Annotated in this window: 52 protein-coding genes (2 of these 52 cut by a window edge); 34 read left to right on the plus strand and 18 right to left on the minus strand. The window is 64.4% G+C overall.

The window, feature by feature from the left end; genetic code table 11:
• Positions 1-952, minus strand: the 5' portion of a protein-coding gene (gene ggt, locus XH80_RS43225; protein ID WP_271603879.1) for a gamma-glutamyltransferase. The gene continues 785 nt to the left of window position 1, outside the view; the window shows 952 of its 1,737 coding nt (coding positions 1-952); the start codon lies at positions 950-952; its stop codon lies off the left edge, out of view.
• A gap of 248 nt (positions 953-1,200) precedes the next feature.
• On the opposite strand from ggt, the gene XH80_RS43230 reads away from it, so the two are divergent.
• From XH80_RS43230 to XH80_RS43295, 14 genes are all read left to right on the plus strand, one after another.
• Positions 1,201-2,169, plus strand: coding sequence for an AraC family transcriptional regulator (locus XH80_RS43230; RefSeq protein ID WP_271603880.1), 969 nt, complete (start codon positions 1,201-1,203; stop codon positions 2,167-2,169).
• A gap of 158 nt (positions 2,170-2,327) precedes the next feature.
• Positions 2,328-4,058, plus strand: coding sequence for an outer membrane protein (locus XH80_RS43235; protein ID WP_271603881.1), 1,731 nt, complete (start codon positions 2,328-2,330; stop codon positions 4,056-4,058).
• Positions 4,059-4,499: 441 nt separating this feature from the next.
• Positions 4,500-5,216: a protein TolQ gene (tolQ, locus tag XH80_RS43240; protein ID WP_057759169.1), complete on the plus strand. Its 717-nt coding sequence runs from the start codon at positions 4,500-4,502 to the stop codon at positions 5,214-5,216.
• 43 nt (positions 5,217-5,259) lie between these two features.
• Complete coding sequence (gene tolR / locus XH80_RS43245; protein WP_271603882.1) at positions 5,260-5,712, plus strand: protein TolR; 453 nt, start codon at positions 5,260-5,262, stop codon at positions 5,710-5,712.
• A 4-nt stretch (positions 5,713-5,716) separates the two neighbouring features.
• Positions 5,717-6,676, plus strand: coding sequence for a protein TolA (locus XH80_RS43250; protein WP_271603883.1), 960 nt, complete (start codon positions 5,717-5,719; stop codon positions 6,674-6,676).
• Positions 6,677-6,717: 41 nt separating this feature from the next.
• The gene (gene tolB / locus XH80_RS43255; protein ID WP_057759857.1) at positions 6,718-8,064 is read left to right on the plus strand and encodes a Tol-Pal system beta propeller repeat protein TolB; all 1,347 of its coding nucleotides are present in this window, start codon (positions 6,718-6,720) and stop codon (positions 8,062-8,064) included.
• A 243-nt stretch (positions 8,065-8,307) separates the two neighbouring features.
• The gene (locus XH80_RS43260; protein WP_271603884.1) at positions 8,308-10,635 is read left to right on the plus strand and encodes a putative bifunctional diguanylate cyclase/phosphodiesterase; all 2,328 of its coding nucleotides are present in this window, start codon (positions 8,308-8,310) and stop codon (positions 10,633-10,635) included.
• A 167-nt stretch (positions 10,636-10,802) separates the two neighbouring features.
• Positions 10,803-11,543 carry an N-acyl amino acid synthase FeeM domain-containing protein gene (locus tag XH80_RS43265; RefSeq protein WP_271603885.1) on the plus strand — a complete coding sequence of 247 codons (741 nt, stop codon included), beginning with the start codon at positions 10,803-10,805 and terminating at the stop codon, positions 11,541-11,543.
• Positions 11,544-11,808: 265 nt separating this feature from the next.
• Complete coding sequence (pal, locus tag XH80_RS43270; protein ID WP_057759160.1) at positions 11,809-12,297, plus strand: peptidoglycan-associated lipoprotein Pal; 489 nt, start codon at positions 11,809-11,811, stop codon at positions 12,295-12,297.
• Between the two features lie 183 nt (positions 12,298-12,480).
• Entirely contained in the window at positions 12,481-13,524 is a 1,044-nt protein-coding gene (gene ybgF, locus XH80_RS43275; RefSeq protein ID WP_271603886.1) for a tol-pal system protein YbgF, read from the plus strand.
• Between the two features lie 72 nt (positions 13,525-13,596).
• A complete protein-coding gene (tilS, locus tag XH80_RS43280) occupies positions 13,597-14,751 on the plus strand; it encodes a tRNA lysidine(34) synthetase TilS (protein WP_271603887.1) in 1,155 nt (384 codons plus the stop codon).
• A gap of 255 nt (positions 14,752-15,006) precedes the next feature.
• Positions 15,007-16,929, plus strand: coding sequence for an ATP-dependent zinc metalloprotease FtsH (ftsH, locus tag XH80_RS43285; protein ID WP_220003307.1), 1,923 nt, complete (start codon positions 15,007-15,009; stop codon positions 16,927-16,929).
• Between the two features lie 10 nt (positions 16,930-16,939).
• Positions 16,940-17,515, plus strand: coding sequence for a hypothetical protein (locus XH80_RS43290; RefSeq protein ID WP_271603888.1), 576 nt, complete (start codon positions 16,940-16,942; stop codon positions 17,513-17,515).
• Between the two features lie 306 nt (positions 17,516-17,821).
• Positions 17,822-19,027: an ABC transporter substrate-binding protein gene (locus tag XH80_RS43295; protein WP_271603889.1), complete on the plus strand. Its 1,206-nt coding sequence runs from the start codon at positions 17,822-17,824 to the stop codon at positions 19,025-19,027.
• A gap of 171 nt (positions 19,028-19,198) precedes the next feature.
• On the opposite strand, the gene XH80_RS43300 is transcribed toward XH80_RS43295, so the two are convergent.
• From XH80_RS43300 to XH80_RS43310, 3 genes are all read right to left on the minus strand, one after another.
• A complete protein-coding gene (locus XH80_RS43300) occupies positions 19,199-19,522 on the minus strand; it encodes a hypothetical protein (RefSeq protein WP_271603890.1) in 324 nt (107 codons plus the stop codon).
• Positions 19,523-19,645: 123 nt separating this feature from the next.
• Positions 19,646-21,433, minus strand: coding sequence for a hypothetical protein (locus XH80_RS43305; RefSeq protein ID WP_271603891.1), 1,788 nt, complete (start codon positions 21,431-21,433; stop codon positions 19,646-19,648).
• Between the two features lie 11 nt (positions 21,434-21,444).
• Positions 21,445-22,956 (minus strand): hypothetical protein, encoded by a 1,512-nt coding sequence (locus XH80_RS43310; RefSeq protein ID WP_271603892.1) that lies wholly within the window; start codon positions 22,954-22,956, stop codon positions 21,445-21,447.
• A 311-nt stretch (positions 22,957-23,267) separates the two neighbouring features.
• On the opposite strand from XH80_RS43310, the gene XH80_RS43315 reads away from it, so the two are divergent.
• From XH80_RS43315 to XH80_RS43325, 3 genes are all read left to right on the plus strand, one after another.
• Positions 23,268-23,432 (plus strand): Flp family type IVb pilin, encoded by a 165-nt coding sequence (locus XH80_RS43315; RefSeq protein ID WP_057757281.1) that lies wholly within the window; start codon positions 23,268-23,270, stop codon positions 23,430-23,432.
• Positions 23,433-23,911: 479 nt separating this feature from the next.
• The gene (ltrA, locus tag XH80_RS43320; RefSeq protein ID WP_271603970.1) at positions 23,912-25,360 is read left to right on the plus strand and encodes a group II intron reverse transcriptase/maturase; all 1,449 of its coding nucleotides are present in this window, start codon (positions 23,912-23,914) and stop codon (positions 25,358-25,360) included.
• On the plus strand, positions 25,353-25,508 hold the full coding sequence (locus XH80_RS43325) for a hypothetical protein (RefSeq protein WP_271603893.1): 156 nt from the start codon (positions 25,353-25,355) through the stop codon (positions 25,506-25,508). The genes ltrA and XH80_RS43325 overlap by 8 nt, the downstream gene beginning before the upstream one ends.
• A 795-nt stretch (positions 25,509-26,303) precedes the next feature.
• On the opposite strand, the gene XH80_RS43330 is transcribed toward XH80_RS43325, so the two are convergent.
• Positions 26,304-27,278: a phosphatase PAP2 family protein gene (locus tag XH80_RS43330; protein WP_271603894.1), complete on the minus strand. Its 975-nt coding sequence runs from the start codon at positions 27,276-27,278 to the stop codon at positions 26,304-26,306.
• A 257-nt stretch (positions 27,279-27,535) separates the two neighbouring features.
• On the opposite strand from XH80_RS43330, the gene XH80_RS43335 reads away from it, so the two are divergent.
• Positions 27,536-28,216, plus strand: a complete 681-nt coding sequence (locus XH80_RS43335) for a TetR/AcrR family transcriptional regulator (RefSeq protein ID WP_200469738.1) — start codon at positions 27,536-27,538, stop codon at positions 28,214-28,216.
• A 131-nt stretch (positions 28,217-28,347) separates the two neighbouring features.
• Here XH80_RS43335 and pyk read toward each other — a convergent pair whose 3' ends face one another.
• Complete coding sequence (gene pyk / locus XH80_RS43340; protein WP_271603895.1) at positions 28,348-29,784, minus strand: pyruvate kinase; 1,437 nt, start codon at positions 29,782-29,784, stop codon at positions 28,348-28,350.
• Positions 29,781-30,380 carry a DUF1036 domain-containing protein gene (locus XH80_RS43345; protein ID WP_271603896.1) on the minus strand — a complete coding sequence of 200 codons (600 nt, stop codon included), beginning with the start codon at positions 30,378-30,380 and terminating at the stop codon, positions 29,781-29,783. The genes pyk and XH80_RS43345 overlap by 4 nt, the downstream gene beginning before the upstream one ends.
• A 164-nt stretch (positions 30,381-30,544) precedes the next feature.
• Between XH80_RS43345 and XH80_RS43350 the strand changes: the two genes are divergently transcribed.
• On the plus strand, positions 30,545-30,850 hold the full coding sequence (locus XH80_RS43350; protein WP_057757289.1) for a DUF1244 domain-containing protein: 306 nt from the start codon (positions 30,545-30,547) through the stop codon (positions 30,848-30,850).
• A gap of 233 nt (positions 30,851-31,083) precedes the next feature.
• Positions 31,084-31,356, plus strand: a complete 273-nt coding sequence (locus XH80_RS43355) for a DUF2312 domain-containing protein (protein ID WP_008546273.1) — start codon at positions 31,084-31,086, stop codon at positions 31,354-31,356.
• A 135-nt stretch (positions 31,357-31,491) separates the two neighbouring features.
• Here the strand turns inward: XH80_RS43355 and XH80_RS43360 are convergent, their stop codons facing one another.
• From XH80_RS43360 to XH80_RS43370, 3 genes are all read right to left on the minus strand, one after another.
• Positions 31,492-33,102 carry a DUF882 domain-containing protein gene (locus tag XH80_RS43360; RefSeq protein ID WP_271603897.1) on the minus strand — a complete coding sequence of 537 codons (1,611 nt, stop codon included), beginning with the start codon at positions 33,100-33,102 and terminating at the stop codon, positions 31,492-31,494.
• Between the two features lie 282 nt (positions 33,103-33,384).
• Entirely contained in the window at positions 33,385-35,595 is a 2,211-nt protein-coding gene (locus tag XH80_RS43365; protein ID WP_271603898.1) for a L,D-transpeptidase family protein, read from the minus strand.
• A 347-nt stretch (positions 35,596-35,942) separates the two neighbouring features.
• Positions 35,943-37,439 carry a sigma-54-dependent transcriptional regulator gene (locus XH80_RS43370; RefSeq protein WP_271603899.1) on the minus strand — a complete coding sequence of 499 codons (1,497 nt, stop codon included), beginning with the start codon at positions 37,437-37,439 and terminating at the stop codon, positions 35,943-35,945.
• Positions 37,440-37,566: 127 nt separating this feature from the next.
• Between XH80_RS43370 and XH80_RS43375 the strand changes: the two genes are divergently transcribed.
• The 9 genes from XH80_RS43375 (at position 37,567) to XH80_RS43415 (ending at position 45,698) form a co-directional block, all read left to right on the plus strand.
• Positions 37,567-39,492, plus strand: coding sequence for a M3 family oligoendopeptidase (locus tag XH80_RS43375; protein WP_271603900.1), 1,926 nt, complete (start codon positions 37,567-37,569; stop codon positions 39,490-39,492).
• Positions 39,493-39,629: 137 nt separating this feature from the next.
• Positions 39,630-39,782: an aa3-type cytochrome c oxidase subunit IV gene (locus XH80_RS43380; protein ID WP_018317799.1), complete on the plus strand. Its 153-nt coding sequence runs from the start codon at positions 39,630-39,632 to the stop codon at positions 39,780-39,782.
• Positions 39,783-39,919: 137 nt separating this feature from the next.
• On the plus strand, positions 39,920-41,047 hold the full coding sequence (locus tag XH80_RS43385; protein WP_220003293.1) for a Re/Si-specific NAD(P)(+) transhydrogenase subunit alpha: 1,128 nt from the start codon (positions 39,920-39,922) through the stop codon (positions 41,045-41,047).
• Positions 41,048-41,058: 11 nt separating this feature from the next.
• Complete coding sequence (locus tag XH80_RS43390) at positions 41,059-41,376, plus strand: proton-translocating transhydrogenase family protein (protein WP_014492434.1); 318 nt, start codon at positions 41,059-41,061, stop codon at positions 41,374-41,376.
• A gap of 39 nt (positions 41,377-41,415) precedes the next feature.
• Positions 41,416-42,813, plus strand: a complete 1,398-nt coding sequence (locus XH80_RS43395) for an NAD(P)(+) transhydrogenase (Re/Si-specific) subunit beta (protein ID WP_271603901.1) — start codon at positions 41,416-41,418, stop codon at positions 42,811-42,813.
• A 15-nt stretch (positions 42,814-42,828) separates the two neighbouring features.
• Positions 42,829-42,999 (plus strand): hypothetical protein, encoded by a 171-nt coding sequence (locus XH80_RS43400; protein ID WP_271603902.1) that lies wholly within the window; start codon positions 42,829-42,831, stop codon positions 42,997-42,999.
• Positions 43,000-43,214: 215 nt separating this feature from the next.
• A complete protein-coding gene (locus XH80_RS43405; protein ID WP_271603903.1) occupies positions 43,215-44,312 on the plus strand; it encodes a calcium:proton antiporter in 1,098 nt (365 codons plus the stop codon).
• 27 nt (positions 44,313-44,339) lie between these two features.
• The gene (locus XH80_RS43410) at positions 44,340-44,624 is read left to right on the plus strand and encodes a cupin domain-containing protein (protein WP_057757303.1); all 285 of its coding nucleotides are present in this window, start codon (positions 44,340-44,342) and stop codon (positions 44,622-44,624) included.
• 93 nt (positions 44,625-44,717) lie between these two features.
• A complete protein-coding gene (locus XH80_RS43415) occupies positions 44,718-45,698 on the plus strand; it encodes a hypothetical protein (protein WP_271603904.1) in 981 nt (326 codons plus the stop codon).
• Positions 45,699-45,830: 132 nt separating this feature from the next.
• Here XH80_RS43415 and XH80_RS43420 read toward each other — a convergent pair whose 3' ends face one another.
• The gene (locus tag XH80_RS43420) at positions 45,831-46,481 is read right to left on the minus strand and encodes a tetratricopeptide repeat protein (RefSeq protein ID WP_333969078.1); all 651 of its coding nucleotides are present in this window, start codon (positions 46,479-46,481) and stop codon (positions 45,831-45,833) included.
• Positions 46,482-46,706: 225 nt separating this feature from the next.
• A complete protein-coding gene (gene rpsU / locus XH80_RS43425; protein ID WP_027545547.1) occupies positions 46,707-47,003 on the minus strand; it encodes a 30S ribosomal protein S21 in 297 nt (98 codons plus the stop codon).
• A gap of 262 nt (positions 47,004-47,265) precedes the next feature.
• On the opposite strand from rpsU, the gene aqpZ reads away from it, so the two are divergent.
• A complete protein-coding gene (gene aqpZ / locus XH80_RS43430; RefSeq protein WP_271603906.1) occupies positions 47,266-47,988 on the plus strand; it encodes an aquaporin Z in 723 nt (240 codons plus the stop codon).
• A gap of 30 nt (positions 47,989-48,018) precedes the next feature.
• Here the strand turns inward: aqpZ and XH80_RS43435 are convergent, their stop codons facing one another.
• Both XH80_RS43435 and purE read right to left on the minus strand, forming a co-directional pair.
• On the minus strand, positions 48,019-49,125 hold the full coding sequence (locus XH80_RS43435; RefSeq protein ID WP_057757309.1) for a 5-(carboxyamino)imidazole ribonucleotide synthase: 1,107 nt from the start codon (positions 49,123-49,125) through the stop codon (positions 48,019-48,021).
• Complete coding sequence (purE, locus tag XH80_RS43440) at positions 49,122-49,610, minus strand: 5-(carboxyamino)imidazole ribonucleotide mutase (RefSeq protein WP_057757311.1); 489 nt, start codon at positions 49,608-49,610, stop codon at positions 49,122-49,124. Before purE ends, XH80_RS43435 begins: the two co-directional genes overlap by 4 nt.
• 141 nt (positions 49,611-49,751) lie before the next feature.
• Here purE and XH80_RS43445 point away from each other — a divergent pair, with 141 nt between their 5' ends.
• Positions 49,752-50,474, plus strand: coding sequence for a GGDEF domain-containing protein (locus XH80_RS43445; RefSeq protein ID WP_271603907.1), 723 nt, complete (start codon positions 49,752-49,754; stop codon positions 50,472-50,474).
• Positions 50,475-50,582: 108 nt separating this feature from the next.
• On the opposite strand, the gene XH80_RS43450 is transcribed toward XH80_RS43445, so the two are convergent.
• The 3 genes from XH80_RS43450 to XH80_RS43460 form a co-directional block, all read right to left on the minus strand.
• Entirely contained in the window at positions 50,583-50,834 is a 252-nt protein-coding gene (locus XH80_RS43450; RefSeq protein ID WP_057757313.1) for a hypothetical protein, read from the minus strand.
• Between the two features lie 23 nt (positions 50,835-50,857).
• Positions 50,858-51,064, minus strand: coding sequence for a hypothetical protein (locus XH80_RS43455; protein WP_057757315.1), 207 nt, complete (start codon positions 51,062-51,064; stop codon positions 50,858-50,860).
• Positions 51,065-51,220: 156 nt separating this feature from the next.
• Positions 51,221-51,427 (minus strand): YdcH family protein, encoded by a 207-nt coding sequence (locus XH80_RS43460; protein ID WP_018641547.1) that lies wholly within the window; start codon positions 51,425-51,427, stop codon positions 51,221-51,223.
• Between the two features lie 329 nt (positions 51,428-51,756).
• On the opposite strand from XH80_RS43460, the gene XH80_RS43465 reads away from it, so the two are divergent.
• Complete coding sequence (locus tag XH80_RS43465) at positions 51,757-51,939, plus strand: YdcH family protein (protein WP_057757317.1); 183 nt, start codon at positions 51,757-51,759, stop codon at positions 51,937-51,939.
• A 154-nt stretch (positions 51,940-52,093) separates the two neighbouring features.
• Here the strand turns inward: XH80_RS43465 and XH80_RS43470 are convergent, their stop codons facing one another.
• Entirely contained in the window at positions 52,094-53,197 is a 1,104-nt protein-coding gene (locus XH80_RS43470) for an NAD(P)/FAD-dependent oxidoreductase (RefSeq protein WP_271603908.1), read from the minus strand.
• Between the two features lie 208 nt (positions 53,198-53,405).
• Between XH80_RS43470 and XH80_RS43475 the strand changes: the two genes are divergently transcribed.
• A complete protein-coding gene (locus XH80_RS43475) occupies positions 53,406-56,084 on the plus strand; it encodes a sensor domain-containing protein (RefSeq protein ID WP_271603909.1) in 2,679 nt (892 codons plus the stop codon).
• A 38-nt stretch (positions 56,085-56,122) separates the two neighbouring features.
• On the plus strand, positions 56,123-56,394 hold the 5' portion of the coding sequence (locus XH80_RS43480; RefSeq protein WP_271603910.1) for a glycerol-3-phosphate dehydrogenase. It continues 1,189 nt past the right edge of the window; only the first 272 of its 1,461 coding nucleotides appear in the window; its start codon is at positions 56,123-56,125; its stop codon lies off the right edge, out of view.

The raw sequence follows: 56,394 nt of genomic DNA on the forward strand, positions 1-56,394 counted from the left end.
CTTCGATCTGCACGTGCACGGCGGCTGCGGAGTGATAGCCCAGCTCCTTCAGCGGATAGCCTTCCAGGATATTCAGGATTTCGCAGATGATGACGCCGCCCGAGCTCGGCGGCGGCGCGGACACCACGTGATAGCCGCGATAGTCGCATTCGACGGGCGCGAGCTCGCGGGTCTTGTAGCCGTCGAGGTCATCTTGCGTGATGAGGCCTTTGCCGGCCTGGCTCGAGGCCACGATGGCGCTGCCGACCCAGCCCTTGTAGAAGCCGTCAGTGCCCTTGCTGCTGATCTCGCGCAGGGTCTTGGCGAGCTCTGATTGCACCAGCTTCTCGCCGACCCGGAACGGCTGACCGTTGTTGAGGAAAATCGCGGCGGAGGCGGGATCGTCCTGGAAGTCCTTGGTGGCGGTGAGCAGCAGGTCGATGTCGCCCTGCTCCAGCGCAAAACCCTGTTCGGCGAGCTGGATCGCGGGAGCCAGCAATTCGGCACGCTTCATGGTGCCGTATTTTTCGCGCGCATATTCCATGCCCGAGACGGATCCGGGGACGCCGACGGCGAGGTGCCCCTTGGTCGAGATGCCCTTGATGACGTTGCCATCCTTGTCGAGATACATGTTGGCCGTCGCACCTTTGGGCGCGGTCTCGCGGAAATCGAGGAAGGTCTTGCGGCCGTCGGCGAGCTGGATCGTCATGAAGCCGCCGCCGCCGAGATTGCCGGCTGCCGGATAGACAACGGCCAGCGCATAGCCGACCGCCACGGCGGCATCGACGGCATTGCCGCCGCGCTTCAGCACCTCGACGCCCACCTCCGTCGCCAGATGTTGCGCGGAGACGACCATGCCGTTCTCCGCGGCCACCGGCGCCACCGATGCCGCGCGCGCGGGGCTGAATGTGACGAGGCTGACCGATAGGATGGCGGCGGTGATCCACCGCAGGCTTGTTCCCGCATGTTGCACGGCTTGCTCCCTGGCGAGGCCGGCTGCTCCGGCCCTTGTTGGTTGATGCGAGCGGAGCCTATCAGGCGGAGTTGGTCGGGCAAATCGCGCATTCAGGCGGTATCAGCCACGAGTCCCAATGCGCCGCGCTTGCCGCTTCGACAATGACGAGAGCGAAGTGCGACAAATTGGCTCACAACCTTGACGGGCTGAACCGCTTGTAGCCGAGAGGCGACGAAGAGCTTTGACTTTCGTGAACGCCCTCCTGAATGTCTCAGTCGGACTATCTATCCCTCTCTACGGCCCTGCTGCCCGAGCGCGACCGCCTGGCGATCTGGCGCGAGGTCTATGGTCGTCTGCTGTTCAATGTCGACATAAATCCGATCGAGGGCGCGCCCTTCGAGGCCAGAACGGAGTTGCGACGTCTGCAGGCGGTAGGATTATCGTCTGGCTGGCGCACGCCCGCGCATTTTCGCATCACGCGGCCCTTGCTTGCGACCGCGTCCGATAACGTCGTCCTCGCCGTGGTGACGCGAGGTCGCGCCGAAGCCGCCCAGCTCGGACGGGACCTGGAGGTGTCGCAAGGCGGCGCAGTGCTGATGTCGACCTGCGACGTCGGCCGCCACACGCTGCTCGATCGCGGCCGCCATCTCACTGTTCAACTTCCGCGGCAGGTGCTTGCGCCCTTCCTGCCCGATATCGAAGACCGATTGATGCGGCCGATCCATCCGCGCTCGTCCGCGCTCAAGCTGCTGCGCGGCTATGTGCTCGGCGCGATGGCCATGGGCGAACCAGCCGGTGCGGAGATGCAGCTGTTGGCCGCACAGCATCTGCGCGACCTCGTCGCCTTGATCTGTGGGGTCCCGGAAGAGGAGGTCGCCGCACAGGGCGACGGCCCGCGGGTGGCGCGCCTGGAGGCTGCCAGGCAGGCCATCAAAGCGCGGCTGGGGGATGGCGATCTGTCGGCCGAAAGCGTCGGAGCGCTCCAGCAAGTCTCGGCGGACTATATCCGGAAACTGTTTCGCGAAGCCGGCACCTCCTTCCATGACTACGTGCTCGAATTGCGGCTTGCACAGGCGCATGCAGGCCTCGCCGATCCGCTCAGATCGCATGAGAGCATCGCCCGTGTCGCGCTGGCCTCTGGCTTCGCGGACATCTCCTATTTCAATCGCTGTTTCCGGCGGCGCTACGGCCTGACCCCCTCTGAACTTCGCAAGGCGCGGTTGTCGGGCGAGTAGACCGGGCTGTGTCGCGTGCGCAACACACTGGGAAATAGCAGCCGGAGTCGCGTCAAGTCCCACGAGGCAGTCCCGTCTGCTCCAAGTCGTTCCGGTCGCCTTCATGTACAGCTTCAATGCGGCATTCGCCTCATTGAGACGCGCCGGAATGGAATCTGATGACAACACTTAAGTGCCTTTTGTCTGTGGCCGCTGGGTTGCTGGTGGCTTCTGCGGCCACCGCCGCGGATTTGCCGCTCAAGGCACCCGTGTTCAAGGCGCCAGCCGCAATCGAAGCCTGGGGCGGCTTCTACGTCGGTGCCGGAGTAGGATTCCGTGCCAGCGAGTCCAGCGTCAACGTCAATTCGGCGACCGACACGACGGCACCCGCGGTGCTCCAGAACATGTTCGTCGCTGGTGATTGTTTCGCCGGCCTGCCTTGCGTGACAGGGCGATCTTTCAACGGCACCGCGTTCCGCATCAGTCCTTATCTCGGTTACAACTGGCAGATCGGCAAAACGGTTTTCGGTCTCGAAGCCGATGCGGCCTATGCCGATCAAACCACGACGATCTTCGGCGCCGCCTATCCGGCAACGCCGTTCAACGGCGGCGCGTCGACCTCCAATTCGTTTGCGCTCAAGACGACATGGGATGCAAGCATCCGTGGCCGCGCTGGCTATCTCGTCGATCCCGCCGTGCTGCTGTACGGAACGGCCGGTCCCTCCTGGATCCATGTCGAGACGACGTCGAATTGCAGCACGCTGCCGAGCGCCGACGGCCGCTGCGTGCCGGGCTTCGCCTTCGGGCTTGCTCCCGCCAGCATCACGAACAGCAAAACCCAGCTCGGCTACACGGTCGGTGGCGGCATCGAAGCGATGCTATGGCCGAACTGGATCGTCCGGGCCGAGTATCGCTTCGCCGATTACGGTCATTTCTCCACCACGGATGTCCGGACTGCCGCCACGGGCGTACAGACGGTCAATTACGACACGACGATCAAAACCCATACCGCAACGTTCGGCCTGGCCTACAAGTTTGGCGAGCCCAATGCGCCGGGCGTGAAGGCGCTCTCGGCCTATGCGGCGGCGCCGCAGGCCGCATCGTGGAATGGGGCGTATCTTGGTGTCGGCGCGGGCATTCGCGCCAACCAGGTCAGCTCGAGCACCGATACGTCCACGTTTACGGGGCCACCATTCAACCTGCTGGCCGGTTGCGGCGATTGTTTCATGGGCGATCGTTTCGATACGAGCTCGGCCCGCATCAGCCCCTATCTCGGCTACAATTGGCAGGTCAGTCCGAAATGGCTGCTCGGCGTCGAGGGTGATTTTGGCTGGGCCGATCGCCAGGCTTCGGTGTTTGGCAGGAATCTTCCCGGCGGCATCGGCGGTTTCTTCGGCGGAAGCGGCGGAATGAATGACAGCTTCAGCATCCGCACCAAATGGGATGCGAGCATTCGCGCGCGAGCCGGCTACATCGTCAACCCCGCTTTCCTGGCTTATCTCACCGGCGGCCCGGCCTGGATGAGCATGGAGCAGACATCGAACTGCGATACGGCCCTGAAGCCACTGTTCACGGCGCCAGGCTTCGTTTCTGCGGAGTTCGGCGGCTGCACCGCGGGACTTTTTTCACCCGCCGTGATCAAGCAATCCGCGGTTCGCACCGGCTTCACGGTTGGCGGCGGTGGCGAGATGAAGCTGACCGAGAACTGGATCCTGCGCGGCGAGTACCGCTATGCGGATTTCGGGACGGCTCGCTTCGCGCAGAGCCGCACTTGTAACGGCAGCGCAACCATCAGTGACCCCGCGTTCGGAACGGCGACGCTCTTTTGCTCCGGAACCTCGTCCACCACCAACTCCGTGCGTCTGCAGAGTCACATGGCGACCTTCGGTATCGCCTACAGGTTCAACTGACCGCGTCCCGCAAATTGACGTCCCTGTCGGGTCTGCGCTCGCGAACAGGGCGGCCGGCACCATGGAACTGTCCGGCCCCCGAATTCAGTGCAGCAGCGTCGCCTGACTGGCGACAGAGCCCTGCGGTCGCTTCATCCCCCTGTGCTGCCACCCTTTTCCGCAGCCAAAATCACCCCCGGTAACCCCGCATTAACCATCGCCGGGCTCTGGTAACGACGGACAATCGCGCCCGGAGCTGTCGTCGAGGCCCATAGTTTTGACATCTTGACAGGGAATGCAGGCGGCGGCTTTGGACGAGCCCTGCATCCCAGAAAGACAAGGCTTTGAGCGGGCTTGCCGGCCGCGCCAGTGTTAATGCGGCTGTTGGGGAACCCGCCGCCATAGGCGGGCCGGGACACAGGTAACGATCGCCAAAACGGTCACCTTGAGAGGATATTTCTGATGAATCCGGCCGAAATGGCTCAGTCCGCCCTTCCGGTTGCCGCCTCCGCCGACGTGTCGCTGATTGCGCTGTTCTGGCAGGCTCACTGGATCGTGAAATGCGTCATGCTCGGCCTGTTGTCCTGCTCGGTCTGGGTCTGGGCCATCGCGATCGACAAGATCTTCCTCTACGCCCGCACCCGCCGCTCGATGGACCGGTTTGAGCAGGCCTTCTGGTCCGGCGAGTCGATCGAGGAACTCTATCGCACGCTCTCGGCCAAGCCGACCCATTCGATGGCGGCCTGTTTCGTTGCCGCGATGCGCGAATGGAAGCGCTCGTTCGAGAGCCATGCCCGCTCGGTCGCAGGGCTCCAGATGCGCATCGACAAGGTCATGAACGTCTCGATCGCCCGTGAGGTCGAGCGGCTGGAACGCCGCCTGCTGGTGCTTGCGACCGTGGGCTCCGCCGGCCCCTTTGTCGGCCTGTTCGGCACGGTCTGGGGCATCATGTCGAGCTTCCAGTCGATCGCGGCGTCGAAAAATACCTCTCTGGCGGTGGTGGCGCCCGGTATCGCGGAGGCGCTGTTTGCGACCGCGGTCGGGCTCATTGCCGCAATTCCCGCCACTATTTTCTACAATAAGTTCACTTCCGAGGTGAACCGGCAGGCCCAGCGGCTCGAGGGCTTCGCTGATGAATTTTCAGCCATCCTGTCCCGCCAGATCGACGAGCGGGGCTGACGGACGGCATGTATAGTATGAAGGCGAGATTGGGCACCAAGCCATGGGCATGAACGTTGCCAGTTCGTCCGGAGGCGGCGGGCGCCGCAGCCGGCGCAAGCCGGTCATGGCCGAGATCAACGTCACGCCGATGGTCGACGTGATGCTGGTGCTGCTCATCATCTTCATGGTGTCGGCGCCGCTGCTCACGGTCGGCGTGCCGCTCGATCTGCCGTCGACCCAGGCCAAGAGCCTGGACCAGAGCGACCAGAAGCCGATCCAGATGTCGGTCGACATCAAGGGCAAGGTGTTCATCAACGACCAGGAGATCGCGATCAACGAGCTGGTGCCGAAGCTGAAGGCGATCACGGATGCGCGCGGCGGCCTCGAGGAACGCATCTATCTGCGTGCCGACAAGAAGGCGGATTACGGCACGGTGGCCAAGGTGATGGGCCTGCTGTCGGGCGCCGGATTCAAGAAGCTGGCGCTCGTCACCGAAGCGGATCAGGGGTCCTGAAGCAGTGAAGGTGAACGTCGACAAGACACTCGTTGCGTCGATTGTCCTCCACGTCCTCGTGCTGGGATGGGGCCTGCTCACTTTTAGCAGCAAAGCCTACATCGCGCCCGAGGAGTCGCTGCCGGTCGACATCATCTCGACCGATCAGCTCGCGCAGATGATGTCGGGGCAGAAGACCGGCAAGAAGGAAGAGCCGAAGCCCAAGGTCGAGAAGATCGCCGAGGCCAAGCCCGAGGAGGATTCCGTCGGCAAGGTCACCGAGAAGAAAGAGCTGATCAAGACCAACTCACAGCCGGAGCCGCCGCCGAAGCCCGTCGAGAAGCCGGTCGAGAAGAAGCCCGATCCGCCGAAGCCGGTCGCAGAGACGAAACCGAAGGAAGAGCCGAAGCCGCAGGAAAAGAAGCCTGATCCGGCCAAGGAAGATCCGATCGCGGAGCTGCAGAAGAAGCTGGACACCAAGAAGCCGCCGCCGAAGCCGGTGGAGCAGAAGGTCGCCGCGGTGCAGCCGCAGCAGCAGCCGAAGCCCAAGGAGCGCACCTTCGATCCCGCGCAGATTGCCCGCGACCTCGACAAGCGTGCCGCGACCCGGCATGAGCTGGCCGGCTCGGCACTGAATGCGTCGGCGTCACTGGGCTCGACATCAGGAACAGCCGCAAACAACGTCGCGACATGGCAAGGCGCATTCCAGGGCGCGGTCAAGCGCTGCTTCACGCCCACCTATAATGGGCAGGACGCCAACCTGTACGAAGCCGACATCGACATTCCCATGAAGGTCGACGGATCGCTGGCGTCCGAGCCCGTCATCGTCGCGGTGCGCGGGCCGTCGCGATCGATCGCGCAGGCCGTGGCAGAGAGCGCCAAGCGCGCCATCGTGCAGTGTCAGGTCTATTCGTTCCTGCCAAAGCAGCAATACGACAGCTGGAAGCTCATTCCGATGACTTTCGGCCTGAAAGACATGTTGTGACATCCGAACAAAAGAATTTTGCGATGATTGACGTTCGATCGATGAACCGCCGCCGCTTCATGACTCTGACCGGGTCGACGCTCGCGCTGCTCGGGGGTGGTCAGGCCTTCGCCCAGCAGCAAGGCCGTCTCCGCATCGATCCCACCGAGTTTCGTCCGATCCCGATCGCGATCACCAATTTCGTGCCGGGCTCACCCGCCGACGGCGAGGTCAGCAATGGCGTCACCCAGGTCATCACCAACAATCTGAAGCGCTCGGGCTTGTTTGCCCCGATCGACCAGGCCGCCTTCATCGAGCGCATCAGCAACATCGACGTCGCCCCGCAATTCCAGAACTGGAAGACGCTCAACGCGCAGGCCCTCGTTACCGGCCGCATGACGCGGCAGCAGGACGGCCGCCTCAAGGCCGAATTCCGCCTGTGGGATGTGGTGACCGGCCAGCAACTCGCCGGCCAGCAATATTTCACCTCGCCGGAATATTGGCGCCGCATCGCCCACATCATCTCCGACCAGATCTACGAGCAGATGACCGGCGAGAAGGGCTATTTCGACAGCCGCGTGGTGTTCGTCGACGAGACCGGGCCGAAGGAGCGCCGCGTCAAGCGGCTCGCCATGATGGACCAGGACGGCGCCAATGTGCGCTACCTCACCCGTGGCGCCGACCTCGTGCTGACGCCGCGCTTCTCGCCGAACTCGCAAGAGATCACCTATATGGAGTTCGGGCAGGGCGATCCGAAGGTCTATCTGTTCAACATCGAGACCGGCCAGCGCGAGATCGTCGGCAACTTCCCCGGCATGACCTTTGCGCCGCGCTTCTCGCCGGACGGCCAGCGCGTCATCATGAGCCTGCAGCAGGGCGGCAATTCCAACCTGTTCGTGATGGATCTGCGCTCGCGCTCGACCACGCGCCTCACCGACACGCCGGCGATCGACACGTCGCCGTCCTACTCGCCTGATGGCACTCGGATCTGCTTCGAGTCCGATCGCGGCGGCAGGTCGCAGATCTATGTGATGGCCGCGGGCGGCGGTCAGGCGCAGCGCATCTCCTTCTCCAAGGACGACAACAACGCCACCTATTCGACGCCGGTGTGGTCGCCGCGCGGCGACTACATCGCCTTCACCCGGCAGGGCGGCGGGCAGTTCTCGATCGGCGTCATGAAGCCTGATGGCAGTGGCGAGCGGCTGCTGACATCAGGCTTCCACAACGAAGGCCCGACCTTCTCGCCGAACGGACGCGTGGTGATGTTCTTCCGCGATCCCGGCGGCAATGCCGGACCGTCGCTGTTCTCCGTCGACATCTCCGGTCGCTTTGAACAAAAGGTGCCGACGCCGGGCTTCGCCTCCGATCCGGCATGGTCGCCGCTGCTGTCCGCGACCGCGGGCCAATAGCTCGATCGCGCGTTTCGCAACGCGCGATCTCTTCAAAAAAGCGCGAACGCTTCGGCTTTTTGCGTGCGCGGCAAGCTTTCCTTCACCTTGGGCCCGGCAAGGCTTGCCTAGTTGCTTGATTTCTCAACAGAAACAGTTTCGCTATTGCCGAAAAACAACTCGGCTTTAACGATGTTCCCTCAGAAAGACTTCATCTGCTGTGAGTAAAACTACGCGCCAGACAGGACGCGCGTACAAACCAAAATGCAATTCGCAGACCAGAGCGGCGGCATTGATCACAAACCGACGAAGCGTTCGGCGGCGCTGATCGATTCGTTGTTCGAGGCTCCCGGCACGGTGCTGACCGGCATTGTCTTCTCGGCGTTCTCGGCATCCTTGACCGCGCTCAAGACCGGCATGGTCCTGATCTGGGCATTTGTCCCGCTTCTCATCCTGGCGGGCGCCATTCGCGCTTACGATCTGCACCGCTATCACGCCACCAAGTTGACCATGACGGCCGACCAGGCGGCACGCTGGCAGAAGCGTTATCAGATCGGAGCCCTGATTCAGGCCATCGTCATTGGACTGTGGTGCTTCACGACCCTGTTGAGCAATGACGATGCCGTTGCCCATATGATCGCGCTCTCCGTCACCACCGGTATCGTGGCAGGCGGAGCGGGCAGGGCCTATGGACGGCAGTCGATATTCCGTCTCCAGGCCAGCTTCATCTTCGTGCCGCCGGTTGCCGCCCTGGCTCTGCGCGGCACGCCTTACTATGTGGCGATGTCGGTCGTTTCGGCGGCTTTCCTTTTCGCGGTCTTGCAGCTTTCGGCCAATCTCCATCGGATATTCCTGCGCGCGGTCGTGGCGCGCGAGCGCGAGGCCGCGCTGGCCGGCCAGTTCGACACCGCCCTCAACAACATGCCGCACGGGCTCTGCATGTTCCGCAGCGACGGCCAGCTCGCCGTCATGAATCATCGCTTCGGCGCGATGATGAACCTGCCCGACAATCTGCCGCAAAGCGGCACCAGCGCCCGTGATGTCGTCGCCGCGTGCGTCCAGGCGGGATCGATCTACGCGGCGAGCGGTGATTTGATCCTTGCCGATATCGAGACCTTGCAGGCCAGGGAAACCGTGACGACCGACCCCGACGCGGAGCGGAATCGTTCGCTGTCGTGGACGGTCCAGCCGATGGCCGACGGCGGAGCGGTGGTGCTGCTCGAGGATATCACCGAACGGCGCAATGCCGAGGCCAGGATCAGCCATCTGGCGCGGTATGACGAACTCACCGCGTTGCCCAACCGCGTCAGTTTCCGCGACGAGATCGAGCGGCTGCTCGCCGCCGCGCGTCATTCCGAGCGTCTCTCGGCGCTGCTGTTCATCGACCTCGACCAGTTCAAACAGGTCAACGACACGCTCGGCCATCCCTGTGGCGACCAGCTGCTCTGTGCGGTTGCCAACCGCCTGCGCGAGATGCTGCGGCCGGAGGATTTCGTCGCCCGCTTCGGCGGGGACGAGTTTGTCGTGTTCCAGCAGAATATCAGCGTGCCGGAGGATGCCGCGAGCCTTGCCCGCCGTATCGTCGAGCGCCTGAGCGAGCGCTACCGCATCGACAATCATCTGGTCGAGATCGGCGCCAGCATCGGCATCGCGCTGACCTCGGCTGAGGGCGCCAGCGCCGATACCCTGCTCAAGAACGCCGACATGGCGCTCTACCGCGCCAAGGCCGACGGTCGCGGCACCTTCTGCTTCTTCCGCGACGAGATGGCGGCAACCGCCGAGGCGCGACGCATTCTCGAGCTCGACCTGCGCAAGGCGCTCGCCAACGAAGAATTCGAGCTGTTCTACCAGCCGCTGGTCAATCTGAAGTCCGGCAAGATCTCCACTTGCGAGGCGCTGCTGCGCTGGAATCATCCGGTGCGCGGCACGGTTTCGCCGGTCGACATCATCCCGGTTGCCGAGGACATGGGCCTGATCGTCGATCTCGGTCGCTGGATCCTGCGCCGGGCCTGCATGGAATGCATCAAGTGGCCGGAGGGCGTCAGCGTCGCTGTCAACTTCTCGCCGCAGCAATTCCACCAGCGCGACGTCTTGAGCGAGATTCGCTACGCGCTCGAAGTGTCGGGCCTGCCGGCGCACCGGCTCGAGATCGAGATCACCGAATCGTCGCTGCTGCGCAACACGCAGCTCACGCACGACATCCTCTCGCAGCTGCATGCGCTCGGCGTGCGCATCTCGCTGGACGATTTCGGCACCGGCTATTCGAGCCTCAGCTATCTGCACAACTTCCCGATGGAGAAGGTCAAGATCGACCGTTCCTTCCTGGAAGGGATCGACGCCCACCGCCCGCTGACGCTGCTCCGCGGCGTGGCACGGCTGTCCGCCGACCTCGGCATGGCCGTGGTTGTCGAGGGCATCGAGACCAACGAGCAGCTTGCGCTGATCAGCGCCGACGGCACCGTGTCCGAAGGGCAGGGCTACCTGTTCAGCCGTCCCGTTCCAGCCGTCCGTATCAGGCAATTGCTCAATGCGTCGCATGGCAAGCGCGTGCAGGAGCAGCTGATCGTCGTCTCCTCACGATCACTCGCGTAAGCTCAAGCGTCCCTGCGGCCGCTATTTCCCCGATATTTCCAAGTATTTCCCGAGGGGGTTGCGGGCTGCAACCCTTAACCCTAACGGCTCTAACCCTTTGCAATTGTATTAATGAACCTTTAATCTTTGATAACTCGCAGAAGTTGCTTGCAGCGTAGAGGTTATTAATGAAGTCCGCGGCCGAACCGCACAAGCCGCTTCGCCCGCGCGGAGCGGCGCTCTTCGAGCGCACCGACTACCGCCTCATCGAGACACCCGAGGATCGCGATCGCCTGCACCAGATGCGTTATCGCGCCTATCTGCAGGCCGGACTGATCCCGCCGTCGGAATCACAGCGCGTGACCGACCGTTTCGACGACGCGCCGAATGTCTGGAATTTCGGCGTCTATGTCGACGACGAACTGTGCAGCTCCGTCCGCATCCACGTTCTGACCTCCGAGTGGCGGATGTCCTACACGACCGAGGTGTTCGGCGACGTGCTGCATCCCCGCCTCGATCGCGGCGAGGTTTTTATCGATCCGTGTCGATTTGTTGCTGATTCCGGAATGCAGCAACGTTTCCCGGAGCTGCCTTATCTCACGGTCCGGCTGCCGTTCATCGCTTGCGAGCATTTCAATGCCGATGTGGGGCTTTCGATGGTGCGCGTCGATCATCAGGCGTTCTATCGGAGCGTGTTCCTGTCCGAGACTTTGACCGAGCCGCGCGGGTTTCCGGGCTGGCCGACCAAGAAGGCGGTGCTGATGGCATCGGACTACCCCAAGGTCCGGGAAAAGATCCTGACGCGCTTTCCCATCATGCGCTCGAGCGCGTTCGAGCGGCGCATGCTGTTCGAGCGCAAGAGCCAGCCCCAGGCCGTGGCCCGGCCGGTGCTCGTTCAAGCGCCGCTCAGTCCCGCTGGCCTGGTCTGACCGGCGCTGGTTCCGACCCTAATGGCGCCTCGCGCAGCCCGCCGGAGCCCGTAAAGGCCCGGAATTCGGCGATTTGCCTGTCAACGCGGCTTGCTTTCACCCTCGCGCCACATTTACAACCCATTAACCACAATGGGTGCTTTTCGCTGGTTGGGGGCATTTGACCGGCTGAGGCAAGGTTCCGATAAGGTTGACGGAACGTTCGCTTAACCAACCCCCTGTAGACCGGACAGCAGTGGACGAACGTGAGCGTGGAGGCTCCGGAATGAAATATCCTATGCGTATCCTCCAGGGATTGAAGCTGGCCGCGGTGGTTGCCATCGCGCTGTCGATGGGTGCGTGCGCCAAAACCAACGCAGGTCTGGACGCCAATGCGAGCGCGGCGACCCCAGGCAGCCAGCAGGATTTCGTGGTGAACGTGGGCGACCGCGTGTTCTTCGAGAGCGACCAGACCGATCTGACCCCGCAGGCGATCGTGACCCTGGAAAAGCAGGCGCAGTGGCTGCAGACCTATCCGCGCTACTCCTTCACCATCGAAGGTCACGCCGACGAGCGCGGCACCCGCGAATACAACATCGCGCTCGGCGCCCGCCGTGCCCAGTCGGTGCGCTCCTTCCTCGCCTCGCGCGGGATCGATCCGAATCGCATGCGCACGATCTCCTACGGCAAGGAGCGCCCCGTGGCCGTGTGTAACGACATCTCCTGCTGGTCGCAGAACCGCCGTGCTGTGACCGTGCTGAACGCGAGCTCCTGACGCCGGTCAGCCGCTGTTCATCTGTGCAAACCGAATATGCCGGCGCCCTCACGGGCGCCGGTTTCGTTTCAGCCAACTGTGACCGAAACGGCGTGGTGCAAGTCACATTTTTGGCGTAGTGCGTTTGAATGTGTCGCGCCTCGCGCGTTCCATCGCAGATCTTGTTTTCGTCGTCAGGGCAAAATGTCATCCAGATCCAAGGGAATTACCGGCATCGTGGCATTGGCCGCGCTGCTCTCTTTGTCCGCGCCCGTATTCGCGCAGACCGACGATGATCCCGAGATGCGGATCGAGCGGCTGGAGAACCAGCTGCGCCAGCTCACCGGCCAGAACGAAGAGCTGCAATATCGCAACCGCCAGCTCGAGGATCGGATCCGGCAGCTCGAGGGCGGCGCGCAAGGTGCTGCGCCCGGGCAGGCACCGGCGCAGCCCAATGTCGCGGGCGTTCCGCCCGCGCAGGTCACCCCTCCCTATCGTCAGCCGCCGCAGCAACAGGCGGTGCAGCAGCCGAACTACCAGCAACCGAATTACCAGCAGCCCCAGATTGCGGCACCCGCGCCGATCGTTCAGGAGCAGCCGGGCGCAGGTGCTGGCTCAAGTGCTCCCGGCACGCGCCGCCGCGGCGATGCATTCGACCCGAGCCAGAGCCCGAATGCGCCCGGTGCGCCGCGTGCGCTTGGCGGCGGCCAGCAGCCGATGCCATCAGGTGCGCCGCTCGATCTCTCCAACAATGGCGGGCAATACCCGCAAGCAGCAGCTCCCGCGCAGCCCGGTTATCCGCCGGCCCAGCAGGGCTATCCCGCGCGGGCCGGTGGTCCGGCGCTCGCGACCCTGCCGCCCTCGGCGACGCCCCGCGACGAGTTCGACCTCGGCATCGGCTACATGCAGCGCAAGGACTACGCGCTCGCCGAGCAGACGATGAAGAATTTTGCCGCGAAATACCCTGGAGACCCGCTGCTCGGGGACGCGCAATACTGGCTCGGCGAAAGCTATTTCCAGCGCCAGCAATATCGCGATTCCGCCGAGGCCTTCCTCGCCGTCACCACCAAATACGACAAGTCGGCCAAGGCGCCGGATGCGCTGTTGCGGCTCGGCCAGTCGCTCGCCGCGCTGAAGGAGAAGGAAGCCGCCTGCGCCGCCTTCGGCGAGGTCGGCCGCAAATATCCGCGTGCCTCCGCCGGCGTGAAGGCCGCCGTCGACCGCGAGCAGAAGCGGGTGAAGTGCTGACGCGCGTCGTTTGCGCGCTGACAACGCGGCCGCGATTGCGCTAAACCGGTCTGGCGATTGCCGGGCCGCGTCATGTCAGACCACGACAATTCTCCGATCTCCGCGCGCGCGGCGAGGCAGCTCTTCGCCGAGCTGAAAGCCGCGCCGGCGCTGGTGCTCGCGGTCTCGGGCGGACCCGATTCGGTCGCGCTGATGTGGCTGGCGGCGCGCTGGCGGCGCAGCCTCGCCCGCGGCCCCGAGCTTACCGTCGTCACCGTCGATCATGGCCTGCGCAAGGAGGCGGCGCGCGAAGCGCGCGAGGTCAAGCGGCTCGCCACGGAACTTGGCCTTGCACACCGCACCCTGCGCTGGCGCGGCGCCAAGCCGAAGGCAGGATTGCCCGCCGCCGCGCGCGAAGCCCGCTATCGCCTGCTGGCGCAGGCCGCACGCGCTGCCGGTGCCAGCCACGTGCTGACTGCGCACACCCGCGACGACCAGGCCGAGACGCTGCTGATGCGGCTCTGCCGCGGCAGCGGCATCGCCGGATTGTCGGCGATGGCGCGCCTCACCGCGCGCGACGGCCTCGTGCTGGCGCGCCCGCTGCTCGATGTTCCGAAATCGCAACTGATCGCAACCCTGAAGCGGGCCGGGATCGGCTTCGCTGAAGATCCCACCAACCACGACATGGCCTTCACGCGCCCGCGGCTGCGCGCGCTGCTGCCGCAGCTTGCCGCCGAGGGCGGCGATGCCAGGACCTTGGTGCGGCTGTCGGCGCGGCTCGCCCGCGCCAACGCCGCGGTCGAGGTGCTGACCGATGGTGCCGAGCGCTTCCTCGCCTTGCGGGATCGCAGCCGACAGAAGCAGCCGGGCGTTCGCAGTTTTGAGGCCGAAACCTCCTACGAAGCAGAGGCCTTCGCCGCCCTGCCGGAGGAAGTCCGGCTGCGGCTCTTGTTGCGAGCCATCGACGCGCTCGGGCACGAAGGGCCGGCGGAACTCGGCAAGGTCGAGACCCTGCTGGCCGCGCTCGATCAGGCGATGGGCGCGGGGCGGCATGCACCCGCAAATGGCCGTGCCATCTTGAAGCAGACCCTTTTCAAGCAGACCCTTCTCAAACAGACCCTTGCGGGAGCCTTGATCAGCCTTGCCGGGGGGCGTATCCACATCGCGCCTGCGCCGGCCCGGCGGTCCAAGAGTGGACCCAAGAGTGGGCCCAAGAGCGGGCCTAAGAGTGGGCCCGCGGGCAGATGAGGGCGGATCATGACACCGGTCATTTGCCTGGTCTGCCGTCAGGACACCTTAACCAGGCAGGAAAAACCCCGGCCTTGATGCCATTATTTCAGCGGGAATCGCCCTAAGATGGGATAAATAGTCCCATCTCGTTCCCTTGGCAGCGACCGGGGCGGCACCTAAATTGTATGCGTCTAACGATGAGGATTCCTTGGGGATTTCCTCTGATTGCCCCAAGGATCAGGCCGCGATCCGCGCGACCACGAAGGAAGATCGATGAACGCCAATCTGCGCAATTTCGCCCTCTGGGTCATCATTGTTTTGCTGCTGTTGGCGTTGTTCACGCTCTTCCAGAATCCGGGTCAGCGCACGTCCTCGCAGGACATCGCCTTCTCGCAGCTGTTGAGCGAGGTCGACCAGGGCCATGTCCGCGATGTCGTGATCCAGGGGCCGGACATCCACGGCACCTTCACCAACGGCTCGAGCTTCCAGACCTATGCGCCGAACGATCCGACGCTGGTGAAGCGCCTCTATGACAGCAAGGTGCAGATCACCGCGAAGCCGCCGGGCGACAACGTGCCGTGGTTCGTCTCGCTGCTGGTCTCCTGGCTGCCCTTCATCGCGCTGATCGGCGTCTGGATCTTCCTGTCCCGCCAGATGCAGGGCGGCGCCGGCAAGGCGATGGGCTTCGGCAAGTCGCGTGCGAAGATGCTGACCGAGGCGCATGGCCGCGTCACCTTCGAGGACGTCGCCGGCGTCGACGAGGCCAAGCAGGACCTGCAGGAGATCGTGGAGTTCTTGCGCGACCCCGGCAAATTCCAGCGCCTCGGCGGCCGCATTCCGCGCGGCGTGCTGCTGGTCGGCCCTCCCGGCACCGGTAAGACGCTGATCGCGCGCGCGGTCGCGGGCGAAGCCAACGTGCCGTTCTTCACCATTTCGGGTTCGGATTTCGTCGAGATGTTCGTCGGCGTCGGCGCCTCGCGTGTCCGCGACATGTTCGAGCAGGCCAAGAAGAACGCGCCCTGCATCATCTTCATCGACGAAATCGATGCGGTCGGTCGTCACCGCGGCGCCGGTCTCGGCGGCGGCAATGACGAGCGCGAGCAGACGCTGAACCAGTTGCTGGTCGAGATGGACGGCTTCGAGGCGAACGAGGGCGTGATCCTGATCGCCGCCACCAACCGCCCTGATGTGCTCGATCCCGCGCTGCTGCGTCCGGGCCGCTTCGACCGCCAGGTCGTGGTGCCCAATCCCGACGTCGTCGGCCGCGAGCAGATCCTCAAAGTTCATGTTCGTAAAGTCCCGCTGGCGCCCGATATCAACCTCAAGACCATCGCGCGCGGCACGCCCGGTTTCTCCGGCGCCGACCTGATGAATCTTGTGAACGAAGCCGCACTCACCGCTGCGCGCCGCAACAAGCGCATGGTGACCCAGGCCGAGTTCGAGGAAGCCAAGGACAAGGTGATGATGGGCGCCGAGCGCAAGTCGCTCGTCATGACCGAGGAAGAGAAGCTGTTGACGGCCTATCACGAGGGCGGCCACGCCATCGTCGGCCTCAACGTGCCCGCCACCGATCCGATCCACAAGGCGACCATCATCCCGCGCGGCCGTGCGCTCGGCATGGTCATGCAGCTGCCCGAGCGCGACAAGCTGTCGATGTCCCTGGAGCAGATGACCTCGCGCCTCGCCATCATGATGGGTGGCCGTGTCGCCGAAGAGCTGATCTTCGGCCGCGATAAGGTGACCTCGGGTGCGGCCTCCGACATCGAGCAGGCCACGCGCCTTGCCCGGATGATGGTGACGCGCTGGGGCCTGTCGGAAGAGCTCGGCACCGTCTCCTATGGCGAGAACCAGGACGAGGTGTTCCTGGGCATGTCGGTCTCGCGCACGCAGAATGCGTCCGAGGCGACCGTGCAGAAGATCGACTCCGAGATCCGCCGCCTGGTCGAGGAAGGCTACAAGGAAGCGACCCGCATCCTCACCGAGAAGCGCGCCGACCTCGAAGCGCTGGCCAAGGGCCTGCTCGAGTTCGAAACGCTCTCTGGCGACGAGATCGTCGACCTGCTCAAGGGCAAGAAGCCGAACCGCGAGTCCGTGCTGGAGCCGGCCACGCCGCGCGCCTCCGCTGTGCCCCCGGCCGGCAAGTCGCGCCCGCGTCCCGATCCGGATCCCGGCCTGGAGCCGCAGCCGCAGGCGTAACGCTTCGGCCATGGCCGGATATTCCGGCAAACCGTTAGTGCAAAAGCTCGGCATCAAGCCGGGCTTTTGCATTTTTGTGGACGGCCTCGGCGCACCCTATCGCAACGTCGTCGGCGATCTCCCTGATGGCGTGAGCATCGCCAACACGGCCAAGCCACCGCTCGACATGGTGCATCTCTTCGCGGCCGAGGCCAAAGGCCTCGCCGCCAAGCTGCGCAACTACCGCAAGGCGATCGCGCCCGACGGCATGATCTGGGCGTCCTGGCCGAAGAAGGCGTCGGGTGTTGCGACCGACGTCACCGAAGCCCTGGTGCGCGAGACCGCGCTCGCGAACGGCCTCGCGGGCGCGCAACAAAGGCAGTCCCGTAGGGTGGGCAAAGGCGCCCTTGCGCCGTGCCCACCATCTCTCGCCAGTCGGGACAGGTGGTGGGCACGCTTGCGCTTTGCCCACCCTACGATATCTGCGCTCGCAATGACGAGCTCGTGGCACCCGCGTTCCCGCACACTCGCTGTCGTACTGGATTCCCCGCTTTCGTGGGGAATGACACCGAGGATGAGCGCGGGCGTGCTATCCCGCACGCAATGACGGTGTTGATGCAGTGTGCCAGCAACAAAGGCAGTTTCGTAGGGTGGGCAAAGGCGCCCTTGCGCCGTGCCCACCATCTCTCGCCAGTCGCGACAGGTGGTGGGCACGCTTGCGCTTTGCCCACCCTACGATATCTGCGCTCGTGGTACGCCGCAGAGCCGCAGCAACGCTCTCGCGTTGCGGCGCGTCCGGGACACGAGACCCCCCAGCCGCGAATGGGTCTTGGCAGCGAGGCGACCGTCGTGACATGCTCGGCCTCAAACAAAGGCGCGGAGTGATCGCGCCGACAAAGGGGAGGGCAGACCGATGCGCTTCGTGGCTGCGTTGGGCGCGCTTGGCGCCGTTTCAATCCTGCTAGCGCCAACCTTGTCGCTCGCCGCCGAGATGCGCGGCGTCACCGCAACCGAGATCAGGATCGGCCAGACCATGCCCTATAGCGGGCCGGTCTCCGCCTTTGGCGCGCTCGGCAAGGGCGAGGTCGGCTATTTCAAGATGCTGAACGACAAGGGCGGCATCAACGGCCGCAAGGTCAATCTGATCTCGCTCGACGACAGCTACGCACCGCCGAAATCGGTCGAGCAGACGCGGCGCCTGGTGGAGAGCGACGAGGTCGCGCTGATCTTCTCCTCGATCGGTACGGCCCACAACACGGCGATCGCGAAATATCTCCAAGCCAAGAACATCCCGCAGCTTTTCCTCGCGTCCGGGGCCTCGAAATTCGCCGACATCGCGCAATATCCGCAGGCGACCATGGGCGTGCAGGCGCCGTTCCGCTACGAGGCGCGGCTCTATGCGCGCTATGCGTTGGCGAAAAACCCGAACGCGAAATTTGCCGTGATCTCGCAGAACGACGATTATGGCCGCGACTATCTCGCCGGCCTCAAGGACGTGCTTGGCGAGAAATACGATTCCGTCGTCACCGTCGCGACCTATGAAATCCAGGATCCGACCATCGATTCCCAGATCGTCAAGCTGAAAGCCTCTGGCGCCGACGTGTTCGTGATCGCGGCGACGCCGAAATTCGCGGCGCAAGCGATCCGCAAGTCCTTCGAGATCGGCTGGCGTCCCATGACCTTCCTGTCCAACGTCGCGGTCTGGATCTCGACCGTGATGGAGCCTGCCGGCGTCGAAGCCGGCACCGGCATTCTCTCCACGGCCTATGTGAAGGACCCCGATGATCCCGCCTGGAAGGACGATCCCGGCGTCAAGGCCTGGCGCGACTTCATGACGAAGTATGTGCCTGAAGCCGACCAGCACGATACCAACTACGTCAATGCCTATAACAGCGCGATGGCGCTGGAGGCCGTGCTGAAAGCCTGCGCCGACGATCTGTCGACCGAGAACATCCTGAAGCAGGCATTTTCGATTCACGACCTCGAACTGCCGATGCTGCTCCCCGGCATCAAGATCAACACCAGCGCGACCGACCACGTCCCGGTCGACCAGATGCAGTTCATGCGCTTCAACGGCAAGACCTGGGAGCGCTTTGGCGAGTTGCAGACGGGGAATTGAGGGGGCAAAGCTCGCGAAACAACTCCGCTATCATAGGGTGGTCGACACGCCTGAAGGCATATGGTCGCCAGCTCTCGTGCCCCGGACGCGGTGCGGCGCGAAGTCCGCTCCGCAGAGCCGGGGCCGAGTCAGCCGGGGGGCCCAGGTTTCCGCACAGCACCGGCTCCGCATTCACGATGCCAGACGAAGCCAGACGTCCCGGCTCGCCAGCGTACCGTCAGGCGTTGCAATCTCGAGGTCCACGACGTGCAGGGAGTGGTCCCCGTAGACATATTTCAGGTGCCAGATCAGCCCCAGGTCCGGCGTGATGACGAAATCATCGAGCCCGTCGGTGATCGCCCGAACGGCCTCCCGGTGCGTCAGGGGCGCCGAAAACATCGCATCGATCAGATTGGCGAGGCTCATGCCTTCGACCAGCATCATGCGCGCGATGTCGTCACCATGGACGTGGCGGAGCGCTGAGACGATGACGGCGATGGCGTCCGGATTCTTCATGACACCGTTTGCTTCGGGCCAGCTGAGGTAGCCCGGATGGTGCGCAGCGTAATCCGGGATTGGTACTTTAGAGAAGGCCCCGGATTGCGCGGAGCCTGTCATCGGGCGGCGCTTCGCGCTCCCTTACTTGCGCAGGCGCCAGATAGTCCAGCCCGGTTTCGACACGGCCTGCACCGGCTCCAGATAGTCCGGAGCTTCACCGCGGCCGAGATGTGCGGCAAGACCCTCCGGCGCGATGCGGACGAGATCCTCCTGGTCGAAGGAGCCGTTGCAGGTCAGGATATAGTCGACTTGCCGGGCGCGCAGCATGTCGTGGGCGGCCTCAGGTGCTGCTGTCATCGCGTGCACCATGGCGAGGTTGCCGTCATTGTTGCGGTGATAGGGACCAGCGAAGACGGCGTGTTCCGTCGCGGCCAGGATCGCAGGACCGGAATCGATCGGCGCCATCATCCGTCCGGGCGGCAGGTCGGCGAGCGCTGCGGCGCTGGAGATGGTCTGGCAGGACGCCCCGGGATCGGGCATCGCGATCTTGGGTCCGCCTGTGCCGGCGGCGAACGCCGGCCAGACCGCAAGGCCGATGCCGCCAAGCGTGGCGGGCGACAGCAGCAGCGCGACGCGGACCAGCCGCCAACCGGCGACGATTTCAGTGCGAAGCCGGACAGTTCCGGCGACGCATAGCGGGGCGGCGACGATGTTGGCGGCAGCGGCGCCGCGCAATTCCCACAGGCTCTCGCCGAACAGCGCCGCGAGCGTGATGGTCGAGACGATCCAGCGAAAGCGCATTTGCGGCGTGCAGCCGATCATGGCGGCCGTGCACAGGCCGAGCGTCAGCATTGGAAACGCGTAATAGCCGAGCAGCTTTTGCGGCTGCATCTGTGCCAGTTCGCTCACCGACATGGTCTCGACGACGCGGCCAAGCCAGAAGCTGACGAGCAGGGGGTCGACCTGCGCATAGGGCGACGCAACGCAGCTTGGGTACGATCTGTAGAATGCGCCGAGCAGGAGCGCACCGGCAATCCCGCTCGCCGCGAATCGCGTCCACACGCCGTCGCGCATGCGGGCAACACCGGCAACCGCGAGCAGGGCGACGCCGCCGCCCGCACACAACAGCAGAATAGGCCCGCCGAAGGCATCGCAGACCGGCCTGCTGAGACTGTTCATCGGCAGCAGCAGCAGCGCCAGCAGCAGCGAGGACCCGGCAAGGCCCGCACCAAAGGCGCAGGCGGGGCGCAGGACGTCAGTGCCTTTCCACACCAGCAGCCCCACAACGGCCGCGCTCGCCATGGCGATGGCAGGCAGCATTTCCAATCCGACCGCCAGCGAAAGCGCGCCGCACAACCCGGCCAAAGCTGCCCTGTCCGCACGGTGTTCCAGATCACAGATGCAGAGCACGAAGCCGAGCAGCAGCACGATCTGCAGGTTGTGATGGTCGATCGCGCCGGCCCGGAAGTGGATCAGGGCGGGGATCGACAGCGCCGTGACCACAATCGCCGCAAGCTGTGCCCGCTTCCTGTCTTCAGGGGCGCAGGCCTGGCCTGCGATCGTCGCTGCGAGCCATAGCGCCGCGCCCATCAGCAGCGACGGCCACAGCACCAGCGTCAGCACTTCGGCAAGATGCTGGCCGAGCAGCGGGCGCAACACGAGGATCAGCACGGCCAGGGGCGCATCGACGACGCGGGACCAGTGCATGGCAATTCCGGGCGGGTCGAGCCGGTATTGGGTCAGGTCGAACCAGCCCTGGCCGGCCAGAAGATCACGCACCTCGACCAGACGCAGGGCGTCGTCGGTCGACAGCGTGTCGAACACACCGGTCTTGATCGCGGGAAGTCCGAGCGCGACCACGATCATTGCCCAGACGATCGCGAGTACGATCGCAGGCTTCGGCTCTGTGGTCGATCGTGGCGGCGACATTGTCCGGCGTCTCAATTTGAGTGCGTGGACATCGGCGCGTTGCCCGCACTCGCCTCGTCATCCCGCACATGGATCACGGCGATGTTGTCGGCATAGAGCCGTTTCCAGCCCTTGATATGATCGAGCACCTGGGCGGCGGGGCTGTCGGCGACCAGCAGCGTGGCGTCGATCTTGTACTCTTCGAGCAGCCGCGTCAAATTATCGAGCTTCTTGACCTCGATCGCCCTGAAGAAGTCCATCACGAACTTTTCGCCATAGAGCTCGGCGCGGCCGTCGACGAAAACAGGGATGTCGCGCGAGATCAAATAGCCGCCGAACTGGTAGGCATTGAAGATGCGCTGCGCCTTGCGCTGCTGCAGCAGATCGACGGCGGTAACTGGCGTCTGGTCCATCGTGAAGGTGAAGCGGTGATGCGACATGTAGACCGAGGTCGAGGTCCAGGCCGCGGCTGCGATCATCAGCGCGCCCATGACAGTGACATAGCGCGCCGCCGGGCTCTCGTTGCCCCGCTCAGTATCTTGCGGAGCTCGCGGCAGCGGCGACTTTTCGCCGAGCGGCTTTGCCAGCGCCAGCGGCACCAGGAAGGCAAAGGCCTCGATGCTCCTGACATGGGTCAGCCCCATCCAGGTGAACAGCAGGACCAGGAGAATGCGCGGCGGCGACAGCGTCAGTCCGCGAAACAGGCCGATCGCGATCAGGCCGAGGATCGCGCCTTCGAACGCGGAGAACGAGGCGAAATTCGCCGGCATCCATTCCGAGATGACCGTCAGCAATTCGCCGAGATTGAGGATGTTGGTCGCGCCCAGCAGCGTGCGCCAGCCATAGGGCGTGACGCAGGCAGCGATCATCGCGGCGACACCGAACAGGAACCAGCGCGCGAGCAGGCGGATCTGCCTGGCCGAATCCAGCGTCCAGATCGCCTCTAACGCCATCGGGCCGATCAGCATGAGGCCCAACACGAAGCCGCCATGCAGGTTCGCCCACAGCGACATCAGCGGCAGCCACGCCCAGGACGGCGTGACCTTGCGGTCGGCCGCATTCATGAGAATGCCGACCCAGGCGATCATCACCGGCAGCGCCAGCATATGGGGCCGCGTCAGGATGTGATGCAGCGACAGCAGCACCGCCAGCATCGCGAACAGCACCGAGCGCGGAATTTCGAGATGGGCGTCGAGCAGATAGACAAAGATCGCAACTGACGCCGCAATCGCAAGTGCGGTGAGGATGACAGGGCCGGCCCAGTCCCATTGCGCGAAAGTGATGGCGTACAGAATTTGCGACAGCCAGGACGTCGAGATCCAGGGCTCGCCTGGCCGCGTGAAGGAATAGAAGTCGGTATAGGGCAGGGCGTGGTAGTCGAGGATCCACTGTCCGATCTTGATCTGCCAGAACGAGTCGGAGTCCTGAAGCAGCGTGTCGCCGACATAAAGGAAGAAGAGATAGGCGCCCGCGCCGACACACAGCGGCACCAGCGCTCGCGCGCGGCTCTGCACGGCGATGCTGTTGGTGAAGGAAAGCGACATGCCGCCTCGTCTTGTTCTTGGGTGTGTTTTCTTGGGTGTCTTGGCCGAGCGGGCGGCATTGGACCATGGCGGTCATAACTTTCGAGTAAATCGTCTCGATCACTATTTTTGCGTCGGCGCAATTTAACCGGTTGTTTTCAATTTCGGTTTACTATCGGCCAATACATGCCATTTGTTCCCGGTTTACGCAGTCGAATTAACTGCGACGCAAGTCTTTGCCTCTACGTTCAGTTCCATGGTCGGGCGGCGCTGGGAAGCCGAAGAAACCAGACCAGACCAGTTGAAGCCTCGTGTACTTTTTGGAGCAGTCTATGAAGAACCTCGTTTCGCGTTTCGTGAAGGACGAATCCGGCGCCACCGCCATCGAATACGGCCTGATCGCCGCCGGCATCGCGCTGGCGATCATCACCGTCGTCAACAACCTCGGCTCGACCCTGAACACCAAGTTCGGCTCGATCTCGACCAGCCTCAAGTAAGCCAGAGACGAATTCAGAGCTCAGAGCCCCGTCCTCGGACGGGGCTCTTTTCGTTGTGCGCCCAGCATGGGCGCACTCTTATGGGTGGAAGTCCCATCGTGGGCTGATCACGGCGAGCGAAGTGAAGCGCAACTGCATGAGGGCGACCGAAGGTGGGGAGGAAGCGTGGATCGAAGCTGCGGGCCGATGAACAAGAACCGGATAGAAGGCGCTGCCGACCGGGGCGAGCGGGCAATGAGCCGCGAAGCTCTCGTGATCAAAGGGAGGCGGCGTAAATCCGGCGGTCGTGCAGTGAAGGAGTGCGTTCTTACCTGGGGAGACCTTGCCTCACGCCTGAAAGGGCGACGGTGTCGAGCCGGAGCAAGGAGTCAGCAGAGGTCGTAGTAGCTGGCGATGCGGCGAGGAGCTGCATATGGCGGTGAAGGACCGAACGAGGAGGAGTGCTAGGCGCCATGCCGATGTGGGGAGCACCGCGTCAGATGCCTGCGCAAGCAGGGCGGCTCGAGGAAGGACGCGGTGAAGCCGCGTGGGCCTCGAGCAGCGACGAAGCTCGCCGCCCGCGGCATGCACGGCAAAGCACGGGGTCGGCGCTGCTATTGGCAGCGCTGACGAGAGAGAACCTGCAACGAGCGTGGCAACGGGTGAGGACCAACAAAGGCGCAGCCGGTGTCGATGGTCTGGATATCGATCAGACGGCCGAACATATGCGCACGGCGTGGCCCCTCATCCGGGAACAACTGCTGCAGGGGACGTACCGGCCCAGCCCGGTGCGTCGGGTGACGATCCCCAAGCCTGAGGGTGGCGAGCGCGAGCTTGGCATTCCGACGGTGACGGATCGGTTGATCCAGCAGGCGCTGCTGCAAGTGCTGCAGCCCATTCTCGATCCCACCTTCAGCAAGCATAGCTACGGCTTCCGTCCGGGCCGAAACGCACATGACGCCGTTCTTGCGGCGCAGTCATATGTGCAATCGGGCCGCCGGATCGTGGTCGACGTTGACCTGGAGAAGTTCTTCGACCGGGTCAACCACGACATCCTGATGGACCGCCTTCAGCAACGGATCGCAGACCCCGGAGTGATCCGGTTGATCCGGGCGTATCTGGACAGCGGGATCATGAGCGATGGCCTGGTTCAGCAGCGGATGATGGGCACGCCGCAAGGCGGGCCACTATCGCCGCTGCTGGCGAATGTCTTGCTGGATGAAGTGGATAGGGAGCTGGAACGTCGAGGCCACTGCTTCGTGCGCTACGCCGACGATGCGAACGTCTACGTTCGCAGCCGCAGGGCTGGTGAGCGGGTGATGGCGCTGCTTCGGCGGCTCTACGGCAAGCTGCGCCTGACGGTCAACGGGACCAAGAGTGCAGTAGACAGCGTGTTTGGTCGCAAGTTCCTAGGCTACAGCTTTTGGGTAGCCCCGGGCGGCGTGATCAAGCGCAACGTCGCCGTCAAGCCGCTGATGACGTTCAAGCAACGTATCAGGCAACTGACCAGCCGCAATGGCGGGCGCAGTCTGCCAGACGTGGGGGGGGGGGGGGGGGGGGGGGGGGGGGGGGGGGGGGGGGGGGGGGGGGGGGGGGGGGGGGGGGGGGGGGGGGGGGGGGGGGGGGGGGGGGGGGGGGGGGGGGGGGGGGGGGGGGGGGGGGGGGGGGGGGGGGGGGGGGGGGGGGGGGGGGGGGGGGGGGGGGGGGGGGGGGGGGGGGGGGGGGGGGGGGGGGGGGGGGGGGGGGGGGGGGGGGGGGGGGGGGGGGGGGGGGGGGGGGGGGGGGGGGGGGGGGGGGGGGGGGGGGGGGGGGGGGGGGGGGGGGGGGGGGGGGGGGGGGGGGGGGGGGGGGGGGGGGGGGGGGGGGGGGGGGGGGGGGGGGGGGTGGCTACGTCATCGGGTGCGGGCCACCCAGCTCAAGCAATGGAAACGCGGCAAGACCATGTATAGGGAACTGATGGCGCTTGGAGCCAAGCCGGATGTGGCGCGACAGGTGGCGGCGAACAGCCGACGCTGGTGGCGCAACAGCGGCAAGCTCCTTAATGCCGTGCTGACCCTCGACTGGTCCAGCCAGCTCGGACTGCCCCGACTCTCATGACCTCAACTTCTCGAACCGCCCGGTGCGGACCCGCATGCCGGGTGGTGTGGCAGGGGAGCGACTTTACAAAAGTCGTCCCCTATGCCGATTGGGCGTGCGGGATCATCAGCAAGCGCGGTCATCGTCCCGTCACCCTGAGGTGCTCGCCTCTTCGGCGAGCCTCGAAGGGCGACGGCCCGGCTGCATCCCGGCCGTTCATCCTTCGAGGCTCCCGGCGCGATGCTTTGCATCGCGCCACTCGCACCTCAGGATGACGGAACTGAAGACCGTGTAGTTGAACAGCTCTCGTAGGGTGGGCAAAGCGACTTGTCCGGCCTAGCTCGAAGAGCGAAGACGGAAGCGTGCCCACGTCACGTAGATTGTCCGCACGTGCATCCCCGCGTCATTGCGAGCGCAGCGGAGCAATCCAGACTGTCTCCGCGGAGGGCTTGCTGGATTGCTTCGCTACGCTCGCAAGGACGAGGACGCGGCAGCCACTTGCCGCAATTACGGAGAGATGGTGGGCACGGCGCTGCGCGCCTTTGCCCACCCTACAAGAGCTGCTGTTGTGATTGATAGCGGCGTGACGCACAGCCGCTCGCGCTTTGATTCCGCGAGACTCGGCTGCCACAGAAGGTCTCGTAGGGTGGGCAAAGCGAAGCGTGCCCACCATCCGTCGATGGCGGGCACGCAATATCGACAACGTCAATGACGAGGACGCGGCAGCCACTTGGCGTATTTGCGGAGAGATGGTGGGCACGGCGCTGCGCGCCTTTGCCCACCCTACGAGAGCTGTGGTTGTGATTGATCTGCGCGTTATTCCGCGAGACTCGGCAGCCACACCGCCGGCGCTGCCGGGACCCGCGCGCTGCGGTTCATCCACGCCAGATAGGCCTTCGCCGCCCAGATCGAAGCTGCCGCGAGCGCAACACCACCAGCGACGTCGACGATGTAATGCGCGCCGATGACAGGCGTTGCAGCGATCATCATGAGGTTGAGGGCGGCCGCAAGACCGCCGATGCGCCGCACCGGCCACAGCGCCCACATGTAGAACACGGCCGATGCGGCATGGAAGCTCGGGAACGAGACGATGCCGGACAGGAAGAACAGTCGCAGCTCGTGAAGGCTGCCGTCGCGTAAGCCCAGGATATCGCGCAACTGTCCGGCGTAGATCGCGGTGTTGATGTCGGGGATTTGGGCCGCGGGCAATTGCAATCCGTAATAGGTGCCGATCGCCGGCACGAGGGCCGAGATCGCGATGGTGACGGCAAGCCCAAGACTCATTGCCAGCATGAACAATTGCAGCCGCACATAACGCGCCGTCAGCGTCAGCACGACGGGGACGAACAGCAGGGGCCATTTGATCAGGCCGTAGCTGCGCGACAGGATGTCGGCGAGCCAGGGGTGATCGTTGACGAAGCGCGCGATCGGCTCGGGATCGAGGCCGAGTGCGCGATCGATCGCGAGCAGCGCCTGGTCCTGCAGCGGAAAGCCCAGGATGCCGGCGACGTAGCTGAGCGGCCCGACGATCGCGCAGGTGATAATCACCTGGCCGATCGTACCAAGCGAGAAGATCAGCTTCGGATCGGCAAGATCGCCTTTGGCGATGCGGTGGCGATAGGCGATGCCGACGAAGAGTGCGGCGATTGCCAGCGTTACGCCATAGGCGACGGGCTCGAGCCTGAGGCCGGTGACGGATAGGCCGAGCGCCAGCAGGCCGCCCATGATCGCGATGGGAAGCCAGTTCAAATGGAAGAGCTGCCAGGCGGTCTTGGCGTCCGTGTCGAGCATGCTGCACCGGGTTGGATCGCAGCGACAGTCACCGACCGCCTTTAAGACCGCGGTAAAAAGTGTGGTTAGCCGTTCACCAATGGATTCCCCGCACTTTGAGCGGTTTGCAATGCAGCGTTTCGCGTGTGAGCGCTTTTGCTGCTTGTCATCCCCCCTGAATAGTTGTTCAGTCCTTGCGGGGCGATTTGCAGCGAATTCAGTGACGAAGCGTTCGGCCGCGGGGCGTGCGGCAGGCGTGGTGGGACAGGAAGCGCGCCATGGTTTATCGGCGGACGCATCAAGTGGTTAAGCGCCTTGCGGCTCGGCGCAGCGCCATCCTGGCGGCGGCAAGGGAAGCCGCAGCCGAAGGCGGCATGGCGGCGGTGCAGATCGCGCCGGTCGCCGTCAGGGCCAATGTGGCGGCCGGCACCGTCTACCGCTACTTCCCCTCCAAGGCCGAGCTGATCTCCGAACTGATCTCGGAAGTCTCCCGCGACGAGCTCGCGGCCATCCGCCGGGCGGCCGATGCCGCGCCCGGACCGTCCTCGGCGCTGGCGGCGGCCGTGACCACCGTGGCGGTCCATACGCTGTCGCAGCGTCGCCTCGCCTGGGGCATTTTGGCTGAACCTGTCGATGTCGATGTCAGCGCCTCCAGGCTGGCCAGCCGCCGGGAGATCGCGGGCGAGATCGCCGCGCGGATCGACGCCGCGGTGCGCGCCGGCCATCTGCCGGCGCAGGACACGGCGCTCGCCGCAACTGCGCTGCTGGGTGCGCTGCATGAGGCCCTGGTCGGTCCGCTCGCGCCCGACAATCTCGAAGATCCCGTCAAGATGCGCGACGCCGTCCAGACCGTGACGCTGCTGGCGCTGCGCGCCGTCGGTGTCATGGACGCCCGCGCCAGGGGGCTGGTGGTGCAGCAGACCTTGCTGCCGACGACCAAGGCGCTGGTCGGGGCCTGAGAAGACCCGGCCCCGCCCAGGCATTTGCCTGAGCTGGCCTTTTCCCAAAGCCCGCGCAAGGCAGCCGGATTCAGCCGGCTACTGTGCATGGGGTTGTTTTCGCAGTTTGGCTCGGCCGGCCGGCGGCCGCCTCACATATTCGCGTCGCCCTCGGGGCCGACGGAGGCGATGCGCACCATGTTGGTGGTGCCGGGAATGCCGAGCGGCACGCCGGCGACGATGATCACGCGCTGGCCGGCGCGAACGAAACCGTCGCGGAAGGCGATCTGGCCGGCGCGGTTCACCATGTCGTCCTGGTCGCGCGCATCTTCCGCCACCACGCAATGCACGCCCCAGACGGCAGCAAGCCTGCGGCCGGCGGTGATGTTGGGCGTGATCGCCACGATCGGCGGCTTCGGCCGCTCGCGCGCCACGCGCACCGCGGTCGAGCCGGATGAGGTCCAGCAGATCAAGGCGGGCAGGTCGAGCGTCTCGGCGATCTGACGCGCGGCGTCCGCGATGGCATCGCCTGCGGTGGATTCCGGCGCGGGCCGCTGGGCGGTGATCACGGACCGGTAGGTCGGGTCGCGCTCGACCTCTTCGCCGATGCGGTTCATGGTCGAGACCGCCTCGACCGGGAATTTGCCGGCGGCCGATTCCGCCGACAGCATGATGGCGTCGGCGCCCTCGTAGACGGCGGTGGCGACGTCGGAGACCTCGGCGCGGGTCGGCACCGGCGACTGGATCATCGATTCCAGCATCTGCGTCGCGATCACCACCGGCTTGCCGGCGCGGCGCGCCATCCGCGTCATCTGCTTCTGCAGGCTCGGCACGCGCTCGAGCGGCAATTCGACGCCGAGGTCGCCGCGCGCCACCATCAGCGCGTCGGACGCCTCGATGATGTCGGCGAGGCGGTCGATCGCCTGCGGCTTCTCGATCTTGGCCATCACGGCGGCGCGGCCGCGGATCATCTTCTTGGCCTCGATCACGTCGTCCGCGCGCTGCACGAAGGACAGCGCGATCCAGTCGACGCCGGTGACGAGGGCCGCCTCGAGGTCGGCGCGGTCCTTCGGCGTCATCGCCGAGACCGGCAGGTCGGTGTCGGGCAGGCTGACGCCCTTGCGGTCAGACATCTTGCCGCCGACCACGACGCGCGTGACCGCGTGTTCCTTGGTGGTCTCCTCGGCGATCAGCCGCACCTTGCCGTCGTCGAGCAGCAGCGCGTGGCCGGGCCGCAGCGCGGCCAGGATCTCCGGATGGGGAAGGTTGACGCGGGTGGCATCGCCCGGCGCCTTGTCGGAATCCAGCGTGAAGGTCTGCCCGTTCTGAAGCTGCACCGCGCCTTCAGCGAAGGCGCCGAGGCGGAGCTTCGGGCCCTGGAGATCGACCAGGATGCCGATCGGGCGGCCGTAGCTACTCTCGACATTGCGGATCGTCGCCACCAGCTCCCGCATCTTGTCATGCGGTGTGTGGCTCATGTTGATGCGGAACACGTCGGCGCCGGCCTCGAACAGGCGGCGGATCATCGCGAGGTCCGACGAGGCAGGTCCGAGGGTCGCGAGAATCTTGATACGGCGAAGACGCCTCATGGCTTATTCCCAGACGGTGGCGAGGGGGCTGGCGGAAGGCCAGGTGCGGCGGGGGGCGTACCACCGGGCGGACTATTGGGCAAACCCGGGACGCCGCCACCAGGGCCGACAGGGCCGGGCATGCCGGGGACACGCTGCTGCGTCGAAGGCTGCTCGTTGGCGTCGGTGAGCTGCACCGTCCAGGCTCGCTGCTCGCCGGTGTCGACCTCGAAATAGCCCGTCCGGTCATAGCCGCGCGCCAGGCAGTCCTCGGTGCCGCGGATGGTGAATTCCTTGTCGCGCGAGCACATGAAGGCCTGCCCCGACCATTCGCCGCCGCGGTCATAGTCGATCGCATAGATGTAATAGTAGCGGGCGACCAGCGTACCCCGCAGCAGGGTCTCGCAGGAGCGGGACGAGATGTTCCACCAGCCCTCGGTGGTCCAGCCGTCGGCGTCCTTGTAGCCGAGCGCGATACCGACCCGGCTTGAGGTGTTGTTGCAGAGGCGGAAGTCCGCCGAGGCCGGGCTGGCCCAGAAGCACAGCAGCGCAACGGCCAGCACCGGGACTATCAGGGCGAGCAGGCGAAGGGGGGAGCGGGGAGATTCGGCGATCATTGTCGCGGAACGTATACCAGATGATTGACGATTTGGCGTAGGCCCCGGGGAACTGCCCACTGGCCCAGCCGCCGTTTGCGCCGCGATATGGCAAAATCTGTGACAGCACCCCACTTGATCCCGTAAGGGTGACCGCCATCAAGGTACAGCCGAGGAATCCTGCCATGGCCATCGACGACAAAACCAGAACGGAGCTCGAGGCGGCCGCGTTCCGGCGGCTGGTCGATCATCTGAGGACGCGAACCGACGTCCAGAACATCGACCTGATGAATCTGGCCGGATTCTGCCGCAACTGCCTGTCGAACTGGCTCAAGGACGCCGCGGATGCCCAAGGCGTGAGCTTGAGCAAGGATGAGAGCCGGGAAGCCGTCTACGGCATGCCCTACGAGACCTGGAAGGCGAAGTACCAGGGCACGGCGAGCCCCGGGCAGCTCGAGGCGATGAAGAAGGTCCATCCCCACAATCACTGAGTGTTTTCGTTCCGTCATTCCGGGGCGATGCAAAGCATCGAACCCGGAATCTCGAGATTCCGGGTTCGCCCTGCGGGCGTCCCGGAACGACAACATCATCTCCTGTGGGCGCGCTGTGGACGAGCGTGATGCTTGCTTGAACGCGGCAGGCGCCAACCCTAAGGGTCTACCCAGCACGCGCGGTGAGGATGCCGGCGTCACCTCGTTTTGCCAGTTCCATTGGGAGTACCAAGATGGCCACCTCCGCCGCCGTCCGCGACGACGAGCCCGCGACGAAATTTGCCAAGGACCAGCTCAAATCCATCATCGAGCGCATCGAGCGGCTGGAGGAAGAGAAGAAGGCGATCTCCGACGACATCCGCGACGTCTATGCCGAGAGCAAGGGCAACGGCTACGACGTCAAGGCGCTGCGCACTATCGTGCGCCTGCGCAAGCAGGACCCCAACGAGCGCGCCGAGGCCGAGACGATTCTCGAGACCTACATGCAGGCGCTCGGAATGATCTGAGGCGTTCGCGCTTCAGGCAGCATTGCCGTAGCCCGGATGGAGTGCAGCGAAATCCGGGGCCGTCATCGCTTGTGGCGCGATTCCCGGATTGCGCTGCGCTCCATCCGGGCTACGAGAGGGTGAAGGCGATCCGTCTCAGCGCAGCGCGGCCGTGCGCATGACGAACGACGTCGTTTCGATCTTCGTCGTCGCGCTGCCCGAGAAACTGTCGCAGGACAGGCCCTGCATCGGATCGTCGGTGAAGCCCATTGCGACCACGGCCTGCGGCTTGACGAAATAGGCGCGCATCGCCGCCATATCGAGCTCGCCCATCAGCGTCACCGACATCGCGCGGCTGGCGCTCGGCGACAGCATCACGATCTTGAGCCAGATGCTCTCGCCCTTGGCGGCGGAGAGGCGGGTTGCGGTTGCGATCATGCCGTCGGTGCTCTTGCCGACGACGCTGTTGATCTCGGTGGCCGGCGCACCGTTGCGGGCCGTGGACGCCGGACGCGCGCCGCGCGGGATCGGCGCCGAGGCGGCGACGACGCGGGCCCGGTCGACGGGCGAAGCAGAAGCGGGTGCAAAGGCCAGCGCCTGATAGGCGGCACTGGAGACGCTCGCGGTCGGTTGCGGATCTGTCGCGGCGGCAAGCGCCTGGCGCGCCTTCAATGCGGCGATCTGCGCTGGTGTCGCCTGCTGCGGTGTGGCCGGAGCATCCCAGAAGCCGCGGGCATTGATGATGTCGGCCGGGGATTCGAGCTTGCCGGCTGCCGGCTTGTCAGCCACGGGCTCGGGCTTCGGCTCGGCTTTGGGTTTGGGCGGTGCAACGAGCGGGGCATCGGCCGAGGCGAGCTGGATGGCGGAGGCGGCGGACGGCTTGGCGCGTGGCGTCGGTACCGGATCGGCGGGTTTGCTTGCGGCGACGACCACGGTCGGCTTGGCGGTCGGGGCGGGAGCGCCCTCGTCATCCTCATCGGTACTGGCTGCCGGAGCCTGCTTGCCCCTGCTGAACAGGGAGGCGAAGAAGCCCGGCTTGCTGGCGCCGTCGTCGCCATCGCCGCGCCGCTCGATCTCGGCCTTGGCCAGCTCATAGCCCTTCAGCGGCACCCCGTCGGTCGGCAGATGCACCGTCTTTCCGTCCGGGAAGACGCGGGCGAGCTGGTCATGCGTCATGCGCGGCCAGTGCCGAATGCTGCCGGTGTCCAGATGCACGAAGGGCGAGCCTGATGTCGGGTAGAAGCCGACGCCGCCCCGCTGCAGGCGCAGGCCGGCGAAGCGGATCTGCTCCAGCGGCACGCCCGGAATGTAGAAGTCCATCGCGTGGCCCAGCATGTGCTGGCTGAACCGCGCCACGCCCGAGGAGCGGCGGCGGAGCATGGCGTTGGTGGCGGGGGAGCGATAGGAGGAGATGATCTGGATCGGCTGCTTGCCGTCGACGTCGCGATACACTTCCCAGAGGATGTCGAACAGGTGACGATCCATCACCGTCTCGTCCTGGGTGCGCCAGTCGCGCAGGAAATGGTTCAGCGTCTTCAGCGCGGCTTCGTCGTAGCGGCCGTCGCGCTTGAAGGTGACGGTGAGGTCTTCGCCGGAATGGGTGTGGTGGAAGGAGAGGGTCTTGGTTTCGTTCAGCGCCGCGGCGTTATGAACCGAGCCGGCAGCCGCAAGCAGCACCAGCGAGGCGAGGCCGATCCGAGATCCGACCTTCACTCCCGCATGGGACAACGACAACGCAGCGAATTTGCGTGCGAAACCAGTCAGCACGTATGAGCCCACCCAGTCGACGAGCGTTCAATGGACTCTCCCGCCAACCCCGTTAGCGCGCGAAAGAGGGTGAACGCTTTCTTAAAACGAGAAGGTTAATTCGAGGTTGACCTTCCCGCCCCCAAACCAAGTCAGACGACGATCCTAAGCGGTTGAGTGTGGCAAAAAAACGCCAGCAGCCGGAACTCGGGCGGACAATGGTTAACGTTAAGCGACCCTATCCAGAGGAAAGGGTCGCTGATTTTATTGAAGAAATTAGGGAGTTGAGGCGCGGACCTGATCTCAGCGGGTAAACACCCGCTGCGGCCGACGGCCGACCGGAGCCGGTGGGGGGGTCGGAGCCCCTCCACCGAACAGCCGCTCGAAGAAGTTCAGCCCCGACGAGCCGCCATTATTGGCGAACGTCACGCCTGACGGCAGCGTCGTTGCCGGGCGCGAATAGCTCGGCTGCGAATGGGCGACGACGTTCTCGAGGTCCTTGCCGCGGCCGTTCTTCAGGATGCTGATCATGGTCGCGTCGCGGCCATAGACGTCCTTGCGGAATTGCAGCTTGCCGCCATCGTCCACGAACGCGGTTTGGTAGGTGATGTTGACCGGGATCGGCGTCGGGAATTTCAGGTCGATCTCACCGGAGCCATACATGCTGCGCACGCGCTCCGGGGTGTAGTGCTCGTTCGGCATGGTGATGTTGAGCAGCACCGAAGCGTACTGATCCGGATTTTGCACGCGCATGCAGCCATGGCTGAAGGCGCGATCTTCCTTGGCGAACAGGTGCTTGTCCGGCGTGTCGTGCTGATAGACCAGGAACTTGTTCGGGAAGTTGAAGCGGATGCGGCCGAGCGCGTTGGCTTCACCGGGCGGCTGCGAAATGTGCACCGAGCCGTCGCGGTTCTGCTCGAGCCTCAGGCCCATGCGCTGAAGCACGGTCGGGTCCTGCTGCAGCGCCGGCAGATATTCCCCATAGACGATCGAGGGCGGCACGTTCCAGGTCGGGTTGACCGTAATATACTTCATCGTCTCGGTCAGCAGGGGCGTAGCGTGCTGGCCCGGCTTGCCGGTGACGACGCGGGTGGTCCAGACCTGCTGGCCGTGCTGCATCACCTTCAGCGTATAGTCGGGAATGTTGAGGATGACGTAGGCATCGCCCAGCGAGGGCACGCCGAGGTCGCGCGGCAGCCAGCGCCAGCGCTCCATGTTCACGACCACGGTGTCGATCTGCTTGTCGCGCTTCGGGCTGTTCAGGGCCTTGACGGTCGGCGTGTCGAGCACACCGGTCGCCTTCAGCTCGGCGCCGTCCTGGAATTTGCGTACGGCTTCGGCAACCGTGGCGTCATAGTGGTCGTCGCTGGCGTTCTCGGTGATGCCGAGCTTGGCGCGAAGCTGTGGCACGCGCGGATCCTGCACGACGATTTCAGCCTGCTTCTTACCCCTGGCGGGGGTGTATTTCAGCGCGGGGCCGTCGGTGATCTCGATCACCGGACCGTCGCCCTGGCCGCGCAGCTTGGCGAGCTGCGCCTTCAGCTCCTTGTAGAGCTTCTGCGGCGGATTGTAGCTGTCGAGCGCGACGGACGCGTCAGCCGCCGTCGTGACCTTGGTGATCACCTCGCTCGGATCGATCGGATGCTCGGGATAGAGGATATCTGCGCTGACCTGCGACCAGTGCATGCGGCCGCTCTGCGCCTGGCGCGCATAGTCGAACATGCTGGCGGTGAGCTTCAGCTCGGCATCGGCCAGCGCATCAGGCGTCGTGGCGGCGGCGAAGTCAGGCACCGGATAGTCGGCTGGATTGAGGCCGTCGGAAGCCGCGTCCTTCAGCCGCGCGATCACGCCCTTGGCCGCGGCGGTCAGGCTGCCGGCTTGCGTCCAGACCGGCGCAAAGTCGCGGGCGCCATAAAACTTCTCGGCAGCGGCACGTTCGTTCTTGCGGTCGAAATGGCGCGAGGTCTTTGAACCGAGGATGTCCTTGATCTTGTCGGCGACCGGCTGGTCGGCGGCAGGAACGTTGCTCGCGGCCTTGACCGGCTCGGCGACCGGGGTTGCGGCTGCCGCCGCAGGTGCAGCGGGAGCGGCAGTCGGCGCGGTGGCCGTGTCAGCCTTTGCCGGTTCAGATTTGGCGGGTTCGGTTTTGGCGGGTTCGCTCGTCACCGTCTCGCTCTTCGGTGTGTCGGCGGCGGGCGTCGTGGCGATGTCGGCAGGTTTGGTCTCCACCTTCTCCGCGGCCGGAGCGGCTTCGGCCTTCACAGGCTCCTTGACCACGTCCTTGGGGCCGTCCTGAACGGTGGCGGTGGTGTCGAGCTTGATGTCGGACGCGGTCGGGGGCGGAACGTTTGCGGGCTCGGGGCGCGGGATCGCGGCTTCGATCGCAAGTTCGGCAGCGCTGCTGCGCGCCTGGTCCTGTGCCAGCGCCGAGCCGGCCGACACCGTGAGGAAGGTCGCTGCGACCGCCGCCAGAACGCGGTCAAAGCCTGCACGGTGGTTCAAACAGTCACGCATTGTATCGCACCCCTCGGGTGAACTGTCCCTCGTGGAACAGCTTTCGTTTTCGCCTAATTGAGCTTCGGCTAAATCGCGCCGGCCTCTCGAAACTTGCACGCCTGCACACAACGATTCCTACGCAGACGATATACAGGCCCCGTTCTTGCAGCTAGCACTACCCCGGGAAACTGACCACAAACTGACTTCAAGACAGACCGTTTGCAACGGATTGTGCGGTTTCACCGCACGCTTTTCCGGCCCTCTGTCACTTCCAAGTCACGGTTTCGGCCGAAGCCGAATTTTGCCGTAATTCAACGGGTTGCAGGCGCATCGCTGAGGCGCGCGAACCCCCGTTCGCATGAGGTTCAGTGCGTCTCCTCGCCGCTTTTCCCGCCATGTCCGGGAACCCCGGCTTCGTCGAGCTTGCGGTACAGCGTGGACCTGCCGATCCTGAGTCGGCGCGCCACCTCCGACATCTGTCCGCGGTAGTGCGAGATCGCAAAGCGGATGATCTCGCTCTCCATCTCCTCCAGCGGGCGAACATCGCCGGTCGGGGTGAGCATCGAGAGCGATCCGGTCTGAGGCAGCGGCGCGATGGGTATTTCGCTACCCGACACCACGGAGGGCGCTGCGATCGGCTCGATCATCAGCGGCGCGGTCGGGATCTCCGTCGCCGAATGCGGATGCGGGCCCGGCAGCGGGAAATCGTCGAGACCGAGCTGGTCGCCCTCGCTCATCACCACCGCGCGGTAGACGGCATTCTCGAGCTGGCGGATGTTGCCGGGCCAGTCGAGCTGGGTGAGATGCGCCACGGCCTCGCCGCTGACGCCGGAGATCGCGCGGTTCTCCTCGGCGGCAAAGCGCGCCAGGAAATGCCTGAGCAGATGCGGGATGTCCTCGCGGCGGGCCTTGAGCGAGGGGATCGTCAGCGGCAGCACGTGCAGGCGATAGAACAGGTCTTCGCGGAAGTGCCCTTGCTTGACCCGGTCCAGAAGCTTGCGATTGGTCGCGGAGATGATGCGGACGTCGACCTTGACGGGTTTGCGGCCGCCGACGGCCTCGACTGCGCCCTCCTGCAGTGCGCGCAGGAGCTTGACTTGTGCAGTCAGCGGCAGCTCGCTGACCTCATCCAGGAACAGCGTGCCGCCATGGGCTTCGAGGAATTTGCCGGTGTGCCGTTCGGTTGCGCCGGTGAAGGCGCCCTTCTCATGGCCGAACAAGATCGACTCGACGAGATTGTCGGGAATCGCGCCGCAATTGACCGCGACGAAGGGCTTGGCCTTGCGCTCGCCGCTGCCATGGATGGCGCGCGCGAACATCTCCTTGCCGACGCCGGACTCGCCTTCGATCAGCACGGGGATCGATGAATTTGCCGCCTTCTGGGCCGCGCGCATCACCGGCGCCATCGCTTCGGCGCGCGTGATGATGTCGGAGAAGGTCAGCCGGCCCTCGCGGCTGTGACGGATGCGTTGCAATTCGCCCTTGAGCGCGGAGGCATTCAGCGCGTTGCGAAGCGAGACCTGAAGCCGCTCCATTCCGACCGGCTTGACCACGAAGTCGGCCGCACCGGCGCGCATTGCCGAGATGACGTTGTCAATGCCGCCATGGGCGGTCTGTACGATGACGGGCACGCTGAGGCCCGCCTCGCGGATTTTTGCCAGCACACCCATGCCGTCGAGGCCGGGCATCACGAGATCGAGGATCACCGCGTCGATCGCGGGGGCGTCGGGACCGGTGAGGGTCGCGATCGCGGCGTCGCCGGATTCGACGACGACCGTTTCATAGCCGCATTTCTGCACCATGTTCTCGACCAGGCGGCGAGCTACGGCGTCGTCGTCGGCGATCAAAATACTGGCAGCCATGGTGCTCCCCGCACGCTACTACTATCTGTCTCGAATCGGGTCACTCTGGCCGAAGCCGATTAACGCACTCTTAAATCTTGATGCCCCCGCCCGCCGCAGCGATCGTTGAACACAGGTTTCCCACACAATGAAGTCGCGCTCCAAGACTGCTGTCCGCAAACCAGCCGCCAAGACATCCGCCGCCAAGACATCCGCCGCCAAGACATCCATCGCCAAGAAATCCGCTGCCAAGAAATCCGCTGCCAAGGCAAAACCCTCCGCAAAGCCTGTGAGCAAGACGGGCAAGCTTCCGGAGTGGAACCTCGCCGATCTCTATTCCGGGATCGACGCGCCGGAAGTGGCGCGCGATCTCGAAAAGATGGATGCCGATTGCGTCGCGTTCGAGACCGACTACAAGGGCAAGCTCGCAACAGGCACAGCAAACGAAGATGGCGGAAAATGGCTCGCGGAAGCCGTGCGGCGCTATGAGGCGATCGACGATCTCGCCGGCCGTCTCGGCTCCTATGCCGGTCTCGTTCACGCCGGCGACAGCGTGGACCCTGCGATTTCAAAGTTTTACGGCGATGTCTCCGAGCGGCTGACAGCGGCCTCGACGCATCTCTTGTTCTTCGCGCTCGAGCTCAACCGTATCGATGACGATATTTTGACCGGCGCGCTGCAAGCCCCTGAGCTCGCGCACTATCGTCCGTGGATCGAGGATCTGCGCAAGGAGAAGCCGTATCAGCTCGACGACAAGCTCGAGCAGCTGTTCCTGGAAAAGGCGCAGACCGGATATTCGGCCTTCAACCGTTTGTTCGACCAGACCATCTCGAGTCTCCGCTTCAAGGTCGGTGCCAAGGAACTGGCGATCGAGCCGACGCTGAATTTCCTGCAGGACCGCGACGGCGCCAAGCGCAAGGCCGCGGCGGAAGCGCTGGCGAAAACCTTCAAGGCCAATGAGCGCACCTTTGCGCTGATCACCAACACGCTCGCCAAGGACAAGGATATCTCCGACCGCTGGCGCGGTTTCAAGGATGTTGCGGATTCCCGCCATCTGAACAACCGCGTCGAGCGCGAGGTGGTCGATGCGCTGGTCGCCTCGGTCCGCGCGGCCTATCCAAAGCTCTCGCATCGCTATTACGCGCTGAAGGCAAAGTGGTTCGGCAAGAAGAAGCTGGCCTATTGGGACCGCAACGCGCCGCTGCCCTTCGCCGCGACCGATGTGATCGGCTGGCCCGATGCGCGCAACATGGTGCTGACGGCCTATCGCGGCTTCTCGCCTAAAATGGCCGACATTGCCGAGCGCTTCTTCACCGATCGCTGGATCGACGCGCCAGTGCGGCCGGGCAAGGCGCCCGGCGCATTCTCGCATCCGACCACGCCGTCGGCACACCCTTATGTGCTGATGAACTACCAGGGCAAGCCTCGCGACGTCATGACGCTTGCCCATGAGCTTGGCCATGGCGTGCACCAGGTGCTGGCGGCCAAGAACGGCGCGCTGATGGCACCGACGCCGCTGACGCTGGCGGAGACCGCGAGTGTGTTCGGCGAGATGCTCACGTTCAAGCGGCTGCTTGCCCAGACCAAAAATACAAAACAGCGCCAGGCGCTGCTCGCCGGCAAGGTCGAGGACATGATCAATACCGTGGTGCGGCAAATTGCGTTCTATTCCTTCGAGCGCGCCGTTCATACCGAGCGCAAGAACGGCGAGCTCACCGCGACACGGCTCGGCGAGCTCTGGCTGTCGGTGCAGGGCGAGAGTCTGGGGCCCGCGATCGAGATCAAGGCGGGTTACGAGAACTACTGGATGTACATCCCGCACTTCATCCATTCGCCGTTCTACGTCTACGCCTATGCCTTTGGCGATTGCCTCGTGAACTCGCTCTATGCGGTTTACGAGCATGCGGCCGAAGGTTTCGCCGAGCGCTATCTCGACATGCTCGCCGCCGGCGGCACCAAGCACTATTCCGAGCTGCTGCGGCCGTTCGGGCTCGATGCCAAGGACCCCAAGTTCTGGGAGGGGGGCCTCTCCGTCATCGCCGGCATGATCGACGAACTGGAGGCGATGGGCTGAGGGCGAAGCGGGCTTCCTAACCGATTGGGAATCCAAATGAACCGATTTGTGGGAAAACCGCGCCTCGGTGCCGTTGCCCTGCCCGAAGGTTTAAGGTATCCCAGCCGAAGAATTCGGCTTTCGACTGGGGACATTCCATGGCTGACCATAGCGAAGTGGCGTACAGCACCGCCGACGGCAACGACTACGTCGCCCACGAGCAGACCTATGAGGGCTTCATCAAGCTGGTGAAGTACGGCACCGCCTCGGTCGCGCTCATCGTCATCCTGATGGCGATCTTCCTGACCTGATCCATCGCCTGTTGCACCGACATCGTCGTCGGTGCTCATAAAATTTGCATTCAAGCCGGTGCCAAAACCGGTATCCAACGTTGCGGGAGTGACGCTAAGTTCGCGTGCGCGCTTTGTCCCGCGTCGCCGGAGGGCCTATGAAGATCGCCGTTGCCAAGGAAATCGATCCGTCGGAGCCGCGCGTTGCCGCTTCGCCTGATACGGTGAAGAAGTTCAAGGCGCTGGGCGCCGAGATCGCCGTCGAGCCGGGCGCCGGCGTCAAATCGGGCCTGCCTGATTCCGAATTCACCGCGGTCGGCGCCACCGTCAGCGCCGATGCACTGAAAGATGCTGACATCATCATCAAAGTGAAGCGTCCCGAGGCTTCCGAGCTGTCGCAATACAAGCGCGGCGCGCTGGTCATCGCCATCATGGATCCCTACGGCAATGAAGCTGCGCTGAAGGCGATGGCCGAAGCCGGCGTCTGCGCTTTCGCGATGGAACTGATGCCGCGCATCACCCGTGCGCAGGTCATGGACGTGCTGTCCTCGCAGGCGAACCTTGCCGGCTATCGCGCCGTGATCGAGGGCGCCGAGGCCTTCGGCCGCGCCTTCCCGATGATGATGACCGCGGCCGGCACCGTGCCTGCCGCGAAAGTGTTCGTGATGGGCGTTGGCGTGGCCGGCCTCCAGGCGATCGCAACCGCGCGCCGTCTTGGCGCCGTCGTCACCGCGACCGACGTGCGACCTGCGACGAAAGAGCAGGTGGAATCGCTCGGCGCAAAATTCCTCGCCGTCGAGGACGAGGAGTTCAAGAACGCGCAGACCGCCGGCGGTTATGCCAAGGAGATGTCGAAAGAGTACCAGGCCAAGCAGGCCGCGCTGACCGCCGAGCACATCAAGAAGCAGGACATCGTCATCACCACCGCGCTGATCCCGGGCCGTCCGGCGCCGAAACTCGTCTCGGGCGAGATGGTCAAGTCGATGAAGCCGGGCTCGGTGCTGGTCGATCTCGCCGTCGAGCGCGGCGGCAATGTCGAGGGTGCCAAGGCGGGTGAGGTCGTCGACATCGATGGCATCAAGATCGTCGGCTACACCAATGTCGCGGGCCGCGTCGCGGCCTCGGCCTCCAGCCTCTATGCCCGCAATCTGTTCTCCTTCATCGAGACCATGGTCGACAAGAAAGAGAAGAAGCTCGCCGTCAATTGGGACGACGAGCTGGTCAAGGCCACTGCGCTGACCAAAGATGGCGCCGTCATCCACCCGAACTTCCAGCCGAAGGTGTAAGGAGATCCGTCATGGAGCATGCTGCACAGGTCGTCGACCCCTTCATCTTCCGGCTGTCGATCTTCGTCCTCGCCGTCTTCGTCGGCTATTTCGTGGTGTGGTCGGTGACGCCGGCGCTGCATACGCCGCTGATGAGCGTCACCAATGCGATCTCCTCGGTGATCGTGGTCGGCGCGCTGCTTGCCGGCGGGGTCGCCAATGTCTCGAGCGGTTCGGGCTGGGCGCGCGCCTTCGGCTTCGTCGCGCTGATCTTTGCCTGCATCAACATCTTCGGCGGCTTCCTTGTCACCCAGCGCATGCTGGCGATGTACAAGAAGAAGTCGAAGTAAGCGGCCACCTCGGGCTGATGGGATCAATGGGGACCTGAGATGAGCGCCAATCTCTCTGCATTCTTGTATCTCGTGGCGGGGGTGCTGTTCATCCTGTCGCTGCGCGGGCTGTCGAGCCCGGCCTCTTCGCGCCAGGGCAATCTGCTCGGCATGATCGGCATGGCGATCGCGGTTGCGACGACGCTTGCCAACCATCCGCCGGCCGACGGCCTCGCCTGGGTGCTGGTGATTGTCGGCATCGCCATCGGCGGGACGATCGGTGCCGTCATCGCCCGCCGCGTGCCGATGACCTCGATGCCGGAACTGGTCGCCGCCTTCCACTCCCTGGTCGGCATGGCCGCGGTGTTGGTCGCGGCGGGTGCATTCTATGCGCCGGAGGCCTTCGACATCGGCACCCCCGGCAACATCCACACCCAGAGCCTGGTCGAAATGTCGCTCGGCGTCGCCATCGGCGCCTTGACCTTCACCGGCTCGGTGATCGCGTTCCTGAAGCTGTCGGCCCGCATGAGCGGTGCGCCGATCATCCTGCCGGCGCGGCACGTGATCAACGTCGCGCTCGCGGTCGCGCTGGTCGCCTGCATTGTCGGGCTCGTCGTCACCGGCAGCCCGGTGTTCTTCTGGCTCAACGTCATTCTCGCGCTGGCGCTCGGCGTGCTCATGATCATCCCGATCGGCGGCGCCGACATGCCGGTCGTGATTTCGATGCTGAACTCCTACTCCGGCTGGGCCGCGGCCGGCATCGGCTTCACGCTCGGCAATTCGGCGCTGATCATCACCGGCGCGCTGGTCGGCTCGTCGGGCGCGATCCTGTCCTACATCATGTGCCACGCGATGAATCGGTCCTTCATCTCGGTCATTCTCGGCGGCTTCGGCGGTGAGACCGCTGCGGCCGGTGGGGCTACCGGCGAGCAGAAGCCGGCAAAGCTCGGCTCGGCGGACGATGCCGCCTTCATCATGAAGAACGCCTCCAAGGTCATCATCGTGCCCGGCTACGGCATGGCGGTGGCGCAGGCCCAGCATGCGCTGCGCGAGATGGCCGACATGCTGAAGAAGGAAGGCGTCGAGGTGAAATACGCCATTCACCCGGTCGCGGGCCGCATGCCCGGCCACATGAACGTGCTGCTGGCCGAGGCCAACGTGCCCTACGACGAGGTGTTCGAGCTCGAGGACATCAACTCCGAATTCGCGCAGGCCGACATCGCCTTCGTGATCGGCGCCAATGACGTCACCAACCCGGCGGCGGAAGAGGACAAGACCTCGCCGATCTACGGCATGCCGGTGCTGCAGGTCTGGAAAGCCGGCACGGTGATGTTCATCAAGCGCTCGCTGGCGTCGGGCTATGCCGGCATCGACAATCCGCTGTTCTATCGCGACAACACCATGATGCTGCTCGGTGACGCCAAGAAGGTCACCGAGAACATCGTCAAGGCGATGTAATCAGCGAGGGGGACCGTGGCCCTGAACAAGGAGTGGCACCGGTCCCATCGCATGCCGTCGAAGGCGACGCGCGAGCAGCGCATCGCCTGGCACGCTGCTCATGCCGCGGCGTGCGGTTGTCGAGAGATCCCCCTGGGCATCCGGTCCGACGTCCTCCAATTGCTCAAGAGCCGTCGCAAGCCCTGAACTCAGCAATGACGGGACTGCGATGACATTCCTGAAATGGATCGCCATCATCCTCGTGGCCGAAGCAGTTCGTTCGGATCCCCGAGGGCGGGCATGACGATCTCGTCAATCTTGGCATGATCGAGATCGCACGAGGCTTCATCAACGGCTCTTGAGGGCTGACGGGCGCGATCTTCTCGCGCATAATCGGTGCGTTCAACCAAGGAATAGCCTGCATGAGCGCACACGGACCGATGCCACGGTCGTCCTGGGTCTTTCCCGCGCTGGCGGTACTGCTGTTCCTGGTCGTCACCGTGACCGGCTACAGCTTTACGCTATCGACGGGCGGCGGCGTGTTTGCGATCGTCCTGCTGGTGATCCTGTTCGGCACCGTGTTCGCGGCCGTGCATCATTCCGAGGTGATCGCGGAGCGGATCGGCGAGCCGTTCGGCACGCTGCTGCTCACGCTTGCGGTGACCATCATCGAGGTCGCGCTGATCACCACCATCATGCTCGGCGACAAGCCTGCGCCGGAGCTTGCGCGCGACACCGTGTTCGCGGTGGTGATGATCGTCTGCAATGGCCTCGTCGGCCTCTGCGTGTTCATCGGCGGGCTGCGCTATCGCGAGCAGGGATTTCAGGTCTCCGGCGCCAACGTCTATCTCAGCGTGCTGATTGCGCTCGCGACCCTGACGCTGATCATGCCGAACTACACGCTGACGACGCCGGGCCCGGTCTATTCGACGCTTCAGCTCGGCTTCGTCGACCTCGTGACCATCGTGCTCTATGGCGTGTTCCTCTACACCCAGACCGTCCTGCACAAGGACTATTTCGTCCATGAGCGGACCGAGGGCGAGGGCGGCGAGGCCCATCTGCCGGGCAAGCTGCTGGCGCTGAGCATCGTGCTGCTCCTGATCTCGCTCCTGGCCGTCGTGCTGCTGGCCAAGAAATTCTCGCTGGTGGTGGATGCCGTCGCCGACAGGATCGGCGCTCCGCCGGCCTTTGCGGGCCTCCTGGTCGCGCTGCTGATCCTGATGCCGGAAGGCGTCTCCGCGATCTCCGCCGCCCGCAAGAACGACCTTCAGAAAAGCATCAACCTGGCGCTGGGATCCTCGCTGGCGACCATCGGCCTGACGATTCCGGCGGTCGGGCTCGCCACCTATGTGATCGAGCAGCCGCTGGTGCTGGGGCTCAATGCCCAGAGCTCGGTGCTGCTGTTCCTGACATTCTTGCTGAGCATGCTGACCTTCGGCACCGGCAGGACCAATGTCCTGTTCGGACTGGTCCATATGGTGGTATTTGCCGTCTACGCGTTCATGGTCTTCGTGCCCTGAGCCGATTCGCCTTAAGCGAGGTTCTAGATGCTTGCCGCCAGCTCCGAGGTTCAGATCGACAATGACGAGGTCCGGGTGACCGAATGGCGGCTTGCCCCGGGCAGCGCCACCGGGCATCACACCCACGGAATGGACTATGTGATTGTTCCCGTCGTCGGCGGAGAAATGACCATCGTGGCGCCGGGCGGGGAGCGTTCCAAGGCGCAGCTTGCGGCGGGAAAATCCTACTTCCGCAAAGCCGGCGTCCAACATGACGTACTTAACGAAACCTCAACCGACATCGTGTTCCTTGAGATTGAGCTGAAGGCGTAAGGCGCTCGTAACCTTTGCCATCGATCCGTCGCAGTTGATCCCTTACAATGCCCCAAAGTTCCCGCATCAGATCACGCGGGGAGTAGCCGAGAAATGCTGAAATACCTCGCTAAAATCTCGATGGATATTTTCCCCTCGGTGCTCGCGACGATCATCGGGGCCTACATCGTTAACCACTACATCAATGCGAGGCCGGCGGCGGATACGCCAGCCGCAGTCGTGGCACCTGCCGACGCCGGCAAGAAGCCCGCTGGCGTGGCCAACCTCCCGGGCCCCGGCGTGAAAGCCAAGGGCGTTTCCGAGAAGAGCATTTCCGACAAGAGCGGATCGGACAAGCCGGCGGCCGACAAGCCTGCTGACACCAAGGCTGTCGACACCAAGCCTGCCGACACCAAGGCTGCCGACACCAAGGCTGCGGACGAGGCTGCCTCGCGCGGCCGCACCCCGGCGCATGAGAAGGCCGTTGCCAAGTCCTCCCCCGTCACGTCCAGTCCGGCGGCGCCCGCCGCTGCGCCGGTGGTCGAGGCCAGTTCGTCGCCGGCCGCTCCGGCCGCGACCCCCGACGCCAACGATCTCGCCCGGGCCGCCATCGAACGCCTGCGCAAGTCGCCTGAGGGCAAGGCTGCCGAGAAGGCTGCCGAGGCCAAATCGACCGAAGCCAAGCCTGTCGAAGCCAAGCCTGCCGAAGCCAAGCCGGCCGAGAGGACGCCGGAGCCTGCCGTGCAGGAAGCATCCCGCACGCCGGAGGCTCCCCGTGTCGTGACGACAGTGCCGACGACGGTGCGCCCCTTGCCGCCGCCGATCAATGTGTCGACGCCGTCGCCCGAGGCCTATGGCAATGGCGCCGCGTCGCAGGCGAATCCGCCCTACACGGCCTCGGTCGGCAACGACAATCCGAATCGGCTGACGCCGCCGGCCGATATCCCGGTCCCGGTGATCGCCCCGCCGCTCGATCTGCGCGCCGACGCCGGCGCGCCAATGCCGCGCCCCAAGACCAACGTCGCCGACGACATGCTGTCGGGCATGAAGTCGATGTTCCACGCGGTGCTGCCGAAGAGCGCCACTCCCGACTAACCAGGACGGCGTCTAAAGCGCGATGAGATTGGGTTGAATCGTCATCGCGCTTTAGCTCTTTGTTTGAGCATGATCTTTTCGGAAAACCGCTGCACACTTTTCCGGATCATGCTCTACGCCGTCCAATGACTGTCAGCCGCCGACGCGGGCCAAGCCGCTGCGGGCGGCGTCATCGCGTGGGCGCAGCGCGACGGCCTTGTTGTAGGACGCCGCCGCCTTGGCCTTTTCGCCCAGCCGCTCATAGGCCTGTCCCCGGATCGTCCAGACCTGAGCATTGTGCGGATCGGCTTCGGAGGCCTCGTCGAGATCGGCCGCCGCCTCCTTGACCTTGCCGATGGCAAGATAGCTGACGGCGCGGCCGAGCAGCGGCTCGGCCTTCTGCGGATTGAGCCCGCTGGCGGCGCCGAAATCGGCGATCGCGAAGTCGTGCTCGTTATTGCCCTGATAGAGCAGGGCGCGGCCGTAGAGCGCCTGCGCATTATAGGGATCGAGGGCGACGGCGCGATTGAACTCGTCCAGCGCGGCCTGCGTCTCGCCCGACTTGGCGAAGGCTTGCGCTTTTGCCGTATGGGTCTGGGCCTCGGCGACATTGGCGGCGCTGACGGCGCTTTCAGGCGCGGCGGCCGCCTTCGGCGCTTCCTGCGGCTTGTCCTTCTCCGGCCCCAGCGAGCCCAGATCGAACGAGCAGCCGCACAGGGCGATCCCGATCAAGGTCAGCACAAGCGGCTTGCGCCAGATCTGGCGTCGCCGCGCCAAGCTGGGCTCTGGGAAAGGAAAGGCCATCTACGGTTCGCTCGCGCTAGAGCATGATTCGGAAAAGCGTGCAGCGGTTTTCCGAAAAGATTATGCCCAAACAACAACCTAAAGCGCGATGACAAACAATCCCGATCTCATTGCGCTTTGGCGCCGCATCTGTAGTGCCCCATCCCAGAAAGGCACCCCTCAAAAAACAATAACGCGGGCTCGGAGCCCGCGTTGTCGAACCTCAGTTCTGCATGATCGGCAAGATCAGCGCGGTCCGCGCGGACCTGCACCGGGGCCGCCACGGCCACCACGCTCGCCACCGGGGCCAGCGCCGAACACCGGCTTCGGCTTCATCGGCAGCAGGCCTTCGCGCTGCAGCTTCTTGCGGGCCAGCTTGCGCGCGCGGCGCACGGCTTCAGCCTTTTCACGAGCCTTCTTCTCAGAGGGCTTCTCGTAGTGACCGCGGAGCTTCATCTCGCGGAAAATGCCCTCGCGCTGCATCTTCTTCTTCAGCGCCTTGAGGGCTTGGTCGACATTGTTATCGCGAACGAGAACCTGCACGCGGCATCCTCTTCAGTGGATCGGATTTGAATTCTGGTAAGACGAAGGGATGGCAAAAAGCGCAAGCCCTTAACCTTGAGGGCGCGGATGTATCAGACAAAACCTGAGATGTCCACCGGCCAAGCAGGTTTTCGGACCAAGTTCAGCCATTAAATACGGCGAAAATGCTCCCGTGCGGCCCCGATTTGGGTGGTTTTGGCGCCAAGGACGGGCTGTTCCCGGCCGGGTTGCGCCGGACACCAGAAATCAGGGGAGACGCCACATGGACATGAAGAAATACGCTGCCGAGGCCATCGGCACGTTCTGGCTCACATTCGCAGGCTGCGGCAGCGCGGTGATCGCCGCCGGCTTTCCGCAGGTCGGTATTGGCCTCGTCGGCGTGTCCCTGGCCTTTGGCCTCAGCGTCGTCACCATGGCCTATGCGATCGGTCACATCTCGGGCTGCCATCTCAACCCGGCCGTCACGGTCGGCCTTGCCGCCGGCGGGCGCTTTCCGGCAGGCCAGATCCTGCCTTACGTGATCGCGCAGGTCTGCGGCGCCATCGTCGCCGCCGAGCTGCTCTACGTGATCGCCAGCGGTGCGCCGGGCTTCGACGTCACCAAGGGCTTTGCCGCCAACGGTTACGACGCGCATTCGCCCGGCCAGTACAGCATGGTCGCGTGCTTCATCACCGAGGTGGTGATGACCCTGATGTTCCTGTTCGTCATCATGGGCGCGACCCATGGCCGCGCGCCGGCAGGTTTCGCGCCGCTCGCGATCGGGCTGGCGCTGGTGATGATCCATCTCGTCAGCATCCCCGTCACCAACACGTCGGTGAATCCGGCGCGCAGCACGGGCCCGGCCCTGTTCGTCGGCGGCTGGGCGCTGGCGCAGCTCTGGCTGTTCTGGATCGCACCGCTGATCGGTGGCGCGCTGGGAGGCGTGATCTATCGCTGGCTCAGCGAGGCGCCCTCGGGTGTCGTCGCAGGCGTGAAGACGGCGTGATCCAAAAGTGGGATCGCGGCTGCGGTCGCCTCACTTGCTCTTCGAGGGCCTGACCTCGGTGACGTGGCCCATCTTGCGGCCGGGGCGCGGGGCGCCCTTGCCGTAGATGTGGACAGTCGCGCCGGGCACGCTCAGCCACTTCTCGTAATCATTGATCTCGTCGCCGATCAGGTTGGTCATGGTGACGACCTCACCGTGGCGCACGGGCTTGCCGAGCGGCCAGCCGGCGATGGCGCGGATGTGCTGCTCGAACTGTGAGACGGAGGCGCCGTCGAGCGTCCAATGTCCGGAATTGTGCACGCGCGGGGCAATCTCGTTGACCAGCACCTTCGATCCGCCGCCATTGGCGAGCACGAACATCTCCACCGCGAGCACACCGACATAGTCGAGCGCGGTCGCGATCTTGCCGGCAATGCTGCGCGCCTCCTCGGCGAGCGCATCCGGGATCGGTGCTGGTGCGCGGGAGATCTTCAGAATGTGGTCGCGATGCTCGTTTTCGGTGACGTCGAAGCATTCGACCTCGCCCGATGCAGCGCGCGCGGCGATGACGGAGATCTCGCGCTCGTACGGGATGAAGGCTTCCAGGATCGCCGATTTGGTGGCGAGGCTGGTCCACACTTTCGCAATGTCGTCGCCCTCGCGGATGATGGCCTGGCCCTTGCCGTCATAGCCGAAGCGGCGGGTCTTCAGCACCGCGGGAAGGCCGATTCTGACGATCGCCTCGCGCAACGATGCGACCGAGGTGACGTCGGCATAGGCGGCGGTGCCGATGCCGAGCCGCGTGACAAAATCCTTCTCTGCGAGCCGGTCCTGGGTGGTCTCGAGGATCTTGCGGTTGGGCAGCACCGGACGGCGCGAATCCAGCACCAGGGCCGCCGCGGATGGAACATTCTCGAATTCATAGGTGATGACGTCGACGTCGTGGGCGAACAGCTCGAGCGCCTCGACGTCGGCATATTCGGCGCAGGTCGCGTTCAGCACCACGTCGAAAGCCGGCGAGTCCGGATCGGGCGAGAACACCTGGCAGCGCAGGCCGAGCCGCGCCGCGGCCATGGCCAGCATTCGACCGAGTTGTCCGCCGCCGAGGATTCCGATGGTGTCGCCGGGCTTCAGCTTCACCTGCTTTGCGTCAGTCACGCCTTGCCCTCCGGGCGCTCGGCAACCGCCTCGGTCTGCGCCTTGCGCCAGGCCGCGAGGCGATCGGACAGCGCGGGATCTGACAGCGCCAGCACGGACGCCGCCAGCAGCGCCGCGTTGATCGCGCCGGCCTTGCCGATCGCGAGCGTACCGACCGGAATGCCGGCAGGCATCTGAACGATCGAATAGAGCGAATCGATGCCCTTCAGCGTCCTGGACTCGACGGGGACGCCGAACACAGGCAGTTCCGTCAGGGCCGCGGCCATGCCGGGCAGATGCGCGGCCCCGCCGGCGCCGGCGATGATGACCTTGAAGCCTTCAGCCTTGGCGCCCTTGGCGAAGGTAAACAGCCGGTCGGGGGTGCGGTGAGCCGAAACGATGCGGGTGTCGGAGGCGACACCGAGCGCTGCGAGCGTGTCGGCGGCATGCCGCATCGTCTCCCAGTCCGACTGGCTTCCCATGATGATGGCGATCGGCGCGGTCATGACGTCAATTGTGCTCGGAAAACAGAAAGATAGGCCAGATTAACGGTTCCGGCCGGCGGCTCGCAAGGCGGTGGCAAGGAGAAGGGAATGCACTATCCTGTCTTGGTGAATCCCCGCAAGCCTTCATTGAGCAGGATGCCCATGAAGAAACCGAAAAGGGCGACCGCTGCGAAGGCCAAAAAGGGCCGGAAAACCCGCGGGCGCCGAACGAAAGCTGCAGCCAAGCGGGCTGCGGCTGCCGCGCCGCGTCGCGTGACCGTCGTTGGCGCCAAGGAGGTCGGCAAGGACAGCAGCAAGGCGACCATCCGCGACCTGCGGACCAAGCTCACGCAGGCGCTCCGACGCATCGCCGAGCTCGAGGCTGCAGCGGACACCGATTTCCTGCTCGACATTCCCAATCGGCGCGGCTTCGAGCGCGAGCTCCAGCGCGCCATCGCTTACATGAAGCGCTACCGTGCCAGCGGTGCGCTGATCGTGCTCGACGTCGACCGGCTGAAGCCGATCAATGATTCCTTCGGCCATGCTGCCGGCGACGAGGTGCTCAAGGCGATTGCCAACACGCTGACGCGACAGATCCGCGCGTCCGATGTGGTCGGCCGTCGCGGTGGCGATGAGTTTGCTCTGCTGTTGTGGAATCTCAGCGAGACCGACGCCAAGGCGAAGGCTGCCATCTTGGAACAGGCGATCGACGATTTGTCGTTCACCTTTCGCGGGCAGCACGTGACCGCGGGCGCCTCCGCCGGTGTCGCGCTGCTCGGTGCGCACTCAGATGCTGCTCGTGCACTGGAGGAGGCCGATGCCGCCATGTATGTGCGCAAGGCGCACCGGCGCCACGAGCCGCGGGTCAGGCTTGTGAGCAGCTAGGCATGATCCGGACCCGAAGGGCCGCGTTAGCGCAAAGTGTGCAGCGGTTTTCCCTCGCGACATCAGCGGAACGCGTTTGCGCGGAGATCATGCTCAAACAATAAGACTCTACAGTGTTGCGAGATCTTCCGGCACGTTGCCGAATTTGCGCAGCAGCGTGGCATCGCCGAATTCACCGGTCATGGGATCGCCGCTGCGACTGAACGCGACTGCGCCGATATGGCCGGTGCCGCGCGCCAAGACTTCGGCGCGCCGCAGCGCGGCCGTAGGGCTCTGGCATTCTTCTGCGGCGCCGGCGACAGGCGATCCGTCGGCATCGATCAGGAAGGGCATTGCAACGTAGTAGGTCACGTCTGACATGGCGTTGCTCCAATGGTGGGGTCTTAAGCGGCGCTGCTCCTGCTGCGCGAAGCCTCCGGAATGCAGCCGGCGGAAATCGCCGCCTGCAATTCTTCCAGCTCGGCTTCCAGATATTCGTTGGCCATGATCAGCGCCTTGATGGTGCTGCGCAGGTTGCCGTCGCACATCGCGATCGCCTGATCGCAGGCCTGTTCATAGTGGCTGTGGTCGAGAAGGGCTGGGACTGACATCGGCGGTGTCCTTGCGGGTGTCCTTGGGCATTAGCTGTGGGCGTTAGCCTTGGGTGTTAGGCTTCGGTGTTCTTGGGGCGGCGGGATTCATGTTCTTCCTTTGTTCTTTTTGAGTCAAGTGGATTCACGTGGCGGCAATTCGCGACCCCTCGCGGATCAGGCAATGATATCAGGGGTAATCTGGTCTTCGATGAATGCGATGCGGTCCCGCAACAACAGCTTGCGTTTCTTCAACCGCTGCAACCGCAACAGGTCGGGGGCAGGCGATTGATGCAGTGCATCGATCGCCGCGTCGAGATCTCGGTGTTCCTGCTGCAACCGGGTGAGCTCGGCTTCGAGTTCACGCTCGTCTTCATGGGTCATGTCTGCGGTGGCCGAAAACCGATAGGCTTGAGATCAAGGCTGTGGATGCCCTGTGGAAATTATCGTCCTTGCGCGGCTTGATCGCAAGCGATCTGCGGCCTTCCTGCACCCCTCTCCCGCAAGATATTTCGACGATTCGGGAAGCGCACAGCGCAAGCACATTGATATCATGGATTTTTCGACGCGCGGTTCCTTACTCACGCTTCATTACATATGAATTTTCAAAAATGACCGTGCGACGACGGATACATATCGACAGAACGAATCGCTGATGTACACTTGCGCGTCCGGATCGAATCCAAGGTTCACCCCTACCGAGGAGGTTTCGAATGACAATTCAGGCACATCTGGTTGAATTGGAACGGAAGCACAAAACTCTCGAAAACGAATTGCACGAAGCGCTCGTGCACCTTTCAACAGACGACCTGCAAATTGTTGAGTTGAAGCGCCGCAAGTTGATGGTCAAGGACCAGATTGAACGACTGAAGCAGACCGGCGACACGCTTCACTAGTAACCCCCGTAACAGCGTCAAGTTTGATCGTATCCTTTCAGGCAGGGACGAAAGCCTTTGCGCTCGTCCCTGCTGTAAGGCGCGCACCCGTGCGATTATCGTGCGCAGCAGGCTTTGTGACGCGAGCCGGTTCTCACTCCGGCTGCAATGCTCTCTAGATTTCCGCGAGTTCTGCGACGTGGTCCGCGATCGCGAGCGACGACGTCAGTCCCGGCGATTCGATGCCGAACAGATTGATCAGTCCTGCGACACCATGGTCGCGCGGACCCTGCATGAGAAAATCCTGCGTTGCCACCGCCGGCGGTACGATCTTGGGGCGGATGCCCGAATAACTCGGCATCAACGCCCCATCGGGCAGCGTCGGCCAGTATTTGCGGATTGCAGGATAGAACCGCTCGGCGCGCGACGGATCGACCTCATAGTCGATCGTCTCGATCCATTCGACATCGGGGCCGAATCGCGCCTGTCCTGCCATGTCCAGCGTCAGATGCACCCCAAGCCCGCCGGGTTCGGGCACCGGATAGATCAGGCGCGAGAACGGCGCGCGCGCATTGCAGCTGAAATAATTGCCCTTGGCGAGATAGGCCGGCGGAATCCGGTCGATCGGCATGCCGTCGATGTGGCGCGCCACTGATGTCGCCGACAATCCCGCGGCATTGACGAGCAGGTCGCATTGCAACGTCATCGGCGCTTCGCCGCCGGCTTCGAGCTCGATCACGCCCGCCTCCGCCTTGGCGCGGATCAGCGGCGTGTGAAACGCAAAGGCCGCGCCCGCCTCCTCGGCCTCACCCCGCAGCGAGAGCATATAGGCATGGCTGTCGATGATGCCTGTCGACGGCGACAGCAGGGCGGCGTCGCAGGCCAGCGCCGGCTCCAGCGCGCGCGCGGCCTCGCCGGACAGCAACTGCATGTCGAGCACGCCATTGGCCTCGGCATGCGCCTTGATCGATTGCAGCTTCTCGGTTTCCTTCGCATTGGTCGCGACGATCAGCTTGCCGCAGTTCTTGTGCGGAATGCCGCGCTCGCCGCAATAGCGATACAGCGCATGCTTGCCGCTGACGCACATACGCGCCATCCAGCTTCCGGCACGGTAATAGATCCCGGCATGGATCACTTCGCTGTTGCGTGAGGAGGTGACGGTGCCGATGGCCTCGGCTTCCTCGAGCACGATCACCTCGCGCCCGGCCTGTGCGAGCTTCCTTGCCACCGCGAGCCCGATCACGCCGGCTCCGATGACGACGCAGTCCACCCTATCCATGGCGATGCAGAAGTCCCGCTGAAGGTGGTGCCGATGGTTCCGGTTTGCCTGGGAAACGCGCTGCGCGGGCGTTATCCGTTAAGAAAGCATTTATCATGTCAGGGCAATTGCCGTATTTCACGTCACATTTTTCTGTTGGGCCTACAGGCGTTTACCCGATCCAAACCCGTGAAGCCAGACAATCCGCAGTTGAAATTGCGGGTGGCTGATGGCTGAGAAGAACTGGCAGGAAGGCAGCATGCTTCCGATTGCTGTACAGGCCCTCGTGTGCCTGACCAGCGCGGTCGCGCCTTCGCGTGCCTATGCCAACGGCTTCGTTTCGCTCAACCAGCTTGGCGATGTCGACCCCATTCTGGTCTGGGAAGCCCTGATCGGCGGCGTTGTCGTCTGCGCGTTCCTGGTTGCTATCGCGCTGTGGATCCACTCCGCCCAGCGCCGGAGCAACCGTTTGCAGTTGCGGCGCAACGCCTTCATCTCCTCCGCCATGAACAATCTCAACCAGGGCGTGGTGATGACGGATGCGCAGCAGCGCATCATCTTCTGCAACGACCGCTATCTCGAGATCTACGGCCTTGCGCGCTCGGACCTGTGGACCGGCATGACCGGCTACGACATCCTCGGGTTGCGCCGCAAGCGCGGCGTTCTTGGCGTTTCTGACGATGAGTTCTACGAGAAGGCGGCGAGTCCCAATGGCCTGGTCACGGAACTGTCCGATGGCCGCGCCATTCTGGTTAAGTACTTCGTGCTGCCCAATGGCGGCTCGGTGGCGACCCATCTCGACGTCAGCGAGCAGCGCGCACTCTCGCAGCAGCTCGCCTCGACCAAGCAGTTCCTGGAAACGGTACTGGACAACGTTCCGGCTTGCGTCGCCGCGAAGAACATCGAGGACGGTCGCTATATCTTCGCCAACCGGGCCTATGAGCACTTCTGGGGCTTTTCGCGGGACCAGGTCGTTGGCAAGAATGCGCGCGAGCTGTTCGGCCCGAAATCGGCTGACAGCATTGAGGCGACCGATCGGGCCGCATTGCTGGCGCCGGGAGGACAATATCGCAACGAATTCGAGGTCGAGGTCGACGCGGCCCGGCGCAAGGTGGCCTCGATCCGGATCGTGGTCCGCAACGAGAGCAACAAGCCGCAGTTCCTGCTGATCGTGTTCGAGGACATCACCGATCGGCAATCGCTGTCGATGGAGCTGGAGAGCACCAAGAAGTTCCTCGAGCTTGTGGTCGACAACATTCCGGTGGCGTTGATCGTGGAGCAGGTCAAGGACGGCCGCTACCTGCTCGCCAACCGCAGCGCCGAGACGATTCTGAACCGCCGGCGCGAGGAAGCCACCGGCCTGACTGCCTCCGACATCTTCAATGCCAAGGAAGCCAAGCTGATCATCGCGCGCGACGAGGCCGCCATCAAAAAACGCGGGATGATCACCGAGGAGCATCCGATCTCCACCAAGGACGGCTTGCGCCTGTTCCTGACCCGGCGTGCCACCGTGCTCAACGATTCCGGTGAGCCGCAATATCTGATCAAGACCCACGAGGATGTCACCAACCGCCGGCAGACCGAGTCGCGGATGGCGCACATGGCCTACCACGACGGCCTCACCGATTTGCCGAACCGCGCTGCCTTCCTTCAGGCGCTGACCCAGATGATCGAAGCCTGCGAAGGCACCGACGAGGAGTTCGCGGTCCTGTGCGTCGATCTCGACGGCCTCAAGGAGGTCAACGACGTGTTCGGCCATGCGCTTGGCGACAAGCTGTTGATCGAGGTGGCGCAGCGGCTGCAGGACACAGCACGCGGCGGCCTGGTGGCGCGCCTGTCCGGCGACGAGTTCGGCCTGATCATCGACGGCAAGCAGCCCGACGCGGGCCTCGCGCTGGCGCAGCAGCTTGACGAGGCGCTCGCGCCGGAATTCCACATCGACGGCCGCGCGGTCCGCGCCGGTATCACCACCGGCATGTCGGTCTTTCCGCACAATGGTCCCGATGGTGCCTCGCTGCTCGCCAATGCCGGCGCAGCCCTGTTCCGCGCCAAGCAGAAATCGCGCGGCACGATCAGCCTCTACCAGCCCGAGATGGACCAGCAGATCCGCGACCGCCGCGTGCTGCACCAGGACCTGTCGAAGGCGATCAAGAATGGCGAGCTTTCGCTGGCGTTCCAGCCGCAGGGCATCGCGCGCAACAGCGTTGCCGAGAGCGAGATCATCGGCTTCGAAGCTCTGGCGCGCTGGCAGCACCCGGTACGCGGCCAGGTCTCGCCGGCCGAATTCATCCCGATCGCGGAAGAAAGCGGCCTGATCGTCGAAATGGGCGAATGGATCCTGCGCGAGGTCTGCCGCGAGGCGGCGTCGTGGCCGAAGCCAATGCAGGTCGCGGTCAATCTGTCGCCGGCGCAGTTCATGCACGGTGACGTGGTCGGTCTCGTCCATTCGATCCTGATCGAGACCGGGCTTGCGCCCGGCCGGCTGGAGCTGGAAATCACCGAAGGCGTGCTGATCGAGGACTTTGATCGCGGCCTGGCGCTGCTGCGCCGTCTGAAGGCGCTGGGCGTTCGTATCTCGATGGACGATTTCGGCAGCGGTTATTCCTCGCTGAGCTATCTCCAGGCCTTCCCGTTCGACAAGATCAAGATCGATCGCGCCTTCATCATGAATCTCGGCCGCAACCCGCAATCGGCGGCGATCGTTCGCGCCGTGATCGATCTCGGCCACGGCCTCGAAATGTCAATCATCGCCGAGGGCGTCGAGACGCTCGATCAGCTCGCTTTCCTTGCCAAGGAGGGCTGCGACGGTGTGCAGGGTTATCTGCTCGGCAAGCCGCTGCCCATCGGAAAATATGCCGACCTCGTCGGCCGCGGCGAGGCCATGGAGCTTGCGCTCAAGACCGGCTAGTGGTGGCGGGTACTTGGCTCGCTCCCTTCAACGGTTTCATGGCGGATTACGACCTCGCGATCATCGGTGGTGGCCTGAACGGTGTCAGCCTTGCCCGTGATGCCGCCGGCCGCGGGCTGCGGGTGATCCTGATCGAGCAGGGTGATCTCGGCGGTGCGGCCTCGTCGGCGACCCCTCGGTTGATCCATGGCGATCTGTCGGTGCTGGAGCGGCGCGGCTTGTGGCGCGTTCGCCGGGCACTGGCCGAGCGCCGGATCTGGCTGCGGATCGCGCCGCACCTGGTGCGGCCGATGAGTTTTGTGATCCCGGC

The organism is Bradyrhizobium sp. CCBAU 45384, from assembly GCF_028128665.1.
GTDB classification, from domain to species: domain Bacteria; phylum Pseudomonadota; class Alphaproteobacteria; order Rhizobiales; family Xanthobacteraceae; genus Bradyrhizobium; species Bradyrhizobium manausense.

What these genes read in the sequence shown, in the direction of transcription:
- XH80_RS43230 (WP_271603880.1), top strand. Translation starts at nt 1,201, where the DNA reads ATGTCTCAGTCGGACTATCTATCCCTCTCTACGGCCCTGCTGCCCGAG.
- XH80_RS43235 (WP_271603881.1), top strand. Translation starts at nt 2,328, where the DNA reads ATGACAACACTTAAGTGCCTTTTGTCTGTGGCCGCTGGGTTGCTGGTG.
- tolQ (WP_057759169.1), top strand. Translation starts at nt 4,500, where the DNA reads ATGAATCCGGCCGAAATGGCTCAGTCCGCCCTTCCGGTTGCCGCCTCC.
- tolR (WP_271603882.1), top strand. Translation starts at nt 5,260, where the DNA reads ATGGGCATGAACGTTGCCAGTTCGTCCGGAGGCGGCGGGCGCCGCAGC.
- tolB (WP_057759857.1), top strand. Translation starts at nt 6,718, where the DNA reads ATGAACCGCCGCCGCTTCATGACTCTGACCGGGTCGACGCTCGCGCTG.
- XH80_RS43260 (WP_271603884.1), top strand. Translation starts at nt 8,308, where the DNA reads ATGCAATTCGCAGACCAGAGCGGCGGCATTGATCACAAACCGACGAAG.
- XH80_RS43265 (WP_271603885.1), top strand. Translation starts at nt 10,803, where the DNA reads ATGAAGTCCGCGGCCGAACCGCACAAGCCGCTTCGCCCGCGCGGAGCG.
- pal (WP_057759160.1), top strand. Translation starts at nt 11,809, where the DNA reads ATGAAATATCCTATGCGTATCCTCCAGGGATTGAAGCTGGCCGCGGTG.
- ybgF (WP_271603886.1), top strand. Translation starts at nt 12,481, where the DNA reads ATGTCATCCAGATCCAAGGGAATTACCGGCATCGTGGCATTGGCCGCG.
- tilS (WP_271603887.1), top strand. Translation starts at nt 13,597, where the DNA reads ATGTCAGACCACGACAATTCTCCGATCTCCGCGCGCGCGGCGAGGCAG.
- ftsH (WP_220003307.1), top strand. Translation starts at nt 15,007, where the DNA reads ATGAACGCCAATCTGCGCAATTTCGCCCTCTGGGTCATCATTGTTTTG.
- XH80_RS43290 (WP_271603888.1), top strand. Translation starts at nt 16,940, where the DNA reads ATGGCCGGATATTCCGGCAAACCGTTAGTGCAAAAGCTCGGCATCAAG.
- XH80_RS43295 (WP_271603889.1), top strand. Translation starts at nt 17,822, where the DNA reads ATGCGCTTCGTGGCTGCGTTGGGCGCGCTTGGCGCCGTTTCAATCCTG.
- XH80_RS43300 (WP_271603890.1), bottom strand. Translation starts at nt 19,522, where the DNA reads ATGAAGAATCCGGACGCCATCGCCGTCATCGTCTCAGCGCTCCGCCAC.
- XH80_RS43305 (WP_271603891.1), bottom strand. Translation starts at nt 21,433, where the DNA reads ATGTCGCCGCCACGATCGACCACAGAGCCGAAGCCTGCGATCGTACTC.
- XH80_RS43310 (WP_271603892.1), bottom strand. Translation starts at nt 22,956, where the DNA reads ATGTCGCTTTCCTTCACCAACAGCATCGCCGTGCAGAGCCGCGCGCGA.
- XH80_RS43315 (WP_057757281.1), top strand. Translation starts at nt 23,268, where the DNA reads ATGAAGAACCTCGTTTCGCGTTTCGTGAAGGACGAATCCGGCGCCACC.
- ltrA (WP_271603970.1), top strand. Translation starts at nt 23,912, where the DNA reads ATGCCTGCGCAAGCAGGGCGGCTCGAGGAAGGACGCGGTGAAGCCGCG.
- XH80_RS43325 (WP_271603893.1), top strand. Translation starts at nt 25,353, where the DNA reads ATGTATAGGGAACTGATGGCGCTTGGAGCCAAGCCGGATGTGGCGCGA.
- XH80_RS43330 (WP_271603894.1), bottom strand. Translation starts at nt 27,278, where the DNA reads ATGCTCGACACGGACGCCAAGACCGCCTGGCAGCTCTTCCATTTGAAC.
- XH80_RS43335 (WP_200469738.1), top strand. Translation starts at nt 27,536, where the DNA reads ATGGTTTATCGGCGGACGCATCAAGTGGTTAAGCGCCTTGCGGCTCGG.
- pyk (WP_271603895.1), bottom strand. Translation starts at nt 29,784, where the DNA reads ATGAGGCGTCTTCGCCGTATCAAGATTCTCGCGACCCTCGGACCTGCC.
- XH80_RS43345 (WP_271603896.1), bottom strand. Translation starts at nt 30,380, where the DNA reads ATGATCGCCGAATCTCCCCGCTCCCCCCTTCGCCTGCTCGCCCTGATA.
- XH80_RS43350 (WP_057757289.1), top strand. Translation starts at nt 30,545, where the DNA reads ATGGCCATCGACGACAAAACCAGAACGGAGCTCGAGGCGGCCGCGTTC.
- XH80_RS43355 (WP_008546273.1), top strand. Translation starts at nt 31,084, where the DNA reads ATGGCCACCTCCGCCGCCGTCCGCGACGACGAGCCCGCGACGAAATTT.
- XH80_RS43365 (WP_271603898.1), bottom strand. Translation starts at nt 35,595, where the DNA reads ATGCGTGACTGTTTGAACCACCGTGCAGGCTTTGACCGCGTTCTGGCG.
- XH80_RS43370 (WP_271603899.1), bottom strand. Translation starts at nt 37,439, where the DNA reads ATGGCTGCCAGTATTTTGATCGCCGACGACGACGCCGTAGCTCGCCGC.
- XH80_RS43375 (WP_271603900.1), top strand. Translation starts at nt 37,567, where the DNA reads ATGAAGTCGCGCTCCAAGACTGCTGTCCGCAAACCAGCCGCCAAGACA.
- XH80_RS43380 (WP_018317799.1), top strand. Translation starts at nt 39,630, where the DNA reads ATGGCTGACCATAGCGAAGTGGCGTACAGCACCGCCGACGGCAACGAC.
- XH80_RS43385 (WP_220003293.1), top strand. Translation starts at nt 39,920, where the DNA reads ATGAAGATCGCCGTTGCCAAGGAAATCGATCCGTCGGAGCCGCGCGTT.
- XH80_RS43390 (WP_014492434.1), top strand. Translation starts at nt 41,059, where the DNA reads ATGGAGCATGCTGCACAGGTCGTCGACCCCTTCATCTTCCGGCTGTCG.
- XH80_RS43395 (WP_271603901.1), top strand. Translation starts at nt 41,416, where the DNA reads ATGAGCGCCAATCTCTCTGCATTCTTGTATCTCGTGGCGGGGGTGCTG.
- XH80_RS43405 (WP_271603903.1), top strand. Translation starts at nt 43,215, where the DNA reads ATGAGCGCACACGGACCGATGCCACGGTCGTCCTGGGTCTTTCCCGCG.
- XH80_RS43410 (WP_057757303.1), top strand. Translation starts at nt 44,340, where the DNA reads ATGCTTGCCGCCAGCTCCGAGGTTCAGATCGACAATGACGAGGTCCGG.
- XH80_RS43415 (WP_271603904.1), top strand. Translation starts at nt 44,718, where the DNA reads ATGCTGAAATACCTCGCTAAAATCTCGATGGATATTTTCCCCTCGGTG.
- XH80_RS43420 (WP_333969078.1), bottom strand. Translation starts at nt 46,481, where the DNA reads ATGGCCTTTCCTTTCCCAGAGCCCAGCTTGGCGCGGCGACGCCAGATC.
- aqpZ (WP_271603906.1), top strand. Translation starts at nt 47,266, where the DNA reads ATGGACATGAAGAAATACGCTGCCGAGGCCATCGGCACGTTCTGGCTC.
- purE (WP_057757311.1), bottom strand. Translation starts at nt 49,610, where the DNA reads ATGACCGCGCCGATCGCCATCATCATGGGAAGCCAGTCGGACTGGGAG.
- XH80_RS43445 (WP_271603907.1), top strand. Translation starts at nt 49,752, where the DNA reads ATGAAGAAACCGAAAAGGGCGACCGCTGCGAAGGCCAAAAAGGGCCGG.
- XH80_RS43450 (WP_057757313.1), bottom strand. Translation starts at nt 50,834, where the DNA reads ATGTCAGACGTGACCTACTACGTTGCAATGCCCTTCCTGATCGATGCC.
- XH80_RS43455 (WP_057757315.1), bottom strand. Translation starts at nt 51,064, where the DNA reads ATGTCAGTCCCAGCCCTTCTCGACCACAGCCACTATGAACAGGCCTGC.
- XH80_RS43460 (WP_018641547.1), bottom strand. Translation starts at nt 51,427, where the DNA reads ATGACCCATGAAGACGAGCGTGAACTCGAAGCCGAGCTCACCCGGTTG.
- XH80_RS43465 (WP_057757317.1), top strand. Translation starts at nt 51,757, where the DNA reads ATGACAATTCAGGCACATCTGGTTGAATTGGAACGGAAGCACAAAACT.
- XH80_RS43470 (WP_271603908.1), bottom strand. Translation starts at nt 53,197, where the DNA reads ATGGATAGGGTGGACTGCGTCGTCATCGGAGCCGGCGTGATCGGGCTC.
- XH80_RS43475 (WP_271603909.1), top strand. Translation starts at nt 53,406, where the DNA reads ATGGCTGAGAAGAACTGGCAGGAAGGCAGCATGCTTCCGATTGCTGTA.